The following is a 55,844-nucleotide window of genomic DNA, read 5'->3' on the forward strand; positions in this document are numbered from 1 at the left end:
CGTGGCGTAGGCGCCGAAGCACAGGCCAAGGGCAATCACGCCAGCGGCGAAGGCGTTGAGTTCCAGGTCGGGGTTGCCGAAGAACTCGCCCAGTTCGCGCATCAGGTTGACCGTACCGAAGTAGATCAACAGCACCCAGAGCAATTCCGGGATGCCACGCACCAGGGTCGAATAAGTGCCGCCAAGCCATTGCAACGGCTTGTACGGGGAAGTCTTGGCCAAGGCGCCGAGCAGACCGAGCACCAGCCCCAGGCACAGGGCCGAGAGTGCCAGTTTCACAGTCATCAGCGCGCCAGCGGCGAGCGCCGGGCCGAATCCGTAGAGATCGATAGTCATGGATTTCTTTTCAAATCGCGGCAGGCAATGCCAGGGGCGGGCGCCGTCAGCGAACGGCGCCTGCCAGGCAAGTCAGAATCAATAGATGCTGAAAGGGAAGTACTTGTCGTTGATCTTCTTGTAGGTGCCGTCGGCAACGATCTCTTTCAGTGCGGCGTTCAGCTTCTCGCGGACCGGGTCGCCTTTACGTACAGCGATACCGATCTTGTCGCTTTCTTCCACCGGGTCACCCTTGAACTCGTAAGAACGGCCGGCGTCGCTTTTGAGCCACTCGTAGTTGACGTATTTGTCCGCCAGGATGCCGTCCAGACGACCGGAGGTCAGGTCCAGGTAGGCGTTTTCCTGGGTGTCGTAGAGTTTGACTTCAACGCCTTCCATGTTGTCTTCCATCCAGGTGCCGGCGAGGGTCGCACGTTGTGCGCCGATCACTTTGCCTTGCAGGGAAGCCTTGTCGGTCTTGAAGTCTTTGTCTTTCGGGGCGATGAATTGCAGCTTGTTGCTGTAGTACGGGTCGGTGAAGTCCACCGCCTGCTTGCGCTCGTCGGTGATCGACATCGAGGAGATCAGGAAATCGAATTTCTTGGCGTTCAGGGCCGGAATGATCCCGTCCCAGTCGGAGGTCACCACGGTGCACTCGACTTTCATCTTGGCGCACAGGGCGTCGCCGATTTCCTTGTCGAAGCCGACGACATTACCGCTGGCATCCTTGTTGTTGAACGGCGGGTAGGCCGCTTCGATGCCCATCTTCAAGGTTTCGGCCATGGCACCAGCGCTGAACGCCAGGGTGACGGCGGCAGCCAGGAAGACCTTTTTGTAGTTCTGCATGCTGTAGCTCCGTTAGCGGTTGCTGGACATGAATTGTTTGCAGCGCGCCGAAAGCGGGTTTTCGAACACCTGCTGTGGCGATCCTTGCTCTTCTACCAGGCCTTGGTGAAGGAACACCACTTCGCTGGACACCTGGCGGGCAAAGCCCATTTCGTGGGTGACCAGCAGCATGGTACGGCCTTCCTCGGCCAATGCGCGGATGACATTAAGTACTTCCTGGACCATTTCCGGGTCAAGGGCGGAGGTGGGTTCGTCGAACAGAATCACCTTGGGCTGCATGGCCAGCGTGCGGGCGATGGCCGCGCGTTGCTGCTGGCCGCCGGACAGTTCGGCGGGGTAGGCGTGGCGCTTGTCCGCGATGCCGACCTTGGCCAGCAAGGCTTCGGCGACTTCGATGGCTTCGGCCTTGCTTTGCCCGAGCACCCGGCGCGGCGCTTCGATGATGTTGTCGAGCACGCTCATGTGCGGCCATAGATTAAAGTTTTGAAACACAAAACCAATCTCGCTGCGCAGGCGATTGATCTGCTTGCCATCGGCAGCGACCAGTTCGCCGTTCTTGGCGGCCTTGAGCTTGAGTTCTTCACCGGCCACCAGGATCTGGCCCTGGTGCGGGTTTTCCAGCAGGTTGATGCAACGAAGGAACGTGGACTTGCCGGAACCGGAGGAGCCCAGGATCGAGATCACATCGCCGTCGCGGGCGGTCAGCGAGATGCCTTTGAGCACCTCCAGCGAACCGTAGCGTTTGTGCAGGTTGCGGATTTCAAGCGCGGGCGTGGCCTCAGCCATGTGCGTTCCTCATAGTGTGTTGCTCCTGCTGTTGGCGGCCTTCCTGGCGAGGCGGCCAAGCTAGCATAGCGTCTGAATGGCAGCCAACAGCGCTACGGGCAGTAAACGGATGTCATGTGGCAGGTTGTCGCATCGTCACAGCAGACTGTCGCGCTGCTATCAAACGAACAGGTGTTTGAACCTGCCCGGCGATTAAAAAACGACGTCCTGCCGTAAAAAAAGGCGCGATGTTGCCAGCTTTGCCGGGGGGTTGGAAGCGTTAACCGGACAAACGTTCCTGATCTGCACTTTTATTGTGCGACGGGCATTTTTTGTTGTGTTTCTGGTGCGGCAAATCGTCCTGAAAGTGAGTCGCAGGGTAACGCTCTGGCAAATTGCCATTAATCTCAAGCACTTGCGATGACTGTCCGGTCAAGCTGAGAGCCCCGTGACTGGGGAGTTTGTAACATTTTGGCGCAATTATTGCGTGCAGAATAAGGAACGCCCCGTTGGTTTCTTTTTACGAGAGAGAACAAACGGCGAGCTCAATGCTTTCGCTTTTCCTTACAAAGGTAGTTTCAATGAGCAGTACCCCAAGTTCCAATGGCCTCGAACAGGGGCTCAAACCGCGTCATGTGACCATGCTGTCGATCGCCGGGGTTATCGGTGCCGGGCTGTTCGTCGGTTCCGGTCATGCCATTGCTGCAGCAGGCCCGGCCGTGCTGCTGGCCTACGCCGCCGCCGGTACCCTGGTGGTACTGGTGATGCGCATGCTGGGTGAGATGGCGGTTGCTTCACCGGACACCGGTTCATTTTCGACCTATGCCGATCGGGCGATCGGTCATTGGGCCGGCTTCACCATCGGCTGGCTGTACTGGTGGTTCTGGGTGCTGGTGATACCGCTGGAAGCCAACGCCGCCGCGACCATCCTGCACGCCTGGTTCCCGAATATAGCGATCTGGGCGTTTACGCTGATCATCACGCTGTTGCTGACAGCGACCAACCTGTTCAGTGTGAAGAATTACGGTGAGTTCGAATTCTGGTTCGCGCTGATCAAGGTCATTGCGATTGTCGGTTTCGTGGTGCTCGGGATCCTGGCGATTTTCGGCTTCCTGCCGACCAGTCAGGTCAGTGGGGTGTCCCACCTGTTCGACACCCAGGGCTTCATGCCTAACGGTATGGGCGCAGTACTGGCGGCTATTCTGACCACCATGTTCTCCTTCATGGGCACCGAGATCGTGACCATTGCCGCCGCAGAATCGAAGAACCCGGGCCAGCAAATCTCCAAGGCCACCAATTCGGTGATCTGGCGGATCGGCTTGTTCTACCTGGTGTCGATCTTCATCGTGGTATCCCTGGTGCCATGGAACGATCCAGTCCTGGCCAGCGTGGGTTCCTACCAGACCGTCCTTGAGCGCATGGGCATTCCAAACGCCAAGATGATCGTCGATATCGTGGTCCTGGTTGCGGTGACCAGCTGCCTGAACTCGGCGCTGTACACCGCCTCGCGCATGATGTTCTCCCTGGGCAAGCGTGGCGATGCGCCGGCGGTGTCCAAGCGCACCAACGGCAGCGGCACGCCATACTGGGCCGTGATGCTGTCGACGGCTGCTGCGTTCCTCGCGGTATTCGCCAACTACGTAGCGCCTGCTGCGGTATTCGAATTCCTGCTGGCCAGCTCCGGTGCAATCGCCTTGCTGGTGTACCTGGTCATCGCGGTGTCGCAACTGCGCATGCGCAAGCAGCGCGCCATCGCCGGCGAGAAAATCGCCTTCCGCATGTGGCTGTTCCCGGGTCTGACCTACGCGGTCATCGTGTTCATCGTTGGCGTGCTGACGATCATGCTGTTCCAGGAAGCCCATCGCGTGGAGATCCTCGCGACCGGCTTGCTCAGCGTGCTGGTGGTGGCCGCCGGGCTGTTCGTGGCGCGCCGTCGCAAGCAGCAGAAGCTGGGTGCGGCAGTGCTGAACTGATAGGTAGCGAGTAACGCAAAACGGCCGCTGTCAGGGATGACAGGCGGCCGTTTTTGTTTCAGGGGGGGCAGAGCGTTACTCGGCCTTTTCTTCCTGCGCATCCAGCGCCTGGCGGTATTGGTCCAGTGCATGACCGAAGTCGGTGATGAACTGCGGCTCGGTGAGCCAGGCCTGGGCGGTTTCGCGGTCCATGCCGTCGGCCCACATGCGGTAGTCGAGCAGCATGTCGGCGGCCAGGTGGGTGGCGGCCATGGCTTCGTTGTCGGCGTTTTCCATGTCGAGCAGCTCGGGATGGTCCGAGATGATAACCGCGAGCTCCGACAGCAGTATCTGCAGCATGTCGTTGCGGCCGATTGCTTCGGCGTCGTGCATTTTGCTGAACATCGCCAGGGTGTATTCCGGGATCGGCTCGCCCGGTTCGCCCTGGTCATCATCCAGCGCTGCGGGTTTGCGGCCGTGGATGTTGATTTGCTTGGCTTTGATTTTTGCGCGCTTGGCGCGTTTCTGCTGCTTGTTCAGGGAGGCCATGGGAACTCAGTTGGGTGTCTGTGGGTTTTGGGCGGCGATGGCTTCGGAGGCTGCCACGTAATCGACCTGGAAGGCGGGGGATTCGATCCACGCCAGGGCGCCGGCTTCGTCGGTTTCGGTGGACCATTGGCGATACTCGATCAGCGCGCCGATGATGAAGTCAGTGGCGATTTCCTCGCCTTCCTGTTCCAGCACCAGTGCGAGCAGCGGGTGTTCGAGGAAGGCCGTGCACATCGCTTGCTGGCTGATTTTCTGCGCGTCGAGCATTTCCTTGAACAGTTCGGTCAGGTCCACCGAGTCAAAATCGATGCGATCGTCGTTCGGGTCCAGCTCCACGGGCGCAGCCGCTCGCTGGGTGCGGTTCTGCTTGGCCTTGGCTTTGGCGCGGGTGGCGCGTTTTTGCTGCTTGTTGGCGGAGGCCATGGGCGTCGTTCCGTATTGCGTTGAGTGGGCGCATCAGTCAGCTGCGTGGTACCAGCCGCCCCGGAGTGCCGGGGGCCAGTTCGCCGCTTTGTAGCCAGGACAATGCAATGGGCCATAGTGTGGCTTGGTATGCGCTGCGAAAAAAGGCGAAATGTCCCACGTCTGTCTGATCAATGTCTTCAGGCGCGATGCGCAAATGGGTTTTGCGGCTGTGGGTGAAGTAGCCGAGCAGGCGCTCTATGGCGGGAATTGTGCCATAGGGGTCGTCGCTGATGCTGATGGCCAGGACTTGCGCCTTGACTGCCGCAAAGGTTTTCACATGCAGGTCGCGGCCGCTGGGGCGCTTTTCGTAACGGGCGGTGGGTGTGCTCCAGTCACGGACGACGCCGGCAGGGGTGTCTTCCAGCCAGCCCAGGCGCTTGCCGGGAAAATAACCGTACAGCATCGTCAGCAACGGCATCACCAGGTGCCACTTGCCCAACATGCGCCAGCGATGGGCGGGCGCATAGTCGCGCCAGTAAGCGAATTGCGCCCCTACCGTCACCAGGCGACGAATCACCGGCCCCGACGCTCCCAGGCCCGCTGCACAGCCGCCAAAGCTGTGAGCCACCACATCGATGGGTTGGCCGGGGAATTCGCGCTGGGCGCGCTTGAGCATCGCCTCGAAGTCCAGGGCGCCCCAGTCGGACCATGACGCCCTCAGGCCTTTCATCGAAGCGGGGCGCGATTCCCCGATGCCGCGGTAATCGTAGGTGATGACGTCGAAGCCATTGGCATGCAGATAGTCGGCAAACCGCGCGTAGTGGCGGCAGCGCACGGAAGTGGCGGCGTTGATGATCACAATCGGGCGCGCGCTGTCATGGGAGGCATGGCGCCACGTAAAGCCGCCGAGGATAAAACCGTCGGCGGCGGGTTCCTTGAACGGTTCGCCGGGCGCGAACGCGGGCAGCGGCAACTCGATTTGGCTGGGTGCCAGTGACGGCATGTCCTGCAGATTCATCGGCGTCTTACCAGTGCGGGTAGCTGACAACGATAGTCTTCGGGCGGCACTTGGACAATCCGGGCCGAGGCCGGGGTGTGCGGGAAAGTACATCACGGCTGCGCCGGTCAAATCCCAGGCATAAAAAAACCCTGAATCTTGCGATTCAGGGTTTTCGGTATTTGGTGCCCAGAGACGGAATCGAACCGCCGACACGGGGATTTTCAATCCCCTGCTCTACCGACTGAGCTATCTGGGCAACGGGGCGCATTAAACTGGTTTTTCAGGGGGTCGTCAAGCAAGTTTTCAAAAAATATTTAATTATTACCGTCGCTTACGATCCGACCCCCGGGAAATCGGGATTATTCAGCCGGCGGAACGTAGCCGTCAGCCTTGGCGTATTCCTCGCCGGAGAAGTACTTGTCCATCTCGCCCTGAAGATATTTGCGGTCTTCGGCGTTCATCATGTTCAGGCGTTTTTCGTTGATGAGCAGGGTCTGGTGTTTCTGCCAGTCGGCCCAGGCCTTGGCCGAGACGTGGTCAAAAATGTCCTGGCCTTTGGCGCCCGGGAATGGAGCGCGCTCCAGGGCAGGCAATTCTTCTTTGTACTTGCGGCACATGATGGTGCGGGTCATGACGACTCTCCTGCGTTCAATACGGCGGCCGCGCGTTCGAGCAAGGTCTTGACCGGGGCGGCAAGGCCCAGGCGCGGCGGGGTGGCGAGGTTATACCAGAGCCAGTCGGCCTCGGCCACGTGATGGGCCGCCTCCTGGACCTGGACCAGCCAGGGTTCGATGGATAACTGGAAGTGGCTGAAAGTGTGCACCAGGCTCGGCAAGGCTTGTTGCTGGCCCAGCTCCAGTGAGTGTTGAGTGGCCAGGTGTTGCAGGTCGTCCAGGTCATCGAGCTCCGGAAGGCTCCACAAGCCGCCCCACAAGCCCGTCGAAGGCCGACGGTAGAGCAGAATCGCGCCTTCGCCATTGGCCAGCATCGGCATCAGCGTGCGCTTCTGGGGCACGGCTTTGCGCGGCTTGGGGATCGGGTAGCGGGTTTCCAGGCCAAGCATGTGCGCTTCACAGCCTTTTTCCAGCGGACACAGCAGGCAACTGGGCTTGCTGCGAGTACAGAGCGTGGCGCCCAGGTCCATCATGGCCTGGGTGTAGGCGTTGACCCGGTCATGGGGCGTAAAGCGCTCTGCGGTGGCCCACAGCTGTTTGGCCACCTTCGGCTCGCCCGGATAGCCCTCCTGGGCCGTAAAGCGCGCCAGGACGCGTTTGACGTTGCCATCGAGGATCGGCGCACGCATGCCCATGCTCAGGCTGGCGATGGCGCCGGCGGTAGACAGGCCGATACCTGGCAGTTCGACCAGCTTGTCGACGTCCCGCGGAAATTCACCGGCGTAGTCGGCCACAATGATTTTCGCGGTTTTCTGCAGATTGCGCGCCCGGGTGTAGTAGCCCAGGCCGGTCCACAGGTGCAGCACTTCGTCTTCCGGCGCGGCAGCCAGGGCTTCGACCGTCGGCAACGAGGCCATGAAGCGGTCGAAGTAGTTCAGCACTGTGCTGACCTGGGTCTGCTGCAGCATGATCTCCGAGACCCACACCCGATACGGCGTGATGCCCTGCTGCCACGGCAAATCGTGGCGGCCGTGGCGGTCGTACCAATCCAGCACTGCTGCCGAAAACTGCTCGGATCTCATCGCTTGAACAGCCCTTTGAGTGCGTTTTTCAGTTCAGGACTGACTTTGTCGCCGAGTTTTTCGTCGATTTTTTCACTGAGCTTGTCTCCCGCGAGCCGGGTCGCGACCTGGCCCATGCGTTCGTTATCGAGGCGGCAGGCCTTGGCACCCAGTTCCAGTGGGCCGCGGCAGCGCAATGGCCACTCGATGCCGACGAACTTCTCGCCGACCTGACAGGCCGGGTCCGGCATGTCGCTCTTGTCGCCTTCGACGATGATGCCGACGCGGTAATCCATGCCCAGCACGCGCAGGTCGACATCGCCGTCGCCATTGACGGTCATGCCGGGGATGCGCACTTTCAGGTCCGGGTTGCTGGCCACGCCGTTACGAAAGGTCAGGTTGCCCTTGAGCTCCTGGAAGGGTGTGTCCTTGCCGCGCGGCTCGCCGCTGAGGGTCTTGCGGTTGAGCGTGGCGATGCCTTTGCACAGCTGCTGTTCAAGGTTGGCATTGAGCAACACGCCGTTATTGATCGCGAAACTGGCGGTGCCGTTGAGGGTATCGACCAGGGCTTTCTGGCTGTTACCGCTGCCGGTCAGGTTGCTGTTGAGGGTAACCAGGCCTTTGACCGGCGGGTTTTTACCCTGGCTTTCAAGGATTTTTTCCACCGGCACTTTGTTGATCTGGGTCTGCAGGTTCAGCGCCGGGACCTGTTGGCGCACATCGAGGGTGCCTTTGGCTTCGAAGTTACCTTCGTACAATTCGCCGCGCAGGTTTTCCAGGGTCAGCAGGCCATTTTGGCCGGTAGCCTTGAGGGCCGCGTTGCGGATCGGCAGTTTGTCGAGGGTGAGTTGGCCGAACGTCAGGTCGGCGTCGAGATCGAGTTTACTCAGGCGCTCCACGGGCAACAGGCGGTCGTTGCTCCAGGCTGTCTTGGTCGGCGCATCCGGCAACGGCGTGCTGCCTGCGCCGGCCATGGCATTGGCTTCGGTGCTGGCCACTTCGGCCTGGCGCACTTGAGTTGCGCTATTGGCTTCGGCAGATTTTGGCTTCAGGTAACGGTCGACGTTGAAGGTGTCAGCCTTGAGCACCGCACGCAGCGATTGCCTGGCGAAGTCTTCGACGGCGATGCGACCGCTGAAGGTGCTGTCGTCGACTTTCAGGTTGATGTTGTCGAAGGCCACGCTGGTGGGCGTTGCGCTGACGCGACTGACCAGCTCGACTTTGCTCAGGCTGCCTTCGGCCATGGCCGGCAGGGTCTGGCCGATGCTGTCGACGAACTTGGCCAGGTCAAACTGGGCGATCGATAGGGCGCCGTTGACCTGAGGTGTCTTGTCGAGGTCGTTGACCTTCAGCTCGCCAAGTGCGCGAAGCTGGTTGGCGGAAATCTTGATGCCGGTCCATTCGGCGACGTTCGCCGCTTTATCCAGCAAAAGCTGGCCCTGGGCGGCGAAGGTCATGGTCTTGCCTTGCAGCGGATCGCCGGCGACTTCCCCTGTCAGTTTCATGTCTTCGAACTTGTAGCGCTGCAGGGCGCGTTCGAAACGCAGTTCGCCGTTCAGTTCAGTGCGAACCCGCAGGACTGGCTGATTGGTGCCAAGGAACGCCGTGAGTTTGACCGGAATATTGGTCGAGTCATGCACGGCGCCGGTGCTGAGCTGGATACTTTCGGCGCTGAACTGCTTGCCGGTCTTTTCGTCGCTGTATTCAACCCGGGCGTTATTGACGGTCAAGCTGTCGATGTCCAGGCGGATCGGTTGGGCGGGTTTTTCCGCCTGGGCCGTGGTCTCGCTGGCAGGCTCACCGGGGGTGGCAGGTGGCGTGGCCTGAGTGGCAGGCACCTTGCCGATGTCTTCCCAGTTGCCGTGGCCGTCCTTGTCGCGGTTCAGGCGCAGGTTCAGGCCTTCGACCCGCACATCGCTCATTTGGACTTCGCGGCGCAGCAGGGGCAGCACGCGGACGGACAGGCCGAGCATTTGCAGGTCGGCAAAGGGTTCGGCGGGTTTGGCCAGGGTCGCGACACTGGCTTCGTGCAATTCCAGGCCCAGCCACGGGAACAGGCTCCAGCCGATGTCGCCATTGAGCGTCAGCTCGATGTGGGCCTTGTCGCGGGCTATCTGGCGAATCTCGTCTTTATAGTCATTGGGATCAAAGAGGTGGGTCAGGGCAAACCCCAGGGCCACAATGATCAGCAATAGCCCGAGAAGTACCAGACCCAGGATTTTGCCGAACGCTTTCATGGGCGAGTCCTTGTAGTTAGTCAAATTCGAAATACAGCCGGGGAGTATAGCGCCCCGGGGACGACGATCGGTCGGCGATCACGTTGTCAGTTCATCCAGCGATACTTTCAGCTTGGCGGCGAGCGCCTGGGCTTCAAGATGGCCGGCGGGGGCCAGCAGGTGCAAGGTGGCGCCGGCGTCGCGGGCCATTTTCCGCGCCTCGTCCACCAGGCGCTCGGCGACGCCGCGTCGACGGGTGATCTTGCGCACGCACAGTTGGGACAGGTGCCAGACGTTCTGGTGCCGTTGCAGGCGGGCGGCACCCAGCAAGCGGTCATTGAAGCGCCCGGCGATCAGCGAGCCATCGCCCAGGCAGGCTTCGATCAACTGCTGCTGCGAGGCAAAGGGTGCGAAGAGCCACTGCGGCGCATCCCGATAGATCTTCTGCAAGTCTTGCTGATCCTGATAGTTGGCTTCTTTGAGCGACTCGACAACGATCGGCATGGCGGCTCCAGCGGGAAAGAGATCAGATGACGTGCAAAAGGTGATGTCAGATTGATTTTTCTGCCACGCGCAGATGGTAACCTCTGCTGGTACGTCCGTCCTTCTGCGACTTGATGTCGCATCAAAATGGAGCTTCATCTGACAAGACAGTCATGCCTGTGTGCATAAAGGCTGGGGATGAGCAGTGGCTGGCGAACAATACTAATAATTGGGGGATACACAATGACCACGAGCATCACGGCTGACGGCTTCGCCGGACAGCCTGCGTTCCTGTCCAAGGAACGCATCATCGCCAAGCCCGGTTTCAACCGTTGGCTGGTACCGCCGGCCGCACTGGCGATCCACCTTTGCATCGGCATGGCCTACGGCTTTTCGGTGTTCTGGCTGCCGTTGTCCAAAGCCCTGGGTGTGACCGCACCTGTGGCTTGCGCGCCGGACATGAGTTTTATCTCGCAAATCTTCTCCTCCCAGTGCGACTGGCCGATCTCGATGCTCGGCTGGATCTACACCCTGTTCTTCATTTTCCTCGGCTGCTCGGCGGCGATCTGGGGTGGCTGGCTGGAACACGCCGGGCCGCGCAAGGCCGGCGTAGTGTCGGCACTGTGCTGGTGTGGTGGTCTGCTGATATCGGCGCTGGGGATTTATACCCACCAGATCTGGCTGATGTGGATCGGTTCCGGGGTCATTGGCGGTATCGGCCTTGGTTTGGGCTACATTTCGCCGGTCTCGACCCTGATCAAGTGGTTCCCGGACAAACGCGGCATGGCCACTGGCATGGCGATCATGGGCTTCGGTGGTGGCGCAATGGTGGGGGCTCCGCTCGCTGCGGCGCTGATGGGGCATTTTGCTTCGCCGACCAGCGTCGGGGTGTGGCAAAGCTTCCTGGTAATGGCCGCGATCTACTTCGTGTTCATGATCGGCGGCGCACTGTCCTACCGCGTTCCGCCAACGGGCTGGAAGCCTGAAGGCTGGACTGCCCCGGCCAGGAAAGCTGCGAATGCGATGATCACCCATCGCCATGTGCACGTGAATGTGGCGTGGAAAACCCCGCAATTCCGCCTGGTGTGGCTGGTTCTGTGCCTCAACGTGTCTGCCGGTATCGGCATCCTGGGCATGGCGTCGCCGCTGTTGCAGGAAGTGTTTGGCGGCAGACTGATCGGTGTCGACCTGCCATTTGGCCAACTGGACGCCGGGCAACTGGCTTCCATCGCTGCGATCGCGGCAGGTTTTACCGGATTGCTGAGCCTGTTCAATATCGGCGGTCGTTTCTTCTGGGCGTCGTTCTCGGATTACCTGGGCCGCAAAAACACTTATTTCGTGTTCTTTGCCCTGGGTTTCGCACTGTACGCGCTGATCCCGAACCTGGGTCACCTGGGCAATGTCGCGCTGTTCGTGGCGGCGTTTTGCATCATCCTGTCGATGTACGGCGGTGGTTTTGCGACGGTGCCGGCTTACCTGGCGGACCTGTTCGGCACCCAGATGGTGGGGGCGATTCACGGTCGCCTGCTGACCGCATGGGCAGCGGCGGGTGTGTTGGGGCCGGTGCTGGTGAACTACCTGCGTGAGTATCAGCTGAGCATTGGGGTGGAGCGCGCGGCAGCGTATGACATCACCTTGTACATCCTGGCGGGCCTGCTGGTGCTGGGCTTCCTGTGCAACCTGCTGGTACGGCCGGTGGCCGACAAGTACTTCATGACCGATGCCGAACTGGCCGCCGAACAGGCACTGGGTCACGACAAGGGCGCTGACAGCACTACCGTGCTGGAGTGGAAAGCTGCCCCGGGTACCAAGCCGCTGGCGATTGCCGCCTGGCTGGTGGTGGGCATTCCGTTGGCGTGGGGTGTCTGGGTGACCCTGCAGAAAACGGCGGTGCTGTTTCACTAAGGGACAGGCCTGAATTTCAGGCCAACACCCAACCCTGTGGGAGCGGGCTTGCCCGCGATTGCGGCCTGACAGTCGGCAGAAATGTCGAATGTGCGGGCCCTATCGCGAGCAGGCTCACTCCCACACTTGATTCATGTGTCTCCAAATATCGCTTGTATGCACATGTCTACCCGCCACACCCCTGAATTCACTCCGTCAGTGATATCACCTCTCGTGTTTCTGTTTCCCGCCCGCGCCCCTATAATGGTTGCCTTTTTCGCCCAATGATTTGCGGAGCTGGTGATGGCCGAACGTATGGCGTCAGTCGAGCGCGACACTCTGGAAACCCAGATTAAAGCCTCGATCAACCTGGATGGCACCGGAAAGGCCCGATTTGATATCGGTGTACCTTTTCTTGAGCACATGCTGGACCAGATCGCCCGTCACGGGCTGATCGACCTGGATATCGTCAGCAAGGGCGACCTGCATATCGACGACCACCACACCGTGGAAGACGTCGGCATCACCCTGGGCCAGGCTTTTGCCAAAGCCATCGGTGACAAAAAAGGCATCCGTCGCTACGGCCACGCCTATGTCCCGCTGGATGAAGCACTGTCGCGGGTAGTCATCGACTTCTCCGGCCGTCCTGGCTTGCAGATGCATGTTCCCTATACCCGCGCCACCGTTGGCGGTTTCGATGTTGACCTGTTCCAGGAATTCTTCCAGGGCTTCGTCAACCACGCACTGGTCAGCCTGCACATCGACAATCTGCGTGGCACCAACACCCACCACCAGATCGAAACCGTGTTCAAGGCATTCGGCCGCGCCCTGCGCATGGCCGTCGAGCTCGATGACCGCATGGCCGGCCAAATGCCGTCGACCAAGGGCGTTCTGTAATGCAGACGGTCGCGGTAATCGATTACGGCATGGGCAACCTGCACTCGGTGGCCAAGGCCCTCGAGCACGTCGGTGCCGGCAAGGTCCTGATCACCAGCGATGCCAATGTGATTCGCGAAGCCGACCGGGTGGTTTTTCCCGGCGTCGGCGCGATTCGCGACTGCATGGCCGAGATCCGGCGCCTGGGCTTCGATTCGCTGGTTCGCGAAGTCAGCCAGGACCGTCCGTTCCTCGGCATCTGCGTCGGCATGCAAGCCCTGCTCGATAGCAGTGAAGAGAACGACGGCGTTGACTGCATCGGCCTGTTTTCCGGCGCGGTGAAGTTCTTCGGCAAGGACCTGCATGAAGATGGCGAGCATCTGAAGGTCCCGCACATGGGCTGGAACGAAGTGAAGCAGACGATCTCGCATCCGCTGTGGCACAACATTCCGGACCTGGCGCGTTTCTACTTCGTGCACAGCTACTACATCGCTGCCGGCAACGCGCGGCAGGTGGTGGGTGGCGGTCACTACGGTGTCGATTTCGCCGCGGCGCTGGCCGATGGCTCGCGTTTCGCCGTGCAGTTCCACCCGGAGAAGAGCCATACCCATGGCCTGCAATTGTTGCAGAACTTCGCTGCGTGGGATGGTCGCTGGTAAATGGCCAGGAAAAAGCCGCCGATCCTGACCCTCACTCCCGAACAGGAGAATGAGGCCAATCACAAGATCAAGCGCTTCATGGAGGATCGCTTCGAACTGGACCTGGGTTCGTTCGAAGCGGCCGAAATCCTTGAGCTGTTTACCCGCGAAATTGCTCCGCACTATTACAACAGGGCGATTTTCGATGTGCAGGCGCACCTTAAAGAAAGGTTCGAGAGCATCGAAAGCGACTTGTGGGCGCTCGAGAAAAACTGATTTCCGAGCGAAGCTGAACAATCGAATTTGAAGGTTTGCCAGATGCTGATTATCCCCGCTATCGATCTCAAAGACGGTGCCTGTGTTCGTCTGCGCCAGGGCCGCATGGAAGATTCCACGGTGTTCTCCGATGATCCGGTGAGCATGGCCGCCAAGTGGGTGGAGGGCGGTTGCCGCCGTCTGCATCTGGTCGACCTGAACGGTGCTTTTGAAGGCCAGCCGGTCAATGGCGAGGTTGTCACTGCGATCGCCAGGCGCTACCCCAATCTGCCGATCCAGATCGGCGGCGGTATCCGTTCGCTGGAAACCATCGAGCACTACGTGAAAGCCGGCGTGAGCTACGTGATCATCGGCACCAAGGCCGTGAAAGACCCCGCGTTTGTCGCCGAAGCCTGCCGCGCATTCCCTGGCAAGGTAATCGTTGGCCTGGATGCCAAGGACGGCTTCGTCGCCACCGATGGCTGGGCTGAGATCAGCACCGTGAACGTCATCGACCTGGCCAAGCAATTCGAATCCGACGGTGTGTCTGCCATCGTTTATACCGACATCGCCAAAGACGGCATGATGCAGGGCTGCAACGTTTCGTACACCGCTGCGCTGGCGGCTGCCACGCGCATTCCGGTGATCGCTTCCGGCGGCATCCACAACCTGGGTGACATCAAGTCGCTGCTCGACGCCAAGGCGCCAGGCATCATCGGCGCCATCACCGGCCGGGCGATCTACGAAGGCACCCTCGACGTCGCCGAAGCGCAAGCTTTCTGCGATTCGTATAAAGGCTGAGGACTGACTATGGCGCTGGCCAAACGCATCATCCCTTGCCTGGACGTAGACAACGGCCGGGTCGTCAAGGGTGTGAAGTTCGAGAACATCCGCGACGCCGGTGATCCGGTGGAAATCGCCCGTCGTTACGACGAGCAGGGTGCCGACGAGATTACCTTTCTCGACATCACCGCCAGCGTCGATGGCCGCGACACCACGCTGCATACCGTCGAGCGCATGGCCAGCCAGGTATTCATCCCGCTGACCGTAGGCGGCGGCGTGCGTACCGTGCAGGACATTCGCAACTTGCTCAATGCCGGCGCGGACAAGGTCTCGATCAATACCGCGGCCGTGTTCAACCCGGAATTTGTCGGCGAAGCTGCCCAGCATTTTGGTTCGCAGTGCATCGTTGTCGCCATTGACGCGAAGAAAGTCTCCGGCCCGGGCGAAACCCCGCGCTGGGAAATCTTCACCCACGGCGGGCGCAAACCTACCGGCCTCGACGCGGTGGAGTGGGCGAAGAAGATGGAAGGCCTGGGCGCCGGTGAAATCCTGCTGACCAGCATGGACCAGGACGGCATGAAAAACGGCTTCGACCTGGGCGTGACCCGCGCCATCAGCGATGCACTGGGGATCCCGGTGATCGCCTCGGGTGGCGTCGGCAACCTGCAGCATCTGGCCGATGGCATCATCGAAGGTCACGCCAGTGCCGTGCTGGCTGCGAGTATCTTCCACTTCGGCGAATACACCGTGCAGGAAGCCAAGGCCTACATGGCTCATCGCGGCATCGTAATGCGCTGAACAAACGGTACAGGCCAGTGGACATCATGGCGGGCTCAAGGCACTCTTGGGTACGCCATGGATCTCGGTAGCCAGACATGCTGAAACGCTTTCTTCTTGTCCTCGCCAGCGCAGCCGTATTGCTCTCCAACAACGTGCCTGCCGCAGAAAGTCCCGCCACCGACCTGGTGCTGCTGACTGAAAACTTCCCGCCCTACAACATGGCGAAGAACGGCAAGAATTTCGCCCAGGACGAAAACATCAATGGCATCGCCACCGACATCGTTCGCGAGATGTTCAAGCGTGCTGATATCACCTACAGCCTGACGCTGCGTTTCCCCTGGGAGCGCGTGTATAAACTTGCCCTCGAAAAACCAGGTTACGGCGTGTTCGTGATGGCGCGACTGCCTGATCGCGAAAATCTCTTCAAGTGGGTTGGCCCCATTGGTCCGGACGACTGGATCATGCTCGCCAAGGCAGACAGCAAGATCAGCCTGGAGACGCTGGAACAGGCCAGCAAGTACCGGATTGGTGCCTACAAGGGCGATGCGATCGCCGAGACGCTGACCAAGCAGGGCCTCAAGCCAATCGTGGTGCTGCGCGATCAGGACAACGCGAAGAAGCTGGTCAATGGCCAGATCGACCTGTGGGCCACGGGTGACCCGGCCGGGCGTTATCTGGCACGTCAGGAGGGTGTGAACGGGCTCAAGACGGTACTGCGCTTCAACAGTGCCGAGCTCTATCTGGCGTTGAACAAAGACGTTCCGGATACCACCGTTGCCAAACTGCAGGCCGCGCTGGATCAGTTGCGCAAGGAAGGCGTGGTGGATGAGATCATGGCTCGTTATCTCTAGGTAAATCAAAAGATCGCAGCCTTCGGCAGCTCCTACGCCGAACGCACCACCCTGCAGGTGCGGCCGAGCGGACCCACGTGTAGGAGTTGCCGAACGCCCCGACGTGTAGGAGCTGCCGAAGGCTGCGATCTTTTAGCGGTACACGCCGTCATTGCCGTGAGCCGCCGTCGCTCGATTGCCGCGCACGCTGATCATCTGCCTGATATCAATCCACTCGATGCCCTGGGCCTTGAGCTTGGGCAATTCCCGCTCCAGTACCGCCAGCGTCTGCGGATACGGATGCCCGATCATCACCGCCGAACCCTGCTTGCGCGCCAGGCTGATCGCCGTCTGTAGCTGGGTGAAAATAGCCGCTTCAGTGCGCTCATCATCCAGGAATACATCCCGCGAAACGCTCGCCAACCCAATCTTCTGCGCCTCGGCCGCCGCAACCGTCTGCGCGCTGGTGCGGCTGTCGACGAACAGCTTGTGCCGGCGCTGCAACTGCGCCATCAACCAGGCCATGGCCGGTCGCTGAGCGGTCATGCGGCTGCCCATATGGTTGTTGATGCCGGCGGTATAAGGCACGACCTTGAACGCCGCATTGAGGCGTTTCTCAAGTTCTTCGATGGGCAGCTCGGGATGCCAGGCGAACGGGCCGGTGGCCGGGTCCATGGGCATGTGCAGGATCACGATCTTGCCGGCGCGGTGGGCTTCACGGGCAAACTCGGTGGCGTGGGGCGTGTCGGGCATGATCGCCGCCGTCACGGGGCCGGGCAGGGCAAGCACTCGACGGTCCCGGGGCAGGTTCTGCCCCAGGTCGTCAATGATCAGGCTGATGTAGGCCTTGTGCGCCGTGTTGGCGGCGGGCGTTGCGTGAGCAACACCCGCCAGGCAGCACAACAGGGCGAGCAGCAACCGCACGCACATCTCAGCGGCCAGAAGTGATGCTCAAACCCTTGAGCAGGCTGAGCGCCTGGGCCAGCTGGTAATCATCATCCTGCGGCATCGCCTTGGCTTTGCCGCCGGAGCCGGTCGGCTTGTCTTCGCCGCCATTGCCGTTGCCCAGGTGACCTTGCAGATCGGCTTCCTTGAAGTAGTCGCCGTCCTGCTCGCTGGTGATCTTCGCCTTGCGCACTTCGATGTCCGGGACGATGCCCTGGGCCTGGATCGAGCGGCCGTTCGGCGTGTAGTACAGCGCCGTGGTGATCTTCAGGGCGCGATCGTTGTTCAGCGGCAGCACGGTTTGCACCGAGCCTTTGCCGAAACTGGTGGTGCCCATGATGACTGCACGTTTCTGATCCTGCAGGGCGCCGGCGACAATCTCCGAGGCCGAGGCGCTGCCGCCGTTGATCAGCACGACCATTGGCACGGCTTCGCTTTCATCCTTGCCAGTGGCCGAGAAGCGCAGCTCGGAGTTGGCGATGCGGCCCTTGGTGTAGACGATCAGGCCTTTGGTGATGAAGTGGTCGACCACTTCCACCGCCGATTGCAGTACGCCGCCCGGGTTGTTGCGCAGGTCGAGAATGACGCCCTTGAGTTTCTTGCCGTTGTCCTTGCGCAGCTTGGCCAGGGCCTTGGAGACCTCTTCGCCGGTCTTGACCTGGAACTGGGTGATGCGGATATAGCCGTAGCCCGACTCCAGCAGCTGTGCCTTGACGCTCTTGACCTGGATGATGGCGCGGGCCAGGGTCACGTCGAACGGCGTGCCGCCGTCGCGCACCAGGGTCAGGGTGATTTTCTGGCCGATTTTGCCGCGCATCAGATCCACGGCTTCGGTCATGCTCTGGCCGCGGGTGGGCTGGCCGTTGATTTTGACGATGAAGTCGCCAGCCTGGATGCCGGCCTTGGACGCAGGGGTGTCATCGATCGGCGAAACCACCTTGATGAAACCGTCCTCGGCGCCGACTTCGATACCCAGGCCGCCAAATTCGCCGCTGGTGCTTTCCTGCAGCTCGGCAAAATCTTCCGGGCCCAGGTAGGCGGAGTGCGGGTCAAGGTTGCTGAGCATGCCCTTGATGGCATTTTCCAGCAGGGTCTTGTCGTCAACAGGTTCGACATAGGCGGCCTTGATCCGGTCCATGACCTCGGCAAAGGTGCGCAACTCTTCCAGCGGCAAAGGCGCCTTGGTGGTCGCAGCAGTGCCCGCAGGCGCGACTACCGGGGCCGGTTGAGCGGCAAACGCCAGAGGCGCGCCGATCACCAGGGCGATCGTCAGGGCCAGCGAGGTAAGGCGGGACAGATGCAGCATGTCGAACGAACTCCTGAAGTAGATGGCGTGCTTATCCTTGCGCGCGGCACCATTGCGCGGGATCACTCGGGTGACCCTGCTGACGAATAGCGAAATACAACGCCGGAGTGTCCTGCCCGCCACTGCTACCGACAGTGGAGATGGACTCACCGGCTTTAACCACGTCACCTGCAGACTTCAACAGCGTCTGGTTGTGACCATAAAGACTCAGGAAACCGTTGCCGTGATCCAGGATAACCAGCAGTCCGGCACCGCGCAGCCAATCGGCAAACACCACACGACCACCGTGCACGGCATGCACCTGGCTGCCGGCGGAAGCACTGATCATTACGCCGTCCCACTTGGTTCGAGCGTCATCACCACGGGATTCGCCAAAGCGTGCCAGCAATCGACCATCAACAGGCCATGGAAGTTTTCCCCGAGTGGAAGCAAAAGCACCACCGAAGGTTTCGCCTGAGCTGGAGACCAGCGCGCCGGGTGTTGATTTGACCTGTTTGCGTGGGGCGTCAGTGTTGTCTTCTGCTGCTGCCTGGGCCTCACGTAAACGCTTTTTTTCGGCTTCCTGCTGGGCGATCAGCGCTTTTTGCCGCGCTTCTTCTGCCTCTCGGGCCTGACGGGCCAGGGTTTCTTCGATGGTTTTAAGGACTTTAGACAGGTCTGCCTGATCCTGCTCCCGTGCCGCCAGCTTCTGGTCGCGGGCCTTGACGTCGAGGTTGAGCTTGGCGAGCACTTGCTGGCGCTCCTGGCGAACCTTTTCGAGCTCGTCTCGCTGGCTGTCCAGGCTACTTTTCTGCACCAGCAGTTGAGCCTGCTGCATGTCGATGTCTTTTTCGACATTGGCCAGCTGGCGCAAGGTTTCGTTGAAGTTTTTCAACTGCTCCAGGCGGGCCTGGCTCAGGTAGTCGTAATAGGTGAGGGTGCGGGCGAATCTTTCCGGGTTCTGCTGGTTAAGCAGCAGCTTGAGGTACTCCTGGCGCCCGTTCTGATAGGCCGCTCGGGCCTGGATGGCAATCAGTCGTTGCTGTTCAATGCGCGCGCTCTGGAGTTTTTTTTTCTCGGCATCGAGTCGCTGCAGCTCGGATTCGCTTTTCTTCAGCTCTTTTTGCAGGGCATCGACCTGCTTTTCGAGCTTGCCCATTTCCGTCTCGGTGCCTTTGAGGTCCTTTTGCACGCCGGATTTTTCCTGCTGGAGCTTGCCCAGCAGTTTCTTCAGCTCGGCAATGTCCTGACGCGTGGCGTCCAACTGCTGTTGGGTTTGCGCGCGCTCGTCAGCGAAGGCCGGTTGGAGCAGGCAAGTCAGGGCAAGGGCTATCAGGACGCGAAGCATAAAGGCGGGCGACACCAGGGAAAGGGACGGCCTAGTATGCCCGCCAAGCGCGGCAAAAAAAATGCCCAATTGGGGCTGTGTGATAACCGGGACAAGCAACAGGCCAGATTCCGTTGCGAAAACGCCATAAGCCACTGTGGGAGCTGGCTTGCCGGCGATGGCGTCTGAACATTCAACATTGAGGTTGGTGTCAGATCGCTACCGCTGGCAAGCCAGCTCCCACAGGGTTTTGCGATGTTTGTGCGGACGGATTACACCAGTATCGATGTGCCGGTCATTTCGGCCGGTTTTTCCAGACCCATCAGCATCAACATGGTTGGCGCCACATCCGCCAGTACGCCGCCATCACGTACCTTGAAGTCACGTTTACCGACATAAATGAACGGCACCGGCTCGGTGGTGTGCGCCGTGTGAGCCTGGTGGGTTTCTTCGTCGGCCATTTTCTCGACGTTGCCGTGGTCGGCGGTGATCAGCGCTTCGCCGCCCACTTTTTCCAGCGCGTCCACGATTCGGCCCACGCACAGGTCCAGGCACTCAACCGCCTTGACTGCTGCATCGAATACGCCGCTATGGCCGACCATGTCGCCGTTGGCGTAGTTGACCACGATCACGTCATAACGCTGGTTTTCAATGGCGTCGACGATCCGGTCTGTGACTTCCGGTGCGCTCATTTCCGGCTGCAGGTCGTAGGTGGCGACTTTGGGCGACGGGATCAGGATGCGCTCTTCGCCCGGGAACGGTTCTTCGCGCCCGCCGGAGAAGAAGAAGGTCACGTGAGCATATTTCTCGGTTTCGGCGATGCGCAGCTGGGTCTTGCCGTTTTTCGCCAGGTAATCGCCCAGTACGTTGTCCAGGCTGCCTGCGGCGAAAGCCGATGGGGCAGGGATGCTGGCGGCATATTGGGTCAGCATGACAAAACCGGACAGTTTCGGCTGGCGGGCGCGGGCAAATTCCTTGAAATCGTCCTCGACGAACACTCGGGTCAGTTCCCGGGCGCGGTCGGCGCGGAAGTTCATGAACACCACGGCATCGCCGTCTTCGACCTTGACCGGCTCACCGATGGAGGTGGCCTTGACGAATTCGTCGCTCTCGCCACGGTCGTAGGCGGCTTGCAGACCTTCCTGGGCAGTGGCGGCATTGAACTCGCCGTTGCCATCGACGATCAGGTTGTAAGCCTGGGCTACGCGGTCCCAGCGATTGTCGCGGTCCATGGCGAAATAACGGCCGATGATGCTGGCGATGCGGCCTTTACCGAGGGCCTGGAAGCTGGCATCGAGCAATTCGATGGACGACTGGGCACTTTTCGGCGGGGTGTCGCGGCCGTCGAGGAAGGCATGCAGGTAGATTTTCTCGGCGCCGCGCTTGTAGGCCAGTTCCGCCATGGCCACCAGGTGGTCCTGGTGGCTGTGAACGCCGCCGTCAGACAGCAGGCCCATGAAGTGCACGGCTTTGCCGGCAGCCACGGCTTTATCCACGGCAGCGCAGATGGTCGGGTTTTCAAAGAACTCGCCGTCCCGAATCGATTTGGTCACGCGAGTGAAGTCCTGATACACAACGCGGCCGGCACCCAGGTTCATGTGACCGACTTCGGAGTTGCCCATCTGGCCATCCGGCAAGCCGACGTCCATGCCGCTGCCGGAGATCAGGCCGTTGGGTACGGAGGCCGTCAGGCGGTCCAGCACAGGCTTCTTCGCGGCGAATACGGCGTTGGATTCAGGGCTCTCACTGTGACCGAAGCCGTCGAGGATGATCAGGACCAAAGGTTTAGGCGTGGTAGTCATGGATTCCACTCGTGGCTGAGTTAAAAGAGGGCAATGGAAAAGGGAGTGGCAGTTTAAAGGTAAGTTCCTGCTGCGTCACCGCCGGACGGGGTTTGGCCCACCATAGGGGCTGTGTATACTGGCCGACATTTTAACGCCCTGGAACCTCCTTCAATGGTTGATCACCTGATTGCATTTGCCACCACTCACTATCTGCTTGTCGGTATCTTCGCCGTTCTGCTGGCTCTGCTGATCGCCCATGAAATGAAGGGCGGCGGTCGTAGCCTGAGCACCGGTGAACTGACCGGGCTGGTCAACAAGGACGCAGGCGTGGTGATCGACATTCGTCCGGCCAAGGACTTCGCCGCCGGTCACATTGTCGGCGCGCTGAATATTCCTCACGACAAACTGACTGCTCGTGTCGGCGAACTGGAAAAGCACAAGGCCAAGACCATCATCCTGGTCGACGCCATGGGTCAGACCGCTGGCACTCACGCCCGTGAACTGATGAAATCCGGCTTCACCGCCGCCAAGCTGTCCGGCGGGATCTCCAGCTGGAAAGGCGACAACCTGCCGCTGGTGAAGTGATATGAGCAACGTCGTCGTCTATTCCAGCGATTACTGCCCTTACTGCTCGCGCGCCAAGTATCTGCTCGAGAACAAAGGCGTGGCCTTCGAAGAGATCAAGGTCGATGGCAAGCCGCAGGTTCGCGCCGCCATGGCCCAGAAAGCCGGACGGACCTCCGTCCCGCAGATCTGGATCGGCGAGCGCCACATCGGTGGCTGTGATGATTTATTTGCCCTTGAGCGCGCCGGCAAGCTCGACGCCCTGCTCAAGGCCTGACGCCTTCCCTATAAGACCCAAGATCAGAAAGGATCTGAGATGACTGACCAACAGAACACTGCAGCTAGCGAAGAAGAAACCGCACCGCAATTCTCCTTGCAGCGCATCTATGTACGTGACTTGTCCTTCGAAGCCCCGAAAAGCCCGGCGATCTTCCGCCAGCAGTGGGAGCCGAGCGTCGGTCTGGATCTGAACACTCGCCAGAAGGCCCTGGAAGGTGACTTCCACGAAGTCGTGCTGACCTTGTCGGTGACCGTGAAGAACGGTGAGAGCGGCGAAGTCGCCTTTATCGCTGAAGTACAACAGGCCGGGATCTTCCTGATCAAGAACCTGGACGACGCTTCGATGAGCCACACCCTGGGTGCGTTCTGCCCGAACATCCTGTTCCCGTACGCTCGCGAAACCCTGGACAGCCTGGTAACCCGCGGCTCGTTCCCGGCCCTGATGCTGGCTCCGGTGAACTTCGATGCGCTGTACGCGCAAGAGCTGCAGCGCATGCAGGCAGCTGGCGAGACTCCGACCGTTCAATAAGCGGCGCTGCTGCAAATCGCGGGCAAGCCCGCTCCCACAGGATTGAGCAAAACCTGTGGGAGCGGGCTTGCCCGCGATTGTTTCTGTCAGGCGAAAATAATCTTCGGGTTACTTGAAGCCGAGCTGGCGCCAGCCTTCGTACACGGCCACCGCCACGGTGTTCGACAGGTTCAGGCTGCGGCAGCCTTCGCGCATCGGTAACCGAAGGCGTTGCTCGCCGGGCAGGGCGTCCAGCACCTCGGCCGGCAGGCCCCGGCTCTCCGGACCGAACAGGAAGGCGTCGCCCTCGGCGAAGCTGGCATCGTGGAACGGTCGCGAGCCCTTGGTGGTGAAGGCGAACAGGCGCGGGTGACCGAGGCTTTCCAGGCAGCTGGCGAGGTCGGCGTGACGTTGCAGGGTGGCATACTCGTGGTAGTCGAGGCCCGCCCTGCGCAGACGCTTGTCGTCCATCTCGAAGCCCAGCGGCTCGATCAAATGCAGGTGGCAGCCACTGTTGGCGCACAGCCTGATAACGTTGCCGGTATTCGGCGGAATTTCTGGTTGGAAGAGGATGACGTGAAACATGCACGGCTCCGAAGATAAAGATGACCGGCATTCTACGCCGCCCGAGGATCGGCGTTCGAAACTATTCCCGCGCGTGATGGGTTCTTTGGCGATAGTCGGTGTCATGGTCGGGCTGATGATTGGCCGCCTGACCACACCCGACCCCAGTGAACTGCAGCAGGTCGAGGTGACGAGTGACGGATTGGTCGTGTGGTTCAGCAACGAACCCAAGACCCATGGCGAGATCGTCGACGGCAGCCTTGCGCTGCTGTTCGCGGCCGAAGGCAAGGCGCAGAAAGGGCAGCTCAAGCTCAATGATAAAAGCGTGAACTGGCGAGTGCGTTTGAGTGATGGGGGATTGTTGCTGACCTTGGTGGCTGCCCGGCCACTGCAGGGCGAGTGGGTCGGTAGCGAGGTCGATGACCGCTGGCGGCTGGAGATCCATCTCCGGGAGCAATAAAAGAGGGAATCCCCGGCCTGCCTGTACCAAGGTTCCCGAAACGGCAGGGCTCGCGCATGGCGACGAGAGCCCGGTGTAAAGAAGGAATCCCCGGCCTGCCTGTACCAAGGTTCCCAAAACGGCAGGGCTCGCGCATGGCGACGAAAGCCCGGTGTAAAGAAGGAACCCCTGACCTGCCTGTATCAAGGGCCCCAAAACTGTTTGGGCTCGTCGCTTGTGCGGTGTGAGCCCGGTGTAAAGAGGGGAATCCCCGGCCTGCCTGTACCAAGGTCCCCGAAACTGGGTAGTGAACTGATTCACTGAATGGACTATTGCAGGGGGCGTGCCAGTTTTTAACAAGTTGAAACAGAGAGCCGAGTTGAAACGTCGAAAGCCCCGTATTCCGGGGCTTTCGTGTTTTTTCGGTCAGGGTTCGATTGCGAAAGCAGGCGGGGTTTTAAATCAGCATTCGTGCGCGATTGCGGTTCACGGTGCATTCAGTCGGTGCACGGTGGGGCCAAAAGCATCGCGGGCAAGCCCGCTCCCACAGGGGCCAGTGTTGTTCACGCAATCGTGAAAACACCGGGTTCTCTGTGGGAGCGGGCTTGCCCGCGAATGGATCTATGCAGCGACGATGATTTACAGGGTACTTAGCCCTCTTCCCCCTCATCATCATCCCCACCATCAACCTTCATCCCCAATTCCTTGATCTTGCGAGTCAGGGTGTTGCGCCCCCAGCCCAGCAATACCGCGGCATCACGCCGGCGGCCAGCCGTGTGCTTGAGGGCGGTCTCGATCATGATCCGTTCAAACGCCGGCACCGCGCTGTCGAGCAGGCTCGACTGGCCACGGGCCAGTGCCTGGTCTGCCCACTGGCGCAGCGCCTGCTCCCAGTTGGTCACCGGGGCCGAATCCTGAGGCAGGTTCAACAGTTCCGGCGGCAGGTCGCTAATGTGCACTTCGCGACCGGAAGCCATCACCGTAATCCAGCGGCAGGTGTTCTCCAGCTGACGCACGTTGCCGCCCCACGGCAGGTTCTTCAGGTACTCCTCGGTCTCGCTCTTGAGCAGCTTGGGCTCCACTGCCAGTTCCTGGGCAGCGCGGGCGAGGAAGTGCTTGGCCAGGGTCGGGATGTCTTCGCGGCGGTCCGACAGTCGTGGAATGTGGATGCGGATGACGTTGAGGCGGTGGAACAAGTCTTCGCGGAATTTACCCGCGTGCACCAGGGTTTCCAGATTCTGGTGAGTCGCGGCGATGATGCGTACATCCACCTTGACCGGCGTGTGCCCCCCTACCCGATAAAACTCGCCGTCGGCCAGAACCCGCAGCAAACGGGTCTGGGTATCCGCCGGCATGTCCCCGATTTCATCGAGGAACAGCGTGCCGCCATCTGCCTGTTCGAAACGCCCGCGGCGCAGATTGGCGGCGCCGGTGAAGGCGCCTTTCTCATGGCCGAACAACTCCGATTCCATCAAATCCTTGGGGATTGCCGCCATGTTCAGCGCGATGAACGGCGAGGCTGCCCGTGGGCTGTGGCGATGCAGGGCGTGGGCGACCAGTTCCTTGCCGGTGCCGGATTCGCCGTTGATCAGCACGGTGATGTTGGAGTGGCTCAAGCGTCCGATGGCGCGAAACACTTCCTGCATCGCCGGCGCTTCACCGATGATTTCCGGAGTGCGGGTCAGGGTCGGAACGACTTCAAGACCTTGCTGCTCCTGGGCGTGCTGGTTCGCCCGCTTGACCAGCGATACGGCTTCGTCGACGTCGAACGGTTTTGGCAGGTACTCGAACGCGCCGCCCTGATAGGACGCGACAGCGCTGTCCAGATCGGAGTGAGCGGTCATGATGATCACTGGCAGCCGTGGGTGCTGTTCGCGAATCCGCGCCAGAAGGTCCAGACCGCTGGCGCCGGGCATGCGAATGTCAGAGATGATCACGTCCGGCTGCTGGCGCGCCAGGCGGCTCATCACGCCATCGGCGCTGTCGAAGCTTTGCGTGGTCATGCCTTCCTGCTGCAAGGCTTTTTCCAGGACCCAACGGATAGAACGGTCGTCATCGACGATCCACACGGTTTCACTACGGCTCATGTCGATGTGGCTCCTTGTTCCAGTGGCAGAAAGATCGAGAAGGTGGTGTGGCCTGGGTGGCTGTCACACTCGATCAGGCCCTGGTGCTGGCTGATGATGTTCTGGGTAATGGCCAGGCCCAGCCCGGTACCGTCCGGGCGGCCGCTGACCATGGGAAAGAAGATGGTTTCCTGAAGTTCCGCCGGTATGCCGGGACCGTTGTCGATGATCTCGATCTTGGTGACCAGGCGGTGACGCACGTGGCCGATGGTGAACTGGCGCATGGCCCGGGTACGCAGGCTGATGCGGCCAAGGCGCAGCTCATTCTGGCTGCTGATGGCCTGCATCGCATTGCGCACGATGTTCAATACCGCCTGAATCATCTGCTCACGATCGATCAGGACATCGGGAATGCTTGGGTCATAGTCGCGCACCAGGTTGATGCAACCCTGGCTTTCGGCTTCCACCAGATGGCAGACGCGCTCTAGCACTTCGTGAATGTTGCACATGGCCAGCGATGGCAGCTTGTTCGAGCCGAGCATGCGATCCACCAGGTTGCGCAAGCGATCGGCTTCTTCGATGATCACGTTGGTGTAGTCGCGCAGGCTTTCCTCGGGCAGTTCACGGGCCAGCAGTTGCGCTGCGCCACGAATCCCGCCCAGCGGGTTCTTGATCTCGTGCGCCAGGCCACGCACCAGCATCTTGCTGGTCTCCTGTTTCGACAGTTGCGCCTCTTCCTTGGTGATGCGCAACAGGCGATCCCGCGGGTGGACCTCGAGCAGCAGCATGGTGTCGCCGTTGGAGAGGATCGGCGTCACGGCGTAATCGACGGTCAGGGTCTGGCCGGTGAGGGCGGTGAGCATCGCTTCGCGCTTGGTGAATGGGTGAGCCTGTTCAACAGCCTGGCGCAGGGAATTCAGCGCTTCGGTGGACTCGGTGAACAATTCACTGATGAATTGCCCGTGACTGCGCTGCCCGCTGATTGCCAGGAGCATTTCTGCCGCCGGGTTCATGTACTCCAGGCGCAGTTGTGCGTCGAGCAGGATGGTGGCGGTAGTCAGGTTGTCGAGCAGCAAGCGGTGCAGTGCGTCGCTAATGGTCATCAGGACCTCTTTTGGAGCAGGGCGTGCGCAAGAAAAAAGCGTTTGTGACTGGAAAATGCAAAAAACAAACCAAGGCTCTGAAAAGAAGCGTCGATCGCCTGAAACAGGCGTTTGACGCTCTTTTGCGTGGCGTTTTGCCAGCTTCGACGGGTAGTTTCGAACCAAAATGGGATGAGAAGTGGGTACTGCGCCTCTGTGCGCACCAATATAGTGCGCAAGCAGACTGAGGGCTAAAAGAACTTCAGAAAGGGATTTTTCTCCTCTTCGGGTTTGTCCTTGAGCGGGCACTCCGGGCGCTGGCCGAAGTCGGTAAGGGCGCAGGGTTTGACCTGGCGTTTCTGGGCAAGGGAAATTCGCAGCATATGAAAGGGCTGGTTGGCGGTGCGCTCTACGGTGCGTCCTTGCTGGTCGAGGATTTCAACGGACAGGTTGTGAGTGCCGCGATCGACGTTGGTCAGGGCAAAAACCGGGCTGAGGCCGGGTTCGGCGGTGGGTTTGCCGTCCAGCAGCAGGCGGTACCGGTGACCCCGTTGCAGGCCGGGCTCGCTGGTCACACTGACGATCAGTTCACCGGCGCTGCTGCGCAGCGTGGCGTCAGGTTCGGGTACCAGCACCCTCAGCAGGTCGTAGCGAAAAAGGGAGGGCGCTGCGGCTTGTTGTCTGGGTGTCGCCGGTTTGGCGTTGCCCGGATTGGCGGACATGCGATTACCCGGCACCAGCGGTACGCGCTTCGCGTTGCCGGAGCCGGGCTGATCGGTGAAGACCCGATTGCCCTGGGCATCGACGTAGGTAAATATTTCTGCCGACGCGGGCAGCGCAATCAGCAGTCCGGCCAACAGCCACCCTTTCAAGGCTTGTGGACTCGCTGCACGGTGAAGGTCACGGTCGGGCTTTGCTGCACGACGTTTTCCCCGCTGATCACCTGTACCGCGAGGCTGTGGGTGCCACGATCGATGTTTACCAACTGCAGGACTGGCACGTTGCCAGGCTGGCCGTAGGGCTGGTCATCCAGCAGCAGCCGGAACAGATGCGGGCCCTGCAGGCGTGGTTTGATCAACACGTTCACGGTGAAGGTGCCGTTATTGGCGCGTAACGCTTCGCTGGTGGGCAGGTTGGTCAATTCCAGCACTTCGTATGCGCTGCGCGGCTGTTCGTCAGTGACGGCGTCAACAGGCGGCGCAGCGGGTGGTTGTGATTCGACGCTGTTTAGCGGAGGTAGCTCGACCGGCTGCGCCACGACGCCATCGGGCGGTTGGTTGCTGTAGGCGGTGTTGCCATTGGCGTCGGTGTACTTGTAGATCTGCGCTGCGGCGGGCAGGGCAATCAGCAGCAACAACAGTAAAAAAACACGACCCATAAAATCGACCAGAAGCGAAGGCGTTGGGGTGCAGCATAGGTCAGGGCTGGCGCTTGACCCAACTCGTTAATATTTCGGTATGAAAAAGCAGGAGCAAAGATCGCAGCCTTCGGCAGCTCCTACGCGCCTGTGGGCGCTGCCGAAGGCTGCGATTTTTTGATCTTGTACGCATAAAAAAGGCCTCCCGAAGGAGGCCTCTTTTTGTCACGCCGCGAGTGCTGGCGCTACCGGATCAGCAGCTGTAGTACAGCTCGTATTCCAGTGGGTGTACGAAGGTGCGGACCTTGATTTCTTCTTCGCTTTTCAGAGCGATGTAAGCGTCGATGAAGTCGTCGGAGAACACGCCGCCTTTGGTCAGGAACGCGCGACCTTTGTCCAGCTCTTCCAGGGCTTCTTTCAGGCTGCCGCAAACTTGTGGGATCTCTTTGGCCTCTTCAGGCGGCAGGTCGTACAGGTTTTTGTCAGCTGCGTCGCCAGGGTGGATCTTGTTCTGGATGCCGTCCAGGCCAGCCATCAGCAGTGCAGCGAAGCCCAGGTACGGGTTGGCTGCTGGATCCGGGAAGCGGGCTTCGATACGGCGAGCGCGTGGGCTCGACACGTAAGGAATACGGATCGAAGCGGAACGGTTGCGAGCCGAGTAGGCCAGCATGACCGGTGCTTCGAAACCTGGGACCAGACGCTTGTAGGAGTTGGTCGACGGGTTGGTGAAGCCGTTCAGGGCCTTACCGTGCTTGATGATGCCGCCGATGAAGTACAGGGCGGTGTCGGACAGGCCGGCATAGCCTTCACCTGCGAAGGTGTTCTTGCCATCTTTGGCGATGGACAGGTGAACGTGCATACCCGAGCCGTTATCGCCGTACAGTGGCTTAGGCATGAAGGTCGCGGTGCGGCCGTAGGCGACAGCAACGTTGTGTACGCAGTATTTCAGGGTCTGAACTTCGTCAGCCTTGGCTACCAGGGTGTTGAACTTCACACCGATTTCGTTCTGGCCGGCAGTCGCCACTTCGTGGTGGTGAACTTCGATGGTCAGGCCCATTTCTTCCATGGCGTTGCACATGGAGGTACGGATTTCGTGGTCGTGGTCGAACGGTGGAACCGGGAAGTAGCCGCCTTTGATACCTGGACGGTGGCCATGGTTGCCGCCTTCGATGTCCTGGTCGGACATCCACGAACCTTGTTCGGAGTAAATCTTGAACATCGAGCCGGAGATGTCGGACTTGAACTTCACTTGGTCGAAGATGAAGAATTCTGGCTCCGGGCCAACGAATACGGTGTCGCCGATACCGGTCGACTTCAGGTATTCCTCGGCGCGGTGGGCGATGGCGCGCGGGTCGCGGTCATAGCCTTGCATGGTCGACGGGTCGATCACGTTGCAGACCAGGATCAGCGTTGGGTCTTCGGTGAACGGGTCGAGAACGGCCGTGCTGTCGTCTGGCAGCAGGATCATGTCGGAGGCTTCGATGCCTTTCCAGCCAGCGATGGAGGAACCGTCGAACATTTTTCCTTCTTCGAAGAAAGCTTCATCCAGCGCGTCGCGAGCCGGCATGGTCACGTGGTGCTGAGTGCCTTTGGTGTCTGTGAAGCGCAGATCAATCCACTTGACGTCATGATCTTTGATGAGTTGAACCGACTTCGACATAGTGTCCTCCGGGTGGCTTCGGGCTTTGGTAGTGGATGGCCCTTGGAATGTGGGTGATGCCGGCGCGAATACTCTGCCAAGGCAACCTGCCTCACAAGGGAGCAAATTGCATGCCAGTGCCCCAGCATGGGTTTTTCGCCCCATATTCACGCTTATATAGATGTATGGCGTTCATAAACGGCAAAACTCGCCCCTTTATGTGGCGCATAATCACACAAATGACCCGTTTTGGTGCGCGGCAAAGGTTCTGCATATTAACTGGTTAAACCTTGAGCAATTTCCGCTATAATCCGCGCCCCCCTTTTTCGGCTGGCCCAGCGCGCGCTGTTTTCATGAAACTAATCGTAAAAGTCTTCCCCGAGATCACCATCAAGAGCCGCCCGGTACGGATGCGTTTCATCCGCCAGTTGGCCAAGAACATCCGCACCGTGCTCCGCGACCTGGACCCGGCCGTGGTGGTGAACGGTGTGTGGGACAATCTCGAGCTGGAAACCCGCGTGAGCGAGCCCAAGGCCCTGAAGGAGATGACCGAGCGCCTGAGCTGCATGCCGGGCATTGCGCATTTCCTGCAGGTCGACGAGTACCCATTGGGTGACTTCGACGACATCGTCGCCAAGTGCAAGCTGCACTTCGGTGATGCCCTGGCCGGGAAGATTTTTTCGGTGCGCTGCAAGCGCGCCGGCAAGCATGAATTCAGCTCCATGGATGTCGAGAAATACGTCGGCAGCCAGCTGCGTCGTCAGTGCGGCGCCGCCGGAATCTCGCTGAAAGAGCCGCAAATCGAAGTTCGTATCGAAATTCGCGACAAACGGTTGTTCGTGATCCACAACCAGCACAACAGCATCGGCGGTTATCCGCTGGGTGCCCTGGAGCAGACGCTTGTGCTGATGTCCGGTGGCTTCGATTCAACGGTGGCCGCCTACCAGATCATGCGCCGCGGGCTGATGAGCCATTTCTGCTTCTTCAACCTGGGCGGGCGGGCCCATGAATTGGGGGTGATGGAGGTCGCGCACTTCATCTGGAAGAAGTACGGCAGCTCCCAACGCGTGTTATTTGTCAGTGTGCCGTTCGAGGAAGTACTGGGAGAAATTCTCGGGAAAGTCGATAACAGTCATATGGGCGTAGTTTTGAAGCGTATGATGTTGCGCGCTGCTTCCCGTATTGCCGATCGGCTGGAGATCGAGGCGCTGGTCACCGGTGAAGCGATTTCCCAGGTGTCGAGCCAGACGCTGCCGAACCTGTCCGTGATCGACTGCGTGACTGACAAGCTGGTCTTGCGACCGCTGATCGCCAGCCACAAGCAGGACATCATCGATCTGGCCAACGAAATCGGTACGGCCGATTTCGCCAAGCACATGCCGGAATATTGCGGGGTCATCTCGGTGAACCCCAAGACCCACGCCAAGCGTCCGCGCGTGGAGCACGAAGAGAAAGAATTCGACATGGCGGTTCTCGAGCGTGCGCTTGAGAACGCCAAGCTGGTACCGATCGATCGCGTGATCGACGAATTGGGCCAGGACTTGCAAATCGAAGAAGTCGGCGAAGCACTGGCAGGTCAGATCGTCATCGACATCCGTCATCCGGATGCCGCTGAAGACGAGCCGCTGGACCTCGCGGGCATTGAGGTACAAACGATGCCGTTTTATGCATTGAACGCTCGTTTCAAGGAACTGGACCCTACTCGCCAGTACCTGCTGTATTGCGACAAAGGCGTGATGAGTCGCCTGCATGCCCACCATTTGCTCAGTGAGGGGCATGCCAATGTGCGCGTTTATCGACCGAGCTAAGAGCCCGGGGCTGTTTGCCTGTGGCCTGCGTCACCGGCCCCCCGACTCTGCCGTCAAGCTGTAACGGCAAGGCCTGACTCTACTGTTAATCGCTGCCAAGACTTGTCAGCACACCGAATCCTCTGATCGAGATACACAAGTGATCGAAAATCTACGCAACATCGCCATCATTGCTCACGTTGACCATGGTAAAACCACCCTGGTAGACAAACTCTTGCGTCAATCCGGCACCCTGGAGCGCAACGAGCTCAACGACGAGCGCGTGATGGACTCCAACGACCAGGAGAAAGAGCGCGGTATTACCATTCTGGCGAAAAACACCGCCATCAACTGGAACGGCTACCACATCAACATCGTGGACACCCCGGGCCACGCCGACTTCGGCGGCGAAGTTGAACGCGTAATGTCGATGGTTGACTCCGTTCTGCTGCTGGTTGACGCTCAAGACGGCCCTATGCCGCAAACCCGTTTCGTGACCAAGAAGGCTTTCGAAGCCGGCCTGCGTCCGATCGTGGTCATCAACAAGGTTGACCGTCCAGGCGCGCGTCCGGACTGGGTTCTGGACCAGATCTTCGACCTGTTCGACAACCTCGGTGCCACCGAAGAACAGCTGGACTTCAAAGTCGTCTACGCCTCGGCCCTGAACGGCATTGCCGGTCTGGATCACACCGACATGGCTGAAGACATGACTCCGCTGTACCAGTCGATCGTCGACAACGTACCAGCACCGAAAGTTGACCGTGACGGCCCGTTCCAGATGCAAATCTCGGCACTGGACTACAACAGCTTCCTGGGCATTATCGGCGTTGGCCGTATCGCTCGTGGTCGCGTCAAGCCGAACACCCAGGTTGTTGCGATCGACGCTGACGGCAAGCGCCGTAACGGCCGTATCCTGAAACTGATGGGTCACCACGGTCTGCACCGCATTGACGTTGAAGAAGCAGCTGCCGGCGACATCGTCTGCATCAGCGGCTTCGAGTCGCTGTTCATCTCCGACACCCTGTGCGACCCACAGAACGTTGAAGCGATGAAGCCGCTGACCGTTGATGAACCAACCGTTTCGATGACCTTCCAGGTTAACGACTCGCCGTTCTGCGGCCGTGAAGGCAAGTTCGTCACCAGCCGTAACATCAAAGAACGTCTGGACAAGGAACTGCTCTACAACGTTGCCCTGCGCGTTGAAGAAGGCGACACCGCCGACAAGTTCAAGGTCTCCGGCCGTGGTGAGCTGCATTTGTCCGTACTGATCGAAACCATGCGTCGCGAAGGCTTCGAAATGGGTGTTGGTCGTCCGGAAGTGATCATCCGCATGGTTGACGGCGTGAAGCACGAACCGTACGAAAACGTGACCATCGACCTGCCGGAAGAATCGCAAGGTTCGATCATGGAGCAGATCGGTATCCGTAAAGGCGACCTGACCAACATGGTTCCGGATGGCAAGGGCCGTGTGCGCCTTGAGTACAACATCCCGGCACGTGGCCTGATCGGTTTCCGTAACGAGTTCCTGACCCTGACCTCCGGTGCAGGCATCCTGACCTCGATCTTCGACCGTTACGACGTGATGAAGTCCGGCGACATGTCCGGCCGTCAGAACGGCGTGCTGGTTTCGGTTGCTACCGGTAAGGCTCTGACTTACTCGCTGGAAACCCTGCAAGCTCGTGGCAAACTGTTCCTGGGTCACGGTGAAGACGTGTACGAAGGTCAAATCGTCGGCATCAACAGCCGCGACAACGACCTGGGCGTCAACCCAACCAAAGGCAAGAAGCTCGACAACATGCGTGCTTCGGGTAAAGACGAAACCATCGCTCTGGTTCCGCCTATCCGTTTCACCCTGGAACAAGCTCTGGAATTCGTTCAAGAAGACGAATTGTGCGAAGTCACTCCTAAGTCCATCCGTCTTCGTAAGAAGATCCTGGGCGAAAGCGAGCGTACCCGCGCTGCCAAGAAGTCCGGTAACTAAGTCGTTTAGTTAGCAGACAAAAAAACGCCCCCCATCGCGAGATCGGGGGCGTTTTTGTTTGTCTGGGATTTCGATGTTGTCAGGGCCGATGCCATCGCTGGCAAGCCAGCTCCCACAGTGTTCAGCGTCAAACACCGCAATTACTGTGGGAGCTGGCTTGCCAGCGATGAGGCCCGGTCAGTCAGCGAGATTCTGGATCAGAACTTCTCAAGGGTACGCCGCGAGCTGCTGGTCTCGCGCACCACTTCCTTGGGCTTGTAAGCGCAATACCCTGGCCGCGGCCCGATCTTGGGGTGATTGCGGCAAGTATCCGGGCGCTTTTCATAAATAGTGCACAGACGGCTCTTACGATCCAGGTACAGGCAATCGTTGTTGCTCATGCGCTGAAGGGTGAAGATCTCGGTCTTCTGGCTGTAACGCTCGACGATCCCTTCCTTCTGCAGACGCTTGGCAATGTTTTTCGCCGGCTCGCCGCGCTCGAATTCGTCGACGATGCCGATCCGGATCAGGTCCTTGATCTTGACCTCGACCGGCAGGGTGCAGCAGCTGGACACACAAGAGCCGCACATCGGTGCAGAATACTTGGCCCAGGTATCGAGGCGATCGATCTCCGCAGCGGCGATCAGGTTGGGTTTCATCATCGGTTGTTACCAGCGTGTGCATCAGGGCGCGCGATCATACCGGGACTGGTGGATTTTTGAACAACCTTTCGCCAGTTTTTTTCCTGCGCGGCTTATCGGCTTCGTTAATCCGGCACGGGCCCTGCATTCTTTCCGGCATACGACAAGGTAATGTCGACCTATCTCGCACTAACGGGAAAAACTGCCGAACCAGACTCTCCACGGCCTGTCAGACCGTCTAGGCTCAACTACTCCACGCTCGCTCGAGGTCTTATCGATGACTCAAGAACCACTTGTTCGCGAAGCAGAGGTGGCCGCATTCCGCGACGCCGTCTTGACCAAACTCACCTACGCGGTGGGCAAAGACCCGGATCACGCCTTCGACCACGACTGGTTCGAAGCCATTGCCCTGGCGGCGCGCGATCACATGGTCGAGCACTGGATGGATCACACCCGGCAGATCTACCGTAAAGGCCAGAAGCGCGTTTATTACCTCTCGCTGGAATTCCTCATCGGCCGTCTGCTCTATGACAGCCTGAGCAACCTCGGCCTGCTTGATGTTGCGCGCGAAGCGCTGACCGAGCTGGGTGTCGACCTTGAACGTATCCGCCTGCTGGAGCCTGACGCGGCGCTGGGTAACGGCGGCCTCGGGCGCCTGGCCGCGTGCTTCATGGAAAGCATGTCGACGCTCGGCATCGCCGGCCATGGCTACGGCATTCGTTACGAGCATGGTTTGTTCCGCCAGGCCATCGTGGATGGCTGGCAGCAGGAGCAAACCGAGCATTGGCTGGACTTCGGCAACCCGTGGGAGTTCGAGCGCCCGGAAGTGGTTTACCCGATCGGCTTTGGTGGCAGTGTCGAGACCGTCACTGACGAGAACGGCAAGACCAAGCAGGTCTGGACACCGGCAGAAACCGTTCGCGCCATTGCCTACGACACCCCGGTTGTCGGCTGGCGCGGGGCGAGCGTCAACACGCTGCGGTTGTGGCGCGCCCGCGCCATGGAAGATCTGCACCTGGAGCGCTTCAACGCCGGTGACCACCTGGGCGCCGTTGCCGAGGTTGCCCGGGCCGAAAGTATTTCCCGTGTGCTTTACCCGGCGGACAGCACAGAAGCCGGGCAGGAACTGCGTTTGCGCCAGGAATACTTTTTCGTGGCTGCTTCCTTGCAGGACCTGCTGCGCCGCCACCGCAACATGCACACCTCGGTGCTGACCCTGGGTGACCACGCGGCGATCCAGCTCAACGATACGCACCCATCGATCGCCGTAGCCGAACTGATGCGCCAACTGGTCGACGTCTATGACGTGGCATGGGATGCCGCGTGGCAGGTGACGGTCGATACGCTCTCGTACACCAACCACACGCTGCTGCCCGAGGCGCTGGAGACCTGGCCGGTCGGCCTGATGGAACGCATGCTGCCGCGACACATGCAGATCATCTACCTGATCAACGCCCAGCACATCGACTCGTTGCGGGCCAAGGGCATACACGACTTCGACGTGTTGCGCGCGGTGTCGCTGATCGAGGAAGACAATGGCCGCCGCGTGCGCATGGGCAACCTGGCGTTCCTCGGTTCCCACAGCGTCAATGGCGTGTCCGGCCTGCACACCCAGCTGATGCGCAAAACCGTGTTCTCCGAGCTGCACAAGCTGTACCCGGAGCGGATCAACAACAAGACCAACGGCATCACCTTCCGCCGCTGGCTCTACCAGGCCAACTCCGAGCTGACTTCAATGCTGGTGAATGCCCTGGGTCCGGACCTGCTGGACAACCCGGAAGAGCGCTTGCTCGAGCTTGAACCCTTCGCCGAGAAAGCCGCCTTCCGCAAGGCGTTCGCCGAGCAGCGCCTGCACAGCAAGAAGGCCCTGGCCTACATCATTCACGAGCGCCTGGGTATCGCCGTCAACCCGGCGGCGATGTTCGACGTGCAGGTCAAGCGGATCCACGAGTACAAACGCCAGCTGCTCAACCTGCTGCACACCGTGGCGCTTTATCAGGCGATTCGTGCCGAGCCGGAAATCGACTGGGTACCCCGCGTGAAAATTTTCGCCGGCAAGGCGGCTGCCAGTTATCACCAGGCCAAGTTGATCATCAAGCTGACCAACGACATCGCTCGTGTGGTCAACAACGACCCGACCGTGCGCGGTCTGCTCAAGGTGGTGTTCCTGCCCAACTACAACGTCAGCCTGGCGGAAAGTATTATTCCGGCGGCGGACTTGTCGGAGCAGATTTCCACGGCGGGCTTCGAGGCGTCGGGTACCAGCAACATGAAGTTCGGCCTGAACGGCGCGCTGACCATCGGTACCCTCGACGGTGCCAACGTGGAGATGTGCGAGCGCATCGGTGCCGAGCACATGTTCATCTTCGGCCTCAGTGCCCAGCAGGTTGAAGCGCGCAAGCAGAACCACGAGTTCAATGCGACGCCGGACATTGCAGCGTCCCATCGACTCAACGATGTGCTGCAGGCGATTCGCGGCGGGGTGTTCTCGCCGGATGATCCATCCCGTTACGCGGGCTTTATCGATTCGCTGATCGACTACGACCGCTTCCTGGTCTGCGCCGATTTCGACTCCTACTGGGACGCGCAGATGCGGGTCGAAGCGCACTGGCACGATTCCAACGAATGGTGGCGTTCGGCGGTGCTGAACACCTCGCGAATGGGCTGGTTCTCGTCCGACCGGACGATTCGCGAGTACGCCACTGATATCTGGAAAGCGTTGGAGTAAGTAGCCGCCCGGCTGGATATAATGGCGCCGGAAAGATCGCAGCCTTCGGCAGCTCCTACAGGGGGACGTATTCCTGTGTAGGCGCTGCCGAAGGCTGCGATCTTTTCGTGTCGGGCTGCGCTAATCTTCCCGGATTGGCCACTGCGCTTAGGGATATCGACCATGCAATGGATTTTCATGCTCATAGGGCTGGTGCTCGGCTGGGTGCTCGACGAGTCGTTGGGCGATGCGCTATTGGGTGCGTTACTCGGCCTGGGTATCGGGCAGGCCATTCGTATCGGCCGTCTGGCCTTGCAAGCCACCGAGCAACAGTTGCAGCTACAGAAGGCGCAAGTCGACCTGCTGGCGCTGCAGCAACGTCTGGCTTCGCTCGAAACGTCCGGCACGAGGGCGCCGCAGGCACCGGAGCCTGCTCCTGAGTTCATGCTTGACGACATCCCTGTTGAAGCGCCCGAACTTGTCTGGGAGCTTCCACCCGAGCTCGAGCCGATTACCGTCGCAGCCTCTGAAGCGAGGCCTCCGCCGCCCGTCGATGCCTGGAGGGCCGAACCGGTCGCCCGCGAACCCCTGGAGCCAGCGATTCCACGCGGCCCCACCTTCATCGAACGGGCTATCGATGGTGCCCGTGCCTGGTTATTCGGCGGCAACACCGTGCTGCGGGTCGGCGTGGTGCTGTTGTTCCTCGGGCTGGCGTTCCTGCTGCGGTACGCCACCGAAGGCATGGTAGTGCCGATCGAGTTGCGGTACGCCGGGGTGGCGGCGGCTGCGTTGAGCCTGCTTGGGCTGGGTTGGTGGTTGCGCACGCGCAACAATAACTATGCGCTGATACTCCAAGGCACCGGGATCGCGGTGCTGTACCTCACGGTGTTCGCCGCGATGCGCCTGCATCCGCTGCTGGACCCGACCGCAGCCCTGGGCCTGCTGGTGGCGGTGACAGTATTTTCCGCCATCCTCGCCATCCGGCAGGACTCCCTGGGCCTGGCCGCCGCTGCGGCACTGGGCGGTTTTGCCGCGCCACTGCTAACTTCGACCGGCGCCGGCAGCCACGTCGCGTTGTTCAGCTACTTCGCGCTGCTCAATGCCGGCATCCTCGCCATCGCCTGGTTCAAGGCCTGGCGGTTACTCAACGTGATCGGCTTTGTTGGCACCTTCGGCATCGGCTTCACCTGGGGCCTGCGTTCCTATACGCCGGAGCTGCTGTGGAGCACCGAGCCGTTCCTGATCCTGTTCTTCCTGATGTACCTGGCCATCGGCCTGCTGTTCGCCCGTCGCAAATTGCTGGAGATGAGCGACACTCCCGAGGACGACAGTCGCGATGCGCTGTTGCGCTGGTCGGCGCGCAAGGGCGATTACGTCGACGGCACCCTGCTCTTCGGCCCGCCGCTGGTGGGCTTTGGCCTGCAGTTTGTGCTGGTCCAGCATCTGGAGTTGGCCGCTGCGTTCAGTGCCCTGGCATTGGGCATGATCTACATGGGCCTGGCCCGCTGGCTGATGGGGGCCCGGGCGCTGTTGTTGGCGGAAACCTGTCTCGCCCTCGGGGTGATCTTCGCCAGCCTGGCGATTCCCCTGGGGCTGGATGCACGCTGGACGTCTGCGGCCTGGGCTATTGAGGGGGCCGGTATCCTCTGGCTTGGCCTGCGTCAGCAGCGAACATTGGCCCGCGCCTTTGCCTTGCTCTTGCAGCTGGGCTCGGCGCTGATGTTTCTCAGCGAGCTGCGATTCGGTGACAGCAGTTTGCTCCAAGGCGCAATGCTGGGCGCGTTGATGCTTGGCGCGGCGCTGTTGTTCAGCTTCCACCAATTGCGCACAGCGTCTGCTGCGCACACTGCACCTTGGGAACGTAAGGGGCTGCCGGTGCTCGCGTGCCTGGGCCTGATCTTCCTCTATCTGTTGGCGCCGCTGTTTTTCCTGACCCAGGGTACGGCGATCAGTTGGGCGTTGGCCGGCCTGGCGACCTTGGTTGTCGGCCTGCGCCTGCCGTCGCGCACGTTCCTGTTCACGGCATTTGCCGTCCAGTTGCTGGGTGGCGCGGGTTTCGCGCTGTCGGCTGCGGGATTTTTCGCTCAGTTCGCCAGCGAAGGTTTGCGTCCACTGGCGCACACCGGGTTCTGGACGCCAATGGCTTTGGGCCTGGCAGCGTTCGTCGGGGCCTGGTGCCTGCAGTTTGGCAACCCTGCAGCGAGGTTCGGTGCGTTCAGCCTGAAGCGGTTGTCCGACGTATTGCTGGTGTGGGGCGCGGGTTGGTGGGCGATCGCCTGGGGTATGGACATCCAGCGTTTCGCTGCAGTGGACCTGCAAGCGACATTGTTGCTGGCCGTCCTGGCGGTGAGCGTCGCGCTGTGGACGGTGCTCGCTCTGCGCCTGCAGTGGGCCTCGCTGGGGTTGCTCTGTCTTACGCTGATACCTGCTGCCGCCCTGGTGCTGCTGGACGCGCTGCATGGCCGTTTTCATCCGGCTGCCGATTTTGGCTGGCTGGTGTGGGTCGCGGTGTTCGCCGTGCATTTCATCTCGCTGCGGCGACTGGCTGCGCGGGTGCCCGAGCGCGCACTCGGCATCGCCCACGTGCTCGGCTGCTGGCTGCTGATCGGCGTGCTGGCCCTGGAGTTGCGCTACGCCTTGCTGCTGTTGTCCGAGCAGTACAATGCCTGGCGCTGGCTGGGTTGGGCGATTCTGCCGAGCGTCTACCTGGTGCTGATGGTGGCGCCGCGCAGCTGGCCATGGCCGGTGGCGGCCTATCCCCGCGAGTACCGGGTCTATGCGGCCGCGCCACTGGCGCTGTTGATGCTTGGCTGGTTCTGGCTGGCGAACAGTGTCAGCGACGGTTCGGCCGACCCTTTGCCCTATGTACCGTTGATCAATCCGCTGGAATTGGGCCTGTTGTTTGCGCTGTTCGGCGTATTCATCTGGGCGCGCAGTGCAGTGGCGCAACTGGCGCTGCGCAGCAACTATTTCAACCAGGCTGCGCAGATGATCGCAGGCGTCTCGCTGTTCGCCTTCTTCACCGTCCTGGTGATGCGCACCGCCCATCATTGGGCTGGCGTGCCATTCCAGCTCGATGCATTGCTTGAATCCATGCGGGTGCAGGCCGGGCTGTCGATCGTCTGGACCTTGATGGCACTGAGCCTGATGATTGGTGGTCACCTGCGTCATCGGCGCGAGGTCTGGTTGATCGGCGCCGCGCTGATCGGTGTGGTGGTTGCCAAGTTGTTCTTTGTTGAGCTGAGCAACCGTGGCGGGTTGGCGCGGATTGTGTCGTTCATTGGGGTCGGGGTGTTGCTGCTGGTGGTGGGCTATTTCGCCCCGCTGCCGCCCAAGCGCGCCGAAGCTGCGGCGGAGGCGGATAAACCGGCCCCGCAAACCGAAGGAGTTTCGTCTTGAGTCAGAAGCTGAGCCTGGGTTGGTTGGGCGTTGTTGCGCTGGGCGTGACGCTGTCGGCCGGCGCCCAGGAAAAACCGGCAGACTTCAGCACCCAGGTGCCGTTGTCGATCAGCGGTGAGGGGCCGTGGTATCGCCTTGATCTACCGATGAGCGTGCAATTGAATGCACGCCAGACCGATCTCGCAGATGTACGTGTGTTCAATGCCGCAGGCGAGCCACAGGCCTATGCCCTGGCTCGGGAATCGGCGCAGGCCAGCGAGAAGCCAGTGCTGACCGACGTGAAATGGTTCCCGCTGTACGCCTCCGCCGACTCCACTGAGCGCGCTCCGAGCGTGAAGGTGCGATCGAGCGGTGACGGTACGCTGGTGGAAGTGCAACCAGCCGGTCAACTCGAGGCGGGCGAAGAAGTGCTGCGCGGCTGGTTGCTGGATGCCAGCGGGATCAAGGCGCCCCTGCAGCAGTTGATACTCGACTGGACCAGTGAGCGCGACGGCTTCCAGCGTTTCACCATTGAGGCCAGCGACGACTTGCAGCACTGGCAATCCTGGGGAGAAGGGCAGGTGGCTCGGCTGACCTTTGCCGACGAGCGGGTGGAGCAGCGTGAGGTGGGGTTGCCGGGGCAATCGGCGCGGTACCTGCGCCTGCTCTGGAACACGGCGCAGTCGGCGCCTGTCCTGACCTCGGCGCAACTGGAAAGCGCCAGCGGGCGCAGCTTGCCGCTGCCGTTGGTCTGGTCGCAGCCGTTGGGCGCCAGCAGCGCCAAGGCTGGTGAGTACATCTGGCAGTTGCCGACGGGGCTGAACGTGGAGCGCATCCAGGTTGAGTTGGATCAGGCCAACAGCCTGGCGCCGGTGACGGTGTCCGGGCGTCGGGAAAGCAGCCTGCCGTGGCGGCCGTTGGGCAGCGGTTTGTTGTACCGCCTGACCCAGAATGGCCAGGATGTGGTGCAGAACGAGTTGCAGTTGGCCGGGCAGACCGTCCAGCAGTTGAAGCTGGTCGTCGACGAGCGCGGCGGTGGCTTGGGCGCGCAGGCGCCGACCCTGAAATTTGCCGTGCGCTCTACGCTGCTGGTGTTCCTGGCACGCGGGGAGGGGCCTTACACCCTGGCGCTTGGCAGTGCGACGGCGAAGGCGGCGAACCTGCCGTTGTCGACGCTGATCCCGGATTACAGCGCGCAAAAGTTGGCGGCGCTGGGCAAGGCATCCGTAGATGCCGGAGTGGTGGTGGCGCCGACGTCTACAGTGACCACTGCTGCCACCGCCGCCACCAACTGGAAGACATTCGGGCTGTGGGCGGTGTTGCTCTTGAGTGTGGTGTTTCTGGCGGCGATGGCATTCAGCCTGTTGCGCAAACCGCCGGCGAATTCCTGAGAAGACTGACTTTCTGACAAAGAAATTCTCTAAACGGCCAACCTGTCCAAGCTCACATCCTTACCTGTTTCGAACTACGCTAAACCCCGCGCATGAACTCTATTGGGCATCTCACGTCTGATAGGAGGAAATGCGCCCCGACTCGCGTTAAACTGCGCGGGTTTCCAGCCCCCCCATTCCACCGGAGCCTTCCATGTCCCGCGTTACCCTGAGTCGCTATCTGATTGAGCAGACCCGCAGCAACAACACTCCTGCCGATCTGCGTTTCCTGATTGAAGTGGTGGCGCGCGCTTGTAAAGAAATCAGCCACGCCGTATCCAAAGGCGCCCTGGGTGGTGTTCTGGGCAGCATGGGCACTGAAAACGTCCAGGGCGAAGTGCAGAAGAAACTCGACGTGATCTCCAACGAGATCCTGCTCGAAGCCAACGAGTGGGGTGGTCACCTGGCCGGCATGGCGTCCGAGGAAATGGACAATGCCTACCAGATCCCGGGCAAATACCCGAAAGGCGCCTACCTGCTGGTATTCGACCCACTGGACGGTTCGTCCAACATCGATATCAACGCGCCAGTCGGCACCATCTTCTCGGTACTGCGTTGCCCAACTGAATACCTGAGCCAGAACGAAGCCCTGAACGAAAAGGCCTTCCTGCAGCCAGGTACCCAGCAGGTTGCTGCCGGTTACGCGATCTACGGCCCGCAAACCATGCTGGTGCTGACCCTGGGTGATGGCGTCAAGGGCTTTACCCTGGACCGTGAAATGGGCAGCTTTGTCCTGACCCACGAAGACATCACGATTCCTGAAAGCACCCAGGAATTCGCGATCAATGCCTCCAACCAGCGTCACTGGGAAGCTCCGGTACAGCGCTACGTTGGCGAACTGCTGGCTGGCGATGAGGGCCCGCTGAAAAAGAACTACAACATGCGCTGGGTTGCCGCGATGGTGGCCGATGTGCACCGTATCCTGACCCGTGGCGGCCTGTTCATGTACCCACGCGACAGCCGTGAGCCGTCGAAGCCGGGCAAATTGCGCCTGATGTATGAAGCCAACCCGATGTCGTTCCTGGTGGAACAGGCCGGCGGCGCTTCCACCGATGGTCACCAGCGCATTCTCGACATCCAGCCGGAAGGCCTGCACCAGCGCGTAGCGGTGTACCTGGGCTCGAAGGAAGAAGTCGCCCGCGTAACGGCTTACCACAAGGAATAAACATGACCGCGCCCTGGCAGCCGTTGCTCGAATGGTGGTTTGGCTCAGCCCAGGCCCCCAGCGATGTAGCGGCTGACAAGGGCAAGTTATGGTTCGGCAAGCACGACCGCCAGGACCTCGAGGCGCAGACGCGTTTCGGGGACTGGGTCGAGCAGGCGCTGGCCGGCGGATTGACTGACTGGGCGCAACGCCCCGACGGTTGGCTGGCCCTGGTGCTGTTGCTCGATCAGCTGCCACGCATGATCTATCGCGACTCTCCCAAAGCCTTTTGCGGTGACCTCAGGGCTCAAGCCTTGGTAGCCCAAGGCATTGCTGCGGATTTTGATCGGCAGTTGCAGCCGATTCAGCGGGTATTCATCTACCTGGTGTTTGAGCATTGCGAGAATCTGGCGGTGCAGAACGAGGCGGTTTCGCGGTACATCGATCTGGTTAACCAACAACCGGAGGGTGATCAGGCGTTGTTTACCGATTACCTGAATTACGCCGAAAAGCATCAGAAGGTGATTGCGCGGTTTGGGCGGTTTCCGCATCGCAATGCAGTGTTGGGAAGGGATTCGACGGCTGAAGAGTTGGCGTTTCTTTCGGGGCCTGGTTCAAGGTTCTAGATTTTCCTTGCGGCTGATGCCGTCATCGCCAGCAGGCTGGCTCCCACATTGGGTTTGTGTCGTTCACAATCCCCTGTGGGAGCCAGCCTGCTGGCGATGGGGCCCGTGAAAGCAGTTTAAATCCTGAAGCTACCCACCAACTGTTTAAGCCGCGCCGCCTGCTGCTCCAGATCCGAGCATGCCCGCAACGTCGACTGCAAGTTCTCCACACCTTCCTGATTCAGCATGTTGATCTCGGTAATGTCGACATTGATCGACTCCACGACCGCCGTCTGTTCCTCAGTGGCCGTCGCTACCGACTGGTTCATGCCATCGATCTCACCGATACGCTGGGTCACGCTACCCAGGCGCTCCCCGGCCTGGTTGGCGATGCCGACGCTGCTTTCGCTCTGACGCTGGCTATCGGTCATGGTGCTCACCGCTTCCCGGGCGCCGACCTGCAGTTCCTCGATCATCTTCTGTACCTGCTGCGCCGAGTCCTGGGTGCGGTGCGCCAGGTTGCGTACCTCATCGGCGACCACGGCAAACCCACGCCCGGCTTCACCGGCACGTGCCGCTTCGATAGCTGCGTTCAGGGCCAGCAGGTTGGTCTGCTGGGAGATGCTGGTGATCACTTCCAGAATCTGCCCGATGTTCACCGTGTTGCTGTTAAGCGTTTCGATGTTGCCGCAGGAATCGCTGATCTTCGCCGACAGCTGTTGCATCGCGGCAATGGTCTTGTCGACCACCTGCTGGCCGTCTTCGGCCAGGGCCCGTGCATCGCTCGAATGTTGCGAGGCGAGGGCGGCATTCTGGGCGATTTCCTGGGCGGCGGCCCCCAATTCGTTGATCGCCGCAGCCACACTGCTGGTGCGCGATGCTTGCTGGTCGGAGTTGAACATCGACGAGTTCGAAGCTGCCACTACGCGCAGGGCGACTTCGTTGACCTGGCCGGTGGCGGACGCCACTTCAGTGATGGAAGTATGGATACGTTCCACGAAGCGGTTGAAAGAAGTGCCCAGCGCGCCGAATTCGTCATGACCGTGGATAGTCAGGCGCCGGGTCAGGTCGCCTTCACCTTCGGCGATGTCGTGCATGGCACGGCCCATGGTCAGCAGCGGTTGCATCAGGAAGCTGATGAGCATGCCCAGCAGCGCAATGATGATCACCACCGCAATCACCATGGCAATGATCGCCGAGGTGCGGAATTCGCTGAGCATCGCGAACGCGGTTTCCTGGTCGAGCACCAGTGCCACGTACCAGTCCGCCGAAGGCACACCGTTGACGTGAGTGAAGGAGATGAACTGGCTTTTACCGTCGATCTCGACCTCTTTCAGGCCCGGGCTCACGGTCGGTGCCCCATTGGGGTAGGCGTCGGCCAGGCTCTTGAGGACAAAGTTGCTGTCCGGATGGATCAGGATCTTGCCGTCGGCGCTGACGATAAACGCATGGCCGTGGCCACCGAAGTTCAGCGAGTTGATGATCGCGCTGACGCTGGACAGGTCGATGTCTGCACCGGCGACGCCAATCATCTGGCCCTGGCGTTGCACTGGCGTTGCCACCGTGATCACCAGTTTGCCTGAGGACGCTGCGATGTAGGGTTCAGTGACCACCGTTTGTTGTGCACTGTTGGCCGCTTTGTACCAGCCGCGGGCGCGGGGATCGTAGTCGGCGGCGCGATTGCCGGCCGGGACCGAGAACATCACGCCGTCGCTGCCGCCGAAATAGCTCAGCTGGAAATTGCTGGTATAGGCCGGCAGGTCGATAGCGCGCTTGAGGCTGGCGGGCGCTGAGCCGTCGATTGCAATCTGCTGGGACAGCGATTGCAGCAACTGAATGCGGCTTTCCAGCCAGGTCTGGATATTACTGGTGGTCAGGCTGCCCAGTTCCTGCATCGATGCTTCGGTACTGCTGCGCAGGGTCTGGCGCTGGCGGTAGTCGTTGAACAGGATGAAACAGGCGAATGCAACGGCCACCACGAGGGCGGCAGCCAGCAGGATCTTGTGGCTGAACTTCATGTTTCTGGTCATTAAGTGAGCTACCGCGGAGGGACTGGTGTGGTCGCGATTTGCTCGTGCGAGGGAGTTTGATAATCGCGTGTCGTGAATCGAACCGCGTTATCGTTGGCATCCATCGCGAGCAAGCTCGCTCCTACATGATGTGTCGACCGCACCGCGCCAAAGATTAGGCGTCCTGGTGCAAAATTGACGAAATGATGAATGGCGCGGCAAAGTCGCTGATTTTTCGGAACATGGCAGACGAGTGGCTCGACAAATAGCCTGCCGGCCGGGGAACCAGATTGGGGTTTTCTCTTCTAAGCTTCTGCTTGGCAGCCATGCCAACCCCCTTCGCCCCAGGAGCTACACCATGTCGCTGCGCTCTATCGCCCTGCTTTCGTTCTGCGTGCTGTTGGCCGCATGCAGCAAGGTCAATCAGGAAAACTATTCGAAGTTGTCCTCGGGCATGCCTAAGGCGGAGGTTGAATCCTTGCTGGGCAAGCCTACCGATTGCTCCGGCGCGCTCGGTATGTCCAGTTGCACCTGGGGCGACAAGAACAGCTTTATCAGCGTGCAGTACGCCGGTGACAAAGTGTTGATGTTTTCTGGCCAAGGCCTGAAGTAAACCGGGGCTTCGCGCCCACGGGAGAAAAACAATGAAGCGGTTATTATTTGTTCTTTTGGCCGGCCTGGTATTGGCCGGCTGCGCCACTTCTGGCGATGAGTCGCTGGCGCCGAAAACGGTCGACAGCGTCAACCTGAAGAAATATCAAGGCACCTGGTATGAGCTGGCGCGCCTGCCGATGTACTTCCAGCGCAACTGTGCGCAATCCGAAGCCCGTTACACCCTCAAGCCCGACGGTAATGTGCTGGTGCTGAACCGCTGCCTGACGGCGGATTGGCAATGGGAAGAGGCCAAAGGCACCGCCTGGCCACAAGTGCCAGGCAAGACCGACAAGCTGTGGGTCGAATTCGACAACTGGTTTTCGCGCTTGCTGCCGGGTGTAGCGAAGGGCAATTACTGGGTGCTGTACGTCAGCGACGACTACAAGACTGCCATTGTTGGCGATCCGAGCCGTCGTTACCTGTGGTTGCTGTCACGCAGCCCCACCGTCAACGGCGTAACGCGCGAAGAGCTGCTGAGCAAGGCACGACAGCAGGGGTACGACACCACGCGATTGATCTGGCGTGCTTCCGACAGGCAGATGGCGAAGACTTCGAACTAGCGGGCACCGAAGATCAAAACTGTGGGAGCGAGCCTGCTCGCGATAGCGGTCTGTCAGCCAATATCTCTGTTGGATATGACGGCCTCATCGCGAGCAGGCTCGCTCCCACATTTCGTTTTGCGTTAACCCAATAGATCGCGCAGGACTTGGGTGAACGCACGGCTGCTTTCTTCTTCGCCGGCATGGCGCCCGTCGCGCACGACCCACTGGCCATTGACCAGCACATCGCGCACCTGGCGATCGCCACCGGCAAACAGCCAGCGATTGAGAATGGCGTCACCGCTGGCTGTTGCCAGGTACGGATCGTTGCCATCGAGCACCAGCCAGTCCGCCCGCTTGCCGACTTCCAGTGCGCCAATTGGCTGACCCAGGGCCTGGGCGCCGCCATCCAGTGCCGCGTCATATAGCGTGCGGCCAACCATCGGTTGATTGGCGCCATACAGGCGGTTACGCCGCTGGTCACGCAGACGCTGGCCGTATTCCAGCCAGCGCAACTCCTCCACCACGCTCAATGACACATGGCTGTCGGAACCGATCCCCATGCGCCCGCCCTGAGCAAGGAAGTCCACCGCCGGGAAAATACCGTCGCCCAGATTGGCTTCAGTCGTCAGGCACAGGCCGGCAATGGCGCGACTCCTGGCCATCAACGTAACCTCTTCCAAGTTGGCGTGGGTCGCGTGGACCAGGCACCAGCGTTGGTCGACTTCGGTGTTTTCGTATAGCCATTGCAGTGGCCGACGACCGCTCCAGGCCAGGCAGTCATCGACTTCCTTCTGCTGCTCGGCAATATGAATGTGCACCGGGCATTGGGTGTCGCTGGCGGCCAGTACTTCGCTGATCTGCTGGGGCGTGACGGCGCGTAACGAGTGGAAACACAAACCCAGGGACTGCGCCGGCTGCCCGGCCAGGATCGGCTGCAGGCGCGACTGCAGCTTGAGGTAGTTCTCGGTGCTGTTGATAAAGCGCCGCTGACCCTCGTTCGGCGCCAGGCCGCCGAAGCCGGAATGGCTGTAGAGCACGGGCAGCAGCGTCAGGCCGATGCCGGCGGACGCCGCCGCCTGGCTGATACGCAGCGCCAGTTCTGCAGGATCGGCATAGGCCTGGCCGCTGGTGTCGTGGTGCACGTAATGAAATTCGGCGACCGACGTATAGCCCGCCTTGAGCATCTCGATGTACAGCTGACGAGCGATGACGCCGAGCTGCTCCGGGCTGATTTTTCCGACGAGACGGTACATCAGGTCGCGCCAGGTCCAGAAACTGTCGTTCGGGTTGCCTGCCACTTCCGCCAGCCCGGCCATCGCCCGCTGGAATGCGTGGGAGTGCAGATTTGGCATGCCCGGCAGCAGCGGCCCCTTTATCCGTTCGGCGCCATCTGCTTGAGAATTGGCCTGGACATGGGTCAGCACGCCATCGGCGCTGACCTCAAGACGTACATCATTGGCCCATCCGTTAGGCAGCAGCGCGCGTTCGGCAAAGAAGGCGGACATGGTTCAGCACCCCATCGTGTGTTATTTGTATATACATATACAGACGTTTGCCTCGTCGGTAAACTCCGGCAAGCTAGCAATCTCATCCAGATGAACAAGGATTAACCGTGCCGACTCCGCCTGCTGTCTCTCCGTTGGCCGCGAACATGGGCGACAGTCCGGCGCCCCTGTACGCCCGCGTCAAACAGATGATCACCCAGCAAATCGACAGTGGTAACTGGCCGCCGCATTACCGCGTGCCGTCGGAAAGCGAACTGGTCAGCCAGCTGGGTTTCAGCCGCATGACCATCAACCGTGCCCTGCGCGAGATGACGGCCGACGGCCTGTTGGTGCGTATGCAGGGTGTGGGTACGTTCGTTGCCGAGCCGAAAAGCCAGTCGGCCTTGTTTGAAGTGCACAACATCGCCGACGAAATCGCCTCTCGCGGCCATCGTCACACCTGCAAGGTGATCACCCTGGAAGAAGAGGCTGCCGGCTCCGAGCGTGCACTGGCGCTGGACATGCGCGAAGGCCAGAAGGTATTTCACTCGCTGATCGTGCACTTCGAGAATGATATTCCGGTGCAGATCGAAGACCGTTTTGTTAACGCGCTGGTGGCCCCGGATTACCTCAAGCAGGACTTCACCCTCCAAACGCCGTACGCCTACCTGAACCAGGTCGCACCGCTGACCGAAGGCGAGCATGTGGTCGAGGCGATACTGGCTGAGGCCAGCGAATGCAAGCTGCTGCAAATTGAAAAGGGTGAGCCATGCCTGCTGATTCGTCGCCGGACCTGGTCGGGGCGTCAGCCGGTGACTGCCGCCCGGTTGATCCACCCCGGTTCCCGTCATCGTCTGGAAGGTCGGTTCCATAAATGAACATGAAGGTTTTACGCGCTAAAGATTACCCACGCATGCCGTGGAAAAACGGCGGTGGCTGCACTGAGGAAATTACCCGGGATGCGGGTACGGGCCTGGATGGTTTCGGCTGGCGCCTGTCGATTGCCGATATTGCCGAGTCGGGCGGCTTCTCGATGTTCGCCGGTTACGAGCGCGTGATCACCGTGCTGCAAGGCGAGGGCATGACCCTGCGCGTTGATGGCCAGGACACACGGCCATTGTTACCGCTGGACCCGTTTGCCTTTAGCGGCGAGAGCCAGGTGTCCTGCACATTGCTCGACGGGCCGATCCGCGACTTCAACCTGATCTATGCGCCGCAGCGCTACAGCGCGCGGTTGCAGTGGCTGGATGGCGAACAGCGGTTTTTCAGTTCGGCCGGGACGGTGCTGGTGTTCAGCATTGCCGAAGCGCTGCAAGTGAAGGTTGGTAACAGTGACGCGCAGTTGGGGCGCCATGATTGCCTGCAACTTGATGGGAATGCCGGTTTAATGGAAGTCTTCAGTAACGGGCCGTGCTGTGTGATCGAGCTGATCGCACGCTGATTCGCAATCCTTAAAAGATCGTCCGATCGCGGCCCGAGCCTTCGGACGATCTTTTGCTTTTCAACGTTCCAAATCGCGCACCACTTTGTTACCGAACGCCCCAGCGTGGCGCAAGTCCCGGTTGAAGTAACAAGCTATCCCTCTCTCGAAAAATCCTCGCGAAAAATTTCATCTTCCTCAAAGCCCTTGATCTACAGGCTCTGCGCCCCGCTCAGGATTTTTCTTGAACAGCCATCCAGCAAGTTGGCCGCTTGATTGCATATGCTTGTATGTACAAGTAAAGACGTATGCGTATGAGTCGATCAGGACTCCTCGCAGCGTCAACTGATTCGCTTGTGGCGCAACGACGCGCACAGGCTGGCTTGCCCACTGCCAGGGTTGGTTTGAATTGATCGCTGAGGAGTCTTTTTCGTGACTGACAACAAAACCACTAAGTTTCGTGACGTAGAAATCCGTGCCGCCCGCGGTAACAAGCTGACCGCCAAGAGCTGGCTGACCGAAGCGCCGCTGCGCATGTTGATGAATAACCTCGACCCGGAAGTTGCCGAGAACCCTAAAGAACTGGTGGTTTACGGTGGTATCGGGCGTGCGGCACGTAACTGGGAGTGCTACGACAAGATCGTCGAAAGCCTGACCAACCTGAACGACGACGAGACCCTGCTGGTGCAATCCGGCAAGCCGGTCGGCGTGTTCAAGACCCACAGCAACGCACCGCGGGTACTGATCGCCAACTCCAACCTGGTGCCCCACTGGGCGAGCTGGGAGCACTTCAACGAACTCGACGCCAAAGGCCTGGCCATGTACGGCCAGATGACCGCCGGCAGCTGGATCTACATCGGCAGCCAGGGCATCGTCCAGGGCACCTACGAAACCTTCGTCGAAGCCGGTCGCCAACACTACAACGATGACCTCAAGGGGCGTTGGGTACTGACCGCAGGCTTGGGCGGCATGGGTGGCGCCCAGCCACTGGCGGCAACCCTGGCCGGCGCGTGCTCGCTGAACATCGAGTGCCAGCAGGTGAGCATCGATTTCCGCCTGAACAGCCGTTACGTCGACGAACAGGCCACTGACCTCGATGACGCGCTGGCGCGTATCGACAAATACACCAAGGAGGGCAAGGCCATTTCCATCGCCTTGCTGGGTAACGCGGCCGAGATCCTGCCGGAACTGGTCAAGCGCGGCGTGCGCCCGGACATGGTCACCGACCAGACCAGCGCCCACGATCCGCTCAATGGTTACCTGCCAGCCGGCTGGACCTGGGAAGAGTACCGCGCTCGCGCCAAGACCGAGCCTGCTGCCGTGGTCAAGGCTGCCAAGCAATCGATGGCCGTGCACGTCAAAGCGATGCTCGAGTTCCAGAAGCAAGGCATCCCGACCTTCGACTACGGCAACAACATCCGCCAGATGGCCCAGGAAGAGGGTGTGGAGAATGCCTTCGACTTCCCTGGCTTCGTACCGGCCTACATCCGTCCGCTGTTCTGCCGTGGCATTGGTCCGTTCCGTTGGGCGGCACTGTCGGGTAACGCTGAAGACATCTACAAGACAGATGCGAAAGTAAAAGAGCTGATCCCGGACGACGCCCACCTGCACAACTGGCTGGACATGGCGCGCGAACGCATCAGCTTCCAGGGTCTGCCGGCACGTATCTGCTGGGTTGGCCTGGGCCTGCGCGCCAAGCTTGGCCTGGCGTTCAACGAAATGGTGCGCAGCGGTGAGCTGTCGGCACCGATCGTGATCGGTCGTGACCACCTGGATTCCGGCTCAGTTGCCAGCCCGAACCGCGAAACCGAATCGATGCAGGACGGTTCCGACGCCGTGTCCGACTGGCCACTGCTCAACGCTCTGCTGAACACCGCGAGCGGCGCGACCTGGGTTTCCCTGCACCACGGCGGCGGCGTCGGCATGGGCTTCTCCCAGCACTCGGGCATGGTGATTGTCTGCGACGGTACTGACGAGGCGGCTGAGCGAATTGCCCGCGTGCTGCACAACGACCCGGCAACCGGGGTCATGCGTCACGCCGATGCGGGGTACCAGATTGCGATCGACTGCGCCAAGGAGCAGGGGCTGAACCTGCCGATGATTACCGGTAAATAAAGTCGGCTTTGGCTTGAGCCAACCTGTAGGAGCTGCCGCAGGCTGCGATCTTTGGCGTCGTTACTGACGCCGCCGATCAAGATCAAAAGATCGCAGCCTCGTTTCACTCGGCAGTTCCTGTAGAGATCACAACAACACCGAATAACAATCCACAGAGGTTGAATCATGGCTGTTAACAACGATCGTGCAGGCAGTAAACCCTTGATCGAGAAGCGCTCGATCGATTACATCCCGGAAGCGGAAAGACACGGTCGTCTGTTGAGCCAGTTCACCCTGTGGATGGGTGCCAACCTGCAAATCACCGCGATTGTCACCGGGGCCCTGGCCGTGGTGCTGGGCGGTGATGTGTTCTGGTCGTTGATCGGTCTGTTGATCGGGCAATTGCTGGGCGGTGGGGTGATGGCATTGCATGCGGCGCAAGGGCCCAAGCTGGGCTTGCCGCAGATGATTTCCAGCCGGGTGCAGTTCGGCGTGTATGGCGCGGCGATCCCGATCGTGCTGGTGTGCCTGATGTACCTGGGCTTCACCGCCACCGGGACCGTGCTGTCCGGCCAGGCGCTGGGCCAGTTGTTTGGCGTCAGCGACAGCGTCGGCATCCTTATCTTCGCCAGTGTCATCGTGCTGGTCACGGTGCTCGGTTATCGGGTGATCCACTGGATTGGCCGTGTCGCCAGCGTCATCGGCGTGATTGCCTTTGTCTACCTGTTCTACCGTTTGATGAGCCAGACAGACGTCGGCGCACTCCTGCAAATTCGCCACTTCAGCTGGAGCAGCTTCCTGCTGGCGGTATCACTCGCAGCGTCCTGGCAGATCGCGTTCGGCCCGTACGTGGCTGACTATTCTCGCTACCTGCCAAGCAGCACGTCTTCGGTGAAAACCTTCTTCGCCGCCGGCGCGGGTTCGGTAATTGGCGCACAAGTGGCGATGATTCTCGGCGTGTTTGCCGCCGCTTCGGCCAATGGGCAGTTCGCCGGCCATGAAGTGGCCTACATTGTGGGCCTGGGCGGTACCGGTGCCACCGCTGCGTTGCTGTACTTCAGCATCGCATTTGGCAAGGTCACCATCTCCACGCTGAACTCCTATGGCAGCTTCATGTGCATCGCGACCATCATCAGCGGTTTTCGTGGTCACCTGCAGGTGTCGCGCTTGCAGCGGCTGGTGTTCGTGTTGGTCATCGTGGGTGCTGCGACCTTGATCGCGCTGCTCGGCCAGCACTCGTTCCTCGGTGCGTTCAAGTCCTTCATCCTGTTCCTGCTGGCGTTCTTCACGCCCTGGAGCGCGATCAACCTGGTGGACTACTACTGCATCACCCGCGAGCGTTATGACGTGCCGGCGCTGGCCGATCCGAATGGCCGCTACGGTCGCTGGAACGCCCTGGGTATCAGCATCTATGTGTTCGGTGTACTGGTGCAGCTGCCGTTCATCGCCACCAAGTTCTATACCGGTCCGCTGGTGGAAGCCATGGGCGGTGTGGATATTTCCTGGATCATCGGCCTGGTGCTGCCAGCCGCTCTATATTACGTGTGCGCCAAAAAATGGCATGGCACCGTACCCGATCAACTGATCCTGCCAGTCGAGCAGGACAGCGTTGCACCACCAAAAACCAGCGGGGCCGGTCGCGCTGCGGCGCAGGCCTGATTGGACGTGGACAGGGCTGGATGCCTCTTGACTGCCGTAAGCCCATTCATGATTAGGAGCGTCACGACAATGAAATCGAACAAGACCCTGCTGACCGCACTACTTTCCATGGGCCTGCTCGCCAGTGCCGGCGCCACCCAGGCAGCCGGCTGGTGCGAGTCGGGCAAACCGGTGAAATTTGCCGGCCTGAACTGGGAAAGCGGCATGTTGCTCACCGACGTGCTGCAGGTCGTGCTGGAGAAAGGCTACGACTGCAAGACCGACAGCCTGCCGGGCAACTCCATCACCATGGAAAACGCCTTGAGCAGCAACGATATCCAGGTTTTCGCCGAGGAATGGGTGGGCCGTAGCGAGGTCTGGAACAAGGCCGAGAAGGCCGGCAAGGTCGTCGGTGTCGGCGCTCCTGTTACCGGCGCCGTAGAAGGCTGGTATGTGCCGCGTTACGTCATCGAGGGCGACGCCAGCCGCAAGCTGGAAGCCAAGGCCCCGGACCTGAAGAACATCGCCGACCTGGCCAAGTACGCTGCAGTGTTCAAGGATCAGGAAGAGCCGGCCAAAGGTCGTTTCTACAACTGCCCGGCTGGCTGGACATGCGAGCTGGACAACAGCGAGATGCTCAAGAGCTACGGCCTGGAAAGCACCTACACCAACTTCCGCCCAGGCACCGGCCCGGCGCTGGATGCGGCAGTGCTGTCGAGCTACAAGCGCGGCGAGCCGATCCTGTTCTACTACTGGTCGCCAACTCCGCTGATGGGCCAGGTCGACCTGGTCAAGCTCGAAGAAAAACCGGGCGTGGACAAGAGTGTGACCATCAAGGTCGGCCTGTCCAAGACCTTCCACGACGAAGCCCCGGAACTGGTGGCGGTGCTGGAAAAGGTCAACCTGCCAATCGACTTGCTGAACCAGAACCTGGGGCGCATGGCCAAGGAGCGGATTGCTTCGCCGAAACTGGCGAAAATCTTCCTCAAGGAACATCCTGAAGTCTGGCATGCATGGGTGAGCGAAGACGCAGCCAGGAAAATCGACGCGGCCTTGTAGGTCCAGCGTTCCGACTGTCGAGCCCGGCAGTCGGGTGCTGCATCTCAACCCCCCTTGATCGAGAGTCTCTTATGTTTCCCGAAAGCTTTACCTTTTCCATCGCCGACTGGGTCAACGGTTGGGTCGATTCGCTGGTCACCAACTACGGCGATGTGTTCCGGCACATCTCCGACACCCTGTTGTGGGCCATCGTCAATCTTGAGGGGCTGCTGCGTGCTGCGCCCTGGTGGCTGATGCTGGCGATCGTGGCGGGCGTTGCCTGGCACGCGACCCGCAAGGTCGTGACCACTGCCGTTATCGTTGGCTTGCTGTTCCTGGTCGGCGCCGTCGGTCTCTGGGACAAGCTGATGCAAACCCTCGCGCTGATGATGGTCGCGACGGTGATATCGGTACTGATCGGCATACCGCTGGGCATCCTCTCGGCGCGCAGCAATCGCCTGCGTTCGGTGCTGATGCCATTGCTCGACATCATGCAGACCATGCCCAGTTTCGTGTACCTGATTCCGGTATTGATGTTGTTCGGCCTGGGCAAGGTCCCGGCGATTTTCGCCACGGTGATCTACGCCGCGCCGCCGCTGATCCGTCTGACCGACCTGGGCATTCGCCAGGTTGACGGTGAAGTGATGGAAGCGATCAACGCCTTCGGTGCCAACCGCTGGCAGCAACTGTTCGGCGTGCAACTGCCGCTGGCCCTGCCGAGCATCATGGCCGGGATCAACCAGACCACCATGATGGCCCTGTCGATGGTGGTAATCGCCTCGATGATCGGTGCCCGTGGCCTGGGAGAGGACGTGCTGGTGGGGATTCAGACCCTCAACGTCGGACGAGGCCTGGAGGCCGGCCTGGCGATCGTGATTCTGGCAGTGGTCATCGACCGCATTACTCAGGCGTATGGTCGGCCACGGCATGAGGTGAGCAAATGAACGACGTAACCGTGAGCAAAATCGAAGTCAAAAACGTCTTCAAGATTTTCGGCAACCGTGCCCAGGAGGCGCTGGCCATGGTTGGCCAAGGCAAGACCAAGGACCAGGTGCTGGCCGACACCGGCTGCGTGGTCGGGGTCAACGACCTGTCGTTGAGCATCGGCACGGGCGAGATTTTCGTGATCATGGGTCTGTCCGGTTCGGGCAAGTCGACGCTGGTGCGTCACTTCAATCGCCTGATCGACCCCACCAGCGGCGCGATCCTGGTGGACGGTGTG

At 60.4% G+C, this 55,844-nt stretch carries 53 protein-coding genes and 1 tRNA gene (2 of these 54 running past the window's edge); 29 read left to right on the forward strand and 25 right to left on the reverse strand.

Translation table 11 applies throughout. From position 1 onward, the window contains the following. The 3 genes from EQV97_RS15900 to EQV97_RS15910 all read right to left on the reverse strand — a co-directional run. Positions 1 to 336, reverse strand: partial view of an ABC transporter permease gene (locus EQV97_RS15900; protein ID WP_045062020.1) — the 5' end (the start) only. 360 nt of this gene lie to the left of the window's left edge; only the first 336 of its 696 coding nucleotides appear in the window; it begins with the start codon at positions 334 to 336; the stop codon falls past the left edge of the window. Between the two features lie 78 nt (positions 337 to 414). Further along, a complete protein-coding gene (locus tag EQV97_RS15905; RefSeq protein ID WP_045062019.1) occupies positions 415 to 1,161 on the reverse strand; it encodes an ABC transporter substrate-binding protein in 747 nt (248 codons plus the stop codon). 12 nt (positions 1,162 to 1,173) lie between these two features. Beyond that, the gene (locus EQV97_RS15910) at positions 1,174 to 1,947 is read right to left on the reverse strand and encodes an ABC transporter ATP-binding protein (RefSeq protein WP_045062018.1); all 774 of its coding nucleotides are present in this window, start codon (positions 1,945 to 1,947) and stop codon (positions 1,174 to 1,176) included. A 560-nt stretch (positions 1,948 to 2,507) separates the two neighbouring features. Between EQV97_RS15910 and gabP the strand changes: the two genes are divergently transcribed. After that, the gene (gene gabP / locus EQV97_RS15915) at positions 2,508 to 3,899 is read left to right on the forward strand and encodes a GABA permease (protein WP_045062017.1); all 1,392 of its coding nucleotides are present in this window, start codon (positions 2,508 to 2,510) and stop codon (positions 3,897 to 3,899) included. A gap of 75 nt (positions 3,900 to 3,974) precedes the next feature. Here gabP and EQV97_RS15920 read toward each other — a convergent pair whose 3' ends face one another. The 8 genes from EQV97_RS15920 to EQV97_RS15955 all read right to left on the reverse strand — a co-directional run bounded on the left by EQV97_RS15920 (position 3,975) and on the right by EQV97_RS15955 (position 10,227). After that, the gene (locus tag EQV97_RS15920; protein ID WP_240889247.1) at positions 3,975 to 4,427 is read right to left on the reverse strand and encodes a hypothetical protein; all 453 of its coding nucleotides are present in this window, start codon (positions 4,425 to 4,427) and stop codon (positions 3,975 to 3,977) included. Positions 4,428 to 4,433: 6 nt separating this feature from the next. Beyond that, positions 4,434 to 4,850 (reverse strand): hypothetical protein, encoded by a 417-nt coding sequence (locus EQV97_RS15925; protein ID WP_122841429.1) that lies wholly within the window; start codon positions 4,848 to 4,850, stop codon positions 4,434 to 4,436. A gap of 37 nt (positions 4,851 to 4,887) precedes the next feature. Beyond that, on the reverse strand, positions 4,888 to 5,850 hold the full coding sequence (locus tag EQV97_RS15930) for an alpha/beta fold hydrolase (protein ID WP_240889248.1): 963 nt from the start codon (positions 5,848 to 5,850) through the stop codon (positions 4,888 to 4,890). Between the two features lie 162 nt (positions 5,851 to 6,012). After that, positions 6,013 to 6,088: transfer RNA gene (locus tag EQV97_RS15935), tRNA-Phe, on the reverse strand. Between the two features lie 103 nt (positions 6,089 to 6,191). After that, entirely contained in the window at positions 6,192 to 6,464 is a 273-nt protein-coding gene (locus tag EQV97_RS15940) for an oxidative damage protection protein (protein ID WP_010464608.1), read from the reverse strand. Next, a complete protein-coding gene (gene mutY / locus EQV97_RS15945; RefSeq protein WP_122841431.1) occupies positions 6,461 to 7,528 on the reverse strand; it encodes an A/G-specific adenine glycosylase in 1,068 nt (355 codons plus the stop codon). Before mutY ends, EQV97_RS15940 begins: the two co-directional genes overlap by 4 nt. Then, positions 7,525 to 9,744, reverse strand: coding sequence for an AsmA family protein (locus EQV97_RS15950; protein ID WP_240889249.1), 2,220 nt, complete (start codon positions 9,742 to 9,744; stop codon positions 7,525 to 7,527). The genes mutY and EQV97_RS15950 overlap by 4 nt, the downstream gene beginning before the upstream one ends. Positions 9,745 to 9,822: 78 nt before the next feature. Beyond that, positions 9,823 to 10,227 (reverse strand): acetyl-CoA sensor PanZ family protein, encoded by a 405-nt coding sequence (locus EQV97_RS15955; protein WP_240889250.1) that lies wholly within the window; start codon positions 10,225 to 10,227, stop codon positions 9,823 to 9,825. 222 nt (positions 10,228 to 10,449) lie between these two features. Between EQV97_RS15955 and EQV97_RS15960 the strand changes: the two genes are divergently transcribed. From EQV97_RS15960 to EQV97_RS15990, 7 genes are all read left to right on the forward strand, one after another. Then, positions 10,450 to 12,111 (forward strand): OFA family MFS transporter, encoded by a 1,662-nt coding sequence (locus tag EQV97_RS15960; protein ID WP_122841434.1) that lies wholly within the window; start codon positions 10,450 to 10,452, stop codon positions 12,109 to 12,111. Positions 12,112 to 12,393: 282 nt separating this feature from the next. After that, entirely contained in the window at positions 12,394 to 12,987 is a 594-nt protein-coding gene (gene hisB / locus EQV97_RS15965; protein ID WP_007897437.1) for an imidazoleglycerol-phosphate dehydratase HisB, read from the forward strand. After that, positions 12,987 to 13,625, forward strand: coding sequence for an imidazole glycerol phosphate synthase subunit HisH (gene hisH / locus EQV97_RS15970; RefSeq protein ID WP_240889251.1), 639 nt, complete (start codon positions 12,987 to 12,989; stop codon positions 13,623 to 13,625). The genes hisB and hisH overlap by 1 nt, the downstream gene beginning before the upstream one ends. After that, positions 13,626 to 13,880: a DUF2164 domain-containing protein gene (locus tag EQV97_RS15975; protein WP_122841436.1), complete on the forward strand. Its 255-nt coding sequence runs from the start codon at positions 13,626 to 13,628 to the stop codon at positions 13,878 to 13,880. A 42-nt stretch (positions 13,881 to 13,922) separates the two neighbouring features. Next, on the forward strand, positions 13,923 to 14,660 hold the full coding sequence (gene hisA, locus EQV97_RS15980; RefSeq protein WP_045062005.1) for a 1-(5-phosphoribosyl)-5-[(5-phosphoribosylamino)methylideneamino]imidazole-4-carboxamide isomerase: 738 nt from the start codon (positions 13,923 to 13,925) through the stop codon (positions 14,658 to 14,660). A 9-nt stretch (positions 14,661 to 14,669) separates the two neighbouring features. Beyond that, complete coding sequence (gene hisF / locus EQV97_RS15985; RefSeq protein WP_007972752.1) at positions 14,670 to 15,440, forward strand: imidazole glycerol phosphate synthase subunit HisF; 771 nt, start codon at positions 14,670 to 14,672, stop codon at positions 15,438 to 15,440. A gap of 77 nt (positions 15,441 to 15,517) precedes the next feature. Then, positions 15,518 to 16,273, forward strand: coding sequence for an ABC transporter substrate-binding protein (locus tag EQV97_RS15990; protein WP_122841437.1), 756 nt, complete (start codon positions 15,518 to 15,520; stop codon positions 16,271 to 16,273). A 132-nt stretch (positions 16,274 to 16,405) separates the two neighbouring features. Here EQV97_RS15990 and EQV97_RS15995 read toward each other — a convergent pair whose 3' ends face one another. From EQV97_RS15995 to gpmI, 4 genes are all read right to left on the reverse strand, one after another. Continuing rightward, on the reverse strand, positions 16,406 to 17,182 hold the full coding sequence (locus EQV97_RS15995; RefSeq protein ID WP_240889252.1) for a divergent polysaccharide deacetylase family protein: 777 nt from the start codon (positions 17,180 to 17,182) through the stop codon (positions 16,406 to 16,408). A gap of 1 nt (position 17,183) precedes the next feature. Further along, on the reverse strand, positions 17,184 to 18,503 hold the full coding sequence (locus EQV97_RS16000) for a S41 family peptidase (RefSeq protein WP_122841439.1): 1,320 nt from the start codon (positions 18,501 to 18,503) through the stop codon (positions 17,184 to 17,186). A 31-nt stretch (positions 18,504 to 18,534) separates the two neighbouring features. Further along, the gene (locus tag EQV97_RS16005; RefSeq protein ID WP_122841440.1) at positions 18,535 to 19,830 is read right to left on the reverse strand and encodes a murein hydrolase activator EnvC; all 1,296 of its coding nucleotides are present in this window, start codon (positions 19,828 to 19,830) and stop codon (positions 18,535 to 18,537) included. A gap of 251 nt (positions 19,831 to 20,081) precedes the next feature. Continuing rightward, positions 20,082 to 21,611 (reverse strand): 2,3-bisphosphoglycerate-independent phosphoglycerate mutase, encoded by a 1,530-nt coding sequence (gpmI, locus tag EQV97_RS16010; protein ID WP_225569278.1) that lies wholly within the window; start codon positions 21,609 to 21,611, stop codon positions 20,082 to 20,084. A gap of 153 nt (positions 21,612 to 21,764) precedes the next feature. Between gpmI and EQV97_RS16015 the strand changes: the two genes are divergently transcribed. Genes EQV97_RS16015 through secB form a run of 3 tightly spaced genes read left to right on the forward strand, consistent with a single transcriptional unit; the run spans position 21,765 to position 22,965 of the window. Beyond that, entirely contained in the window at positions 21,765 to 22,178 is a 414-nt protein-coding gene (locus EQV97_RS16015) for a rhodanese-like domain-containing protein (RefSeq protein ID WP_045061999.1), read from the forward strand. A 1-nt stretch (position 22,179) separates the two neighbouring features. Further along, positions 22,180 to 22,434 (forward strand): glutaredoxin 3, encoded by a 255-nt coding sequence (gene grxC / locus EQV97_RS16020; protein ID WP_045061998.1) that lies wholly within the window; start codon positions 22,180 to 22,182, stop codon positions 22,432 to 22,434. A gap of 39 nt (positions 22,435 to 22,473) precedes the next feature. After that, entirely contained in the window at positions 22,474 to 22,965 is a 492-nt protein-coding gene (gene secB, locus EQV97_RS16025; protein WP_045061997.1) for a protein-export chaperone SecB, read from the forward strand. 108 nt (positions 22,966 to 23,073) lie between these two features. Here the strand turns inward: secB and EQV97_RS16030 are convergent, their stop codons facing one another. After that, positions 23,074 to 23,529, reverse strand: a complete 456-nt coding sequence (locus EQV97_RS16030; RefSeq protein ID WP_007949025.1) for a tRNA (cytidine(34)-2'-O)-methyltransferase — start codon at positions 23,527 to 23,529, stop codon at positions 23,074 to 23,076. Between EQV97_RS16030 and EQV97_RS16035 the strand changes: the two genes are divergently transcribed. Further along, the gene (locus EQV97_RS16035; protein WP_122841442.1) at positions 23,528 to 23,968 is read left to right on the forward strand and encodes a hypothetical protein; all 441 of its coding nucleotides are present in this window, start codon (positions 23,528 to 23,530) and stop codon (positions 23,966 to 23,968) included. The genes EQV97_RS16030 and EQV97_RS16035 overlap by 2 nt on opposite strands. A gap of 629 nt (positions 23,969 to 24,597) precedes the next feature. Here EQV97_RS16035 and ntrC read toward each other — a convergent pair. Further along, positions 24,598 to 26,034, reverse strand: a complete 1,437-nt coding sequence (gene ntrC, locus EQV97_RS16040; protein ID WP_045061995.1) for a nitrogen regulation protein NR(I) — start codon at positions 26,032 to 26,034, stop codon at positions 24,598 to 24,600. Beyond that, positions 26,031 to 27,116: a nitrogen regulation protein NR(II) gene (glnL, locus tag EQV97_RS16045; RefSeq protein WP_122841443.1), complete on the reverse strand. Its 1,086-nt coding sequence runs from the start codon at positions 27,114 to 27,116 to the stop codon at positions 26,031 to 26,033. Before glnL ends, ntrC begins: the two co-directional genes overlap by 4 nt. Positions 27,117 to 27,139: 23 nt before the next feature. Here glnL and EQV97_RS16050 point away from each other — a divergent pair, with 23 nt between their 5' ends. Continuing rightward, on the forward strand, positions 27,140 to 27,343 hold the full coding sequence (locus tag EQV97_RS16050; RefSeq protein ID WP_240889253.1) for a hypothetical protein: 204 nt from the start codon (positions 27,140 to 27,142) through the stop codon (positions 27,341 to 27,343). A gap of 3 nt (positions 27,344 to 27,346) precedes the next feature. On the opposite strand, the gene EQV97_RS16055 is transcribed toward EQV97_RS16050, so the two are convergent. The 3 genes from EQV97_RS16055 to glnA form a co-directional block, all read right to left on the reverse strand. Beyond that, a complete protein-coding gene (locus EQV97_RS16055; RefSeq protein WP_276614300.1) occupies positions 27,347 to 27,967 on the reverse strand; it encodes a DUF4124 domain-containing protein in 621 nt (206 codons plus the stop codon). After that, positions 27,964 to 28,473, reverse strand: coding sequence for a DUF4124 domain-containing protein (locus EQV97_RS16060; protein WP_122841444.1), 510 nt, complete (start codon positions 28,471 to 28,473; stop codon positions 27,964 to 27,966). Before EQV97_RS16060 ends, EQV97_RS16055 begins: the two co-directional genes overlap by 4 nt. 232 nt (positions 28,474 to 28,705) lie before the next feature. Next, positions 28,706 to 30,112, reverse strand: coding sequence for a type I glutamate--ammonia ligase (glnA, locus tag EQV97_RS16065; RefSeq protein WP_045061991.1), 1,407 nt, complete (start codon positions 30,110 to 30,112; stop codon positions 28,706 to 28,708). A gap of 332 nt (positions 30,113 to 30,444) precedes the next feature. Here glnA and thiI point away from each other — a divergent pair, with 332 nt between their 5' ends. Both thiI and typA read left to right on the forward strand, forming a co-directional pair. Next, a complete protein-coding gene (gene thiI / locus EQV97_RS16070; RefSeq protein ID WP_122841445.1) occupies positions 30,445 to 31,899 on the forward strand; it encodes a tRNA uracil 4-sulfurtransferase ThiI in 1,455 nt (484 codons plus the stop codon). Between the two features lie 139 nt (positions 31,900 to 32,038). Then, positions 32,039 to 33,859 (forward strand): translational GTPase TypA, encoded by a 1,821-nt coding sequence (gene typA / locus EQV97_RS16075; protein ID WP_122841446.1) that lies wholly within the window; start codon positions 32,039 to 32,041, stop codon positions 33,857 to 33,859. Between the two features lie 197 nt (positions 33,860 to 34,056). On the opposite strand, the gene EQV97_RS16080 is transcribed toward typA, so the two are convergent. Next, complete coding sequence (locus tag EQV97_RS16080; protein ID WP_045062033.1) at positions 34,057 to 34,497, reverse strand: YkgJ family cysteine cluster protein; 441 nt, start codon at positions 34,495 to 34,497, stop codon at positions 34,057 to 34,059. 259 nt (positions 34,498 to 34,756) lie between these two features. On the opposite strand from EQV97_RS16080, the gene EQV97_RS16085 reads away from it, so the two are divergent. From EQV97_RS16085 to EQV97_RS16105, 5 genes are all read left to right on the forward strand, one after another. Then, a complete protein-coding gene (locus tag EQV97_RS16085; RefSeq protein WP_122841447.1) occupies positions 34,757 to 37,207 on the forward strand; it encodes a glycogen/starch/alpha-glucan phosphorylase in 2,451 nt (816 codons plus the stop codon). A gap of 162 nt (positions 37,208 to 37,369) precedes the next feature. Next, positions 37,370 to 40,585 carry a DUF2339 domain-containing protein gene (locus EQV97_RS16090; protein ID WP_240889254.1) on the forward strand — a complete coding sequence of 1,072 codons (3,216 nt, stop codon included), beginning with the start codon at positions 37,370 to 37,372 and terminating at the stop codon, positions 40,583 to 40,585. After that, positions 40,582 to 41,955 (forward strand): DUF3999 domain-containing protein, encoded by a 1,374-nt coding sequence (locus EQV97_RS16095; protein ID WP_240889255.1) that lies wholly within the window; start codon positions 40,582 to 40,584, stop codon positions 41,953 to 41,955. Before EQV97_RS16090 ends, EQV97_RS16095 begins: the two co-directional genes overlap by 4 nt. Before the next feature lie 193 nt (positions 41,956 to 42,148). Further along, on the forward strand, positions 42,149 to 43,159 hold the full coding sequence (locus EQV97_RS16100; protein WP_122841450.1) for a class 1 fructose-bisphosphatase: 1,011 nt from the start codon (positions 42,149 to 42,151) through the stop codon (positions 43,157 to 43,159). A gap of 2 nt (positions 43,160 to 43,161) precedes the next feature. After that, positions 43,162 to 43,764, forward strand: a complete 603-nt coding sequence (locus EQV97_RS16105; RefSeq protein WP_122841451.1) for a DUF924 family protein — start codon at positions 43,162 to 43,164, stop codon at positions 43,762 to 43,764. 116 nt (positions 43,765 to 43,880) lie between these two features. Here EQV97_RS16105 and EQV97_RS16110 read toward each other — a convergent pair whose 3' ends face one another. Then, positions 43,881 to 45,773 (reverse strand): methyl-accepting chemotaxis protein, encoded by a 1,893-nt coding sequence (locus EQV97_RS16110; protein WP_205896078.1) that lies wholly within the window; start codon positions 45,771 to 45,773, stop codon positions 43,881 to 43,883. Between the two features lie 154 nt (positions 45,774 to 45,927). Continuing rightward, positions 45,928 to 46,080, reverse strand: coding sequence for a hypothetical protein (locus EQV97_RS16115; protein WP_163019555.1), 153 nt, complete (start codon positions 46,078 to 46,080; stop codon positions 45,928 to 45,930). Between the two features lie 30 nt (positions 46,081 to 46,110). On the opposite strand from EQV97_RS16115, the gene EQV97_RS16120 reads away from it, so the two are divergent. Both EQV97_RS16120 and EQV97_RS16125 read left to right on the forward strand, forming a co-directional pair. Continuing rightward, positions 46,111 to 46,365 (forward strand): outer membrane protein assembly factor BamE, encoded by a 255-nt coding sequence (locus tag EQV97_RS16120; RefSeq protein WP_225569287.1) that lies wholly within the window; start codon positions 46,111 to 46,113, stop codon positions 46,363 to 46,365. 31 nt (positions 46,366 to 46,396) lie between these two features. After that, positions 46,397 to 46,966, forward strand: a complete 570-nt coding sequence (locus EQV97_RS16125; RefSeq protein ID WP_122841454.1) for a lipocalin family protein — start codon at positions 46,397 to 46,399, stop codon at positions 46,964 to 46,966. A 122-nt stretch (positions 46,967 to 47,088) separates the two neighbouring features. Here the strand turns inward: EQV97_RS16125 and EQV97_RS16130 are convergent, their stop codons facing one another. Then, the gene (locus EQV97_RS16130; protein WP_240889256.1) at positions 47,089 to 48,453 is read right to left on the reverse strand and encodes a formimidoylglutamate deiminase; all 1,365 of its coding nucleotides are present in this window, start codon (positions 48,451 to 48,453) and stop codon (positions 47,089 to 47,091) included. A 146-nt stretch (positions 48,454 to 48,599) separates the two neighbouring features. Between EQV97_RS16130 and hutC the strand changes: the two genes are divergently transcribed. The 7 genes from hutC to EQV97_RS16165 form a co-directional block, all read left to right on the forward strand. Further along, positions 48,600 to 49,310 (forward strand): histidine utilization repressor, encoded by a 711-nt coding sequence (gene hutC, locus EQV97_RS16135; RefSeq protein ID WP_172435301.1) that lies wholly within the window; start codon positions 48,600 to 48,602, stop codon positions 49,308 to 49,310. Beyond that, positions 49,307 to 49,873, forward strand: a complete 567-nt coding sequence (locus tag EQV97_RS16140) for a HutD family protein (protein WP_240889257.1) — start codon at positions 49,307 to 49,309, stop codon at positions 49,871 to 49,873. Before hutC ends, EQV97_RS16140 begins: the two co-directional genes overlap by 4 nt. 411 nt (positions 49,874 to 50,284) lie before the next feature. Beyond that, a complete protein-coding gene (gene hutU / locus EQV97_RS16145; RefSeq protein ID WP_045061978.1) occupies positions 50,285 to 51,967 on the forward strand; it encodes a urocanate hydratase in 1,683 nt (560 codons plus the stop codon). Positions 51,968 to 52,132: 165 nt separating this feature from the next. Continuing rightward, complete coding sequence (locus EQV97_RS16150; RefSeq protein ID WP_122841457.1) at positions 52,133 to 53,605, forward strand: cytosine permease; 1,473 nt, start codon at positions 52,133 to 52,135, stop codon at positions 53,603 to 53,605. A 69-nt stretch (positions 53,606 to 53,674) separates the two neighbouring features. After that, on the forward strand, positions 53,675 to 54,643 hold the full coding sequence (locus EQV97_RS16155) for an ABC transporter substrate-binding protein (protein WP_122841458.1): 969 nt from the start codon (positions 53,675 to 53,677) through the stop codon (positions 54,641 to 54,643). Positions 54,644 to 54,714: 71 nt separating this feature from the next. Further along, positions 54,715 to 55,566 (forward strand): proline/glycine betaine ABC transporter permease, encoded by an 852-nt coding sequence (locus tag EQV97_RS16160; protein WP_010464518.1) that lies wholly within the window; start codon positions 54,715 to 54,717, stop codon positions 55,564 to 55,566. After that, positions 55,563 to 55,844, forward strand: partial view of a glycine betaine/L-proline ABC transporter ATP-binding protein gene (locus EQV97_RS16165; protein WP_122841460.1) — the 5' end (the start) only. 549 nt of this gene lie beyond the right edge of the window; only the first 282 of its 831 coding nucleotides appear in the window; it begins with the start codon at positions 55,563 to 55,565; its stop codon lies off the right edge, out of view. Before EQV97_RS16160 ends, EQV97_RS16165 begins: the two co-directional genes overlap by 4 nt.

Origin of the sequence: Pseudomonas sp. TMW22090 (assembly GCF_022496665.1) — a bacterium.
Classification (GTDB): domain Bacteria; phylum Pseudomonadota; class Gammaproteobacteria; order Pseudomonadales; family Pseudomonadaceae; genus Aquipseudomonas; species Aquipseudomonas gregormendelii.

What these genes read in the sequence shown, in the direction of transcription:
- EQV97_RS15910 (WP_045062018.1), bottom strand. Translation starts at nt 1,947, where the DNA reads ATGGCTGAGGCCACGCCCGCGCTTGAAATCCGCAACCTGCACAAACGC.
- EQV97_RS15975 (WP_122841436.1), top strand. Translation starts at nt 13,626, where the DNA reads ATGGCCAGGAAAAAGCCGCCGATCCTGACCCTCACTCCCGAACAGGAG.
- EQV97_RS16120 (WP_225569287.1), top strand. Translation starts at nt 46,111, where the DNA reads ATGTCGCTGCGCTCTATCGCCCTGCTTTCGTTCTGCGTGCTGTTGGCC.
- mutY (WP_122841431.1), bottom strand. Translation starts at nt 7,528, where the DNA reads ATGAGATCCGAGCAGTTTTCGGCAGCAGTGCTGGATTGGTACGACCGC.
- secB (WP_045061997.1), top strand. Translation starts at nt 22,474, where the DNA reads ATGACTGACCAACAGAACACTGCAGCTAGCGAAGAAGAAACCGCACCG.
- EQV97_RS16130 (WP_240889256.1), bottom strand. Translation starts at nt 48,453, where the DNA reads ATGTCCGCCTTCTTTGCCGAACGCGCGCTGCTGCCTAACGGATGGGCC.
- EQV97_RS15905 (WP_045062019.1), bottom strand. Translation starts at nt 1,161, where the DNA reads ATGCAGAACTACAAAAAGGTCTTCCTGGCTGCCGCCGTCACCCTGGCG.
- EQV97_RS15930 (WP_240889248.1), bottom strand. Translation starts at nt 5,850, where the DNA reads ATGAATCTGCAGGACATGCCGTCACTGGCACCCAGCCAAATCGAGTTG.
- hisB (WP_007897437.1), top strand. Translation starts at nt 12,394, where the DNA reads ATGGCCGAACGTATGGCGTCAGTCGAGCGCGACACTCTGGAAACCCAG.
- EQV97_RS16110 (WP_205896078.1), bottom strand. Translation starts at nt 45,773, where the DNA reads ATGACCAGAAACATGAAGTTCAGCCACAAGATCCTGCTGGCTGCCGCC.
- grxC (WP_045061998.1), top strand. Translation starts at nt 22,180, where the DNA reads ATGAGCAACGTCGTCGTCTATTCCAGCGATTACTGCCCTTACTGCTCG.
- EQV97_RS16140 (WP_240889257.1), top strand. Translation starts at nt 49,307, where the DNA reads ATGAACATGAAGGTTTTACGCGCTAAAGATTACCCACGCATGCCGTGG.
- glnL (WP_122841443.1), bottom strand. Translation starts at nt 27,116, where the DNA reads ATGACCATTAGCGACGCACTGCACCGCTTGCTGCTCGACAACCTGACT.
- hisA (WP_045062005.1), top strand. Translation starts at nt 13,923, where the DNA reads ATGCTGATTATCCCCGCTATCGATCTCAAAGACGGTGCCTGTGTTCGT.
- EQV97_RS15990 (WP_122841437.1), top strand. Translation starts at nt 15,518, where the DNA reads ATGCTGAAACGCTTTCTTCTTGTCCTCGCCAGCGCAGCCGTATTGCTC.
- EQV97_RS15995 (WP_240889252.1), bottom strand. Translation starts at nt 17,182, where the DNA reads ATGTGCGTGCGGTTGCTGCTCGCCCTGTTGTGCTGCCTGGCGGGTGTT.
- EQV97_RS16155 (WP_122841458.1), top strand. Translation starts at nt 53,675, where the DNA reads ATGAAATCGAACAAGACCCTGCTGACCGCACTACTTTCCATGGGCCTG.
- EQV97_RS15925 (WP_122841429.1), bottom strand. Translation starts at nt 4,850, where the DNA reads ATGGCCTCCGCCAACAAGCAGCAAAAACGCGCCACCCGCGCCAAAGCC.
- ntrC (WP_045061995.1), bottom strand. Translation starts at nt 26,034, where the DNA reads ATGAGCCGTAGTGAAACCGTGTGGATCGTCGATGACGACCGTTCTATC.
- thiI (WP_122841445.1), top strand. Translation starts at nt 30,445, where the DNA reads ATGAAACTAATCGTAAAAGTCTTCCCCGAGATCACCATCAAGAGCCGC.
- EQV97_RS16160 (WP_010464518.1), top strand. Translation starts at nt 54,715, where the DNA reads ATGTTTCCCGAAAGCTTTACCTTTTCCATCGCCGACTGGGTCAACGGT.
- EQV97_RS16105 (WP_122841451.1), top strand. Translation starts at nt 43,162, where the DNA reads ATGACCGCGCCCTGGCAGCCGTTGCTCGAATGGTGGTTTGGCTCAGCC.
- EQV97_RS15950 (WP_240889249.1), bottom strand. Translation starts at nt 9,744, where the DNA reads ATGAAAGCGTTCGGCAAAATCCTGGGTCTGGTACTTCTCGGGCTATTG.
- EQV97_RS16000 (WP_122841439.1), bottom strand. Translation starts at nt 18,503, where the DNA reads ATGCTGCATCTGTCCCGCCTTACCTCGCTGGCCCTGACGATCGCCCTG.
- EQV97_RS16015 (WP_045061999.1), top strand. Translation starts at nt 21,765, where the DNA reads ATGGTTGATCACCTGATTGCATTTGCCACCACTCACTATCTGCTTGTC.
- EQV97_RS16080 (WP_045062033.1), bottom strand. Translation starts at nt 34,497, where the DNA reads ATGAAACCCAACCTGATCGCCGCTGCGGAGATCGATCGCCTCGATACC.
- EQV97_RS16150 (WP_122841457.1), top strand. Translation starts at nt 52,133, where the DNA reads ATGGCTGTTAACAACGATCGTGCAGGCAGTAAACCCTTGATCGAGAAG.
- EQV97_RS16090 (WP_240889254.1), top strand. Translation starts at nt 37,370, where the DNA reads ATGCAATGGATTTTCATGCTCATAGGGCTGGTGCTCGGCTGGGTGCTC.
- EQV97_RS16100 (WP_122841450.1), top strand. Translation starts at nt 42,149, where the DNA reads ATGTCCCGCGTTACCCTGAGTCGCTATCTGATTGAGCAGACCCGCAGC.
- EQV97_RS16115 (WP_163019555.1), bottom strand. Translation starts at nt 46,080, where the DNA reads ATGGCTGCCAAGCAGAAGCTTAGAAGAGAAAACCCCAATCTGGTTCCC.
- EQV97_RS16085 (WP_122841447.1), top strand. Translation starts at nt 34,757, where the DNA reads ATGACTCAAGAACCACTTGTTCGCGAAGCAGAGGTGGCCGCATTCCGC.
- glnA (WP_045061991.1), bottom strand. Translation starts at nt 30,112, where the DNA reads ATGTCGAAGTCGGTTCAACTCATCAAAGATCATGACGTCAAGTGGATT.
- gabP (WP_045062017.1), top strand. Translation starts at nt 2,508, where the DNA reads ATGAGCAGTACCCCAAGTTCCAATGGCCTCGAACAGGGGCTCAAACCG.
- hisH (WP_240889251.1), top strand. Translation starts at nt 12,987, where the DNA reads ATGCAGACGGTCGCGGTAATCGATTACGGCATGGGCAACCTGCACTCG.
- EQV97_RS16125 (WP_122841454.1), top strand. Translation starts at nt 46,397, where the DNA reads ATGAAGCGGTTATTATTTGTTCTTTTGGCCGGCCTGGTATTGGCCGGC.
- EQV97_RS16035 (WP_122841442.1), top strand. Translation starts at nt 23,528, where the DNA reads ATGCACGGCTCCGAAGATAAAGATGACCGGCATTCTACGCCGCCCGAG.
- EQV97_RS16030 (WP_007949025.1), bottom strand. Translation starts at nt 23,529, where the DNA reads ATGTTTCACGTCATCCTCTTCCAACCAGAAATTCCGCCGAATACCGGC.
- hisF (WP_007972752.1), top strand. Translation starts at nt 14,670, where the DNA reads ATGGCGCTGGCCAAACGCATCATCCCTTGCCTGGACGTAGACAACGGC.
- EQV97_RS16060 (WP_122841444.1), bottom strand. Translation starts at nt 28,473, where the DNA reads ATGGGTCGTGTTTTTTTACTGTTGTTGCTGCTGATTGCCCTGCCCGCC.
- EQV97_RS15960 (WP_122841434.1), top strand. Translation starts at nt 10,450, where the DNA reads ATGACCACGAGCATCACGGCTGACGGCTTCGCCGGACAGCCTGCGTTC.
- hutC (WP_172435301.1), top strand. Translation starts at nt 48,600, where the DNA reads ATGGGCGACAGTCCGGCGCCCCTGTACGCCCGCGTCAAACAGATGATC.
- EQV97_RS16005 (WP_122841440.1), bottom strand. Translation starts at nt 19,830, where the DNA reads ATGCTTCGCGTCCTGATAGCCCTTGCCCTGACTTGCCTGCTCCAACCG.
- EQV97_RS15940 (WP_010464608.1), bottom strand. Translation starts at nt 6,464, where the DNA reads ATGACCCGCACCATCATGTGCCGCAAGTACAAAGAAGAATTGCCTGCC.
- EQV97_RS15955 (WP_240889250.1), bottom strand. Translation starts at nt 10,227, where the DNA reads ATGCCGATCGTTGTCGAGTCGCTCAAAGAAGCCAACTATCAGGATCAG.
- EQV97_RS15920 (WP_240889247.1), bottom strand. Translation starts at nt 4,427, where the DNA reads ATGGCCTCCCTGAACAAGCAGCAGAAACGCGCCAAGCGCGCAAAAATC.
- gpmI (WP_225569278.1), bottom strand. Translation starts at nt 21,611, where the DNA reads ATGACTACCACGCCTAAACCTTTGGTCCTGATCATCCTCGACGGCTTC.